Raw genomic sequence first — 56,513 nt, forward strand, 5'->3', positions numbered from 1 at the left:
GGGTCGTCGAGGCCCAGTGCGACGGCGACCAGTCCGTCGACGCTCAGCAGATGGGCGATGACCCCGGCGACCGTCGTACGGCGGCTCACGGGCCCGTCGCCGTCGAACCAGCGCAGCCGCACGGGCGCGTGCCACTCGGAGCCGCCGATGTCCTGGAGCAGGGCGTCGAGGCGGGCGGTCTCCGCGTCGTACGGAGCGGCCCACCCGGGGACCGGGATGCGCGGCGGACGCCGGTCCAGGCAGTTCGTCAGGACGCGGGTGCGCAGCGCCGGGTCCAGGTCGAGGCTCTCCGCCGGGTGCAGCAGGCCGACCGCCTCGCGCAGCCGCAGTGCCTCGTCGGCGCACGAACCGCAGTGCCCGAGGTGGTCCTCGACGGCCGTCGTCTCGTCCGCCGAGCAGGCGGCCAGCGCCCACGCGCCGAGCAGCGACTTCAGGACCCGGTGTTCCAGGACGAGCGGTGCCGGGTCACCGGCAACGGCGGCCGGTTCGGGAAGCGGCAGTCCGGTGTCCTCCACCGAGGCGCGTGGCAGGGGTATGCGCGGGGGTCCGCCCGGCCGAGGCCCGGCGTCGCCGCCGTTCCGCCCGTCCTCATGCATGGCGCTGTGCCCGTCCTCGTCCGCTTCCTCGTGCACGCCTTCGTGCCTGTCCTCGTCCACGCCCTCGTGCCTGTGCCCGTTCTCGTGCCCGTTCTCGTGTCCGTCCTCGTCGTCGGACGAGGCGGACCGGTCCTTCCCGTCGCTCACCGCGCACCCCCGTATTCCGGTGGTGCGCCGGCGGGCCCGGTTTCGTGGGCGGTGGACAGGAGCTGCAGGCCGAGACGGAGCCGGCGGCGGGCCTCGTCCTCGGTGACGCCGAGATCGGCGGCGGCCTGGCGGTAGTCACGGCGCTGGAAGTACGCGAGCTCCAGGGCGGTCCGCAGCGGGGTGGGCATGGAGGTGACGATGTAGTCCGCGCGGGCGGCGACGGAGGCGCTGCGCACCTTGCGCTCCAGCTCCTCGGCGGTGCCGTGGCCGCCCTGGGCGAGCGCGGCGGTCTCGGTGGCGCGCAGGCGCTGCACGGCGAGGCGGTGGGTCAGTGCGGCCACCCAGGACCGCAGGGGGCCCTGCTTGGGGTCGTACGCCTCGGGGTTCTCCCAGACATGGGCGAAGACCTCGCGGGTGATCCCGTCGGCGGCCCGTTCGTCTCCGAGCACGCGATGGGCGAGCCCGTGCACGAGCGAGGCGAACCGGTCGTAGAGCTCACCCAGCGCGGCCGCCTCCCCGCGCGAGAGCCGCTGCTGCATCTTGCGGTCCCAGCGGGGCGGTGCGTCCTGCTTCGCCATACGGCCCCCTCACCCTGGTCGTGCCCGGCGCCTGCCCGTGTACTGCCCGTGTATCCGTGCGATCCACGCGATCCGTGAATCCGTGTGCTCCTGTGTCCGGCAGGTGTCCCGGCCGTGTCCCCCGTCCCCGGCCGGCGGTGCGGTGCCGCTGTCCAGACTGTGCGCAACTCGTGTCTTGAATGTAGTCGGCACGTCCGGCAACGCACGCCCCTTTGCGTCAATGTGCGCCCCTGGACAGGCCGTGGATGGTAGAGGCGGGGCACTTCCACCCCCGGACGTGACCACAACTGCTCGTATGCGACCGAAAGAGAACCCTCGTGAAGCATTTTCGACCGTAGACAGTCGTTTCTTCCTGGCCGGATCCGTGTTTCATGGAAGTACGGCGGGGCAGCCGCGCTGGAAGGAAGCGTACGGAGTGCTTCCGTTTCTGCTGGGCGAGGCGAGCGAGAGGCGTGGCGGTGACGCTCAAGGTGACCGACGTGACCGACGTGACCGACGGCGAGGGCGGCGCGGGCGGTACGGGGAGTGCAGGCAGTACAGGCGGTCCAGGCAGTACGGGCGGTGCCGGCCCCCTGGGCCGCCACGAGGACGAGTGGTCGGTGCTGCGGGTGTCGGGCGAGCTCGACCTCGTGACCTCGCCGGGGCTGCGCCAGAGCGTGCACGACGTGGTGGCCGCGGGCCGGCACAGCATCGTCCTGGACCTCTCCGAGGTCGTGTTCTGCGACTCCAGCGGTGTCGGCGTCCTGATCGCCGCCCGCCGCCTCATGCGTTCCTGCCGGGGGCGGCTGCGGCTGATCCTGCCCGCCGGGGGCGCGGCCGACGGCTCCCACGTCAACCGGGTCCTCGGGGCCCTCGGCGTGCGCCGTCTCTTCGACGTGTACCCCGACGTCGACGCGGCCGTCGACGAGGAGTCCCGCCCGCTGTCGGCCTGACCCCCATGTCCCTGTTCGCCGTCCTGTTCTCGCCGGGAGTGACGCCCCCGGTTCGCTGCGCGACGCACCGCCACGCTGTTGTTCCAGAATTTTTGCGGTCTTGGTACAACCGTCGTTTTCCGGCTCGCCGGGTGCCTCGGGCGTCGTACGCTCCGTCCCGGATGAACCGCAGTCCGGCCCAGGCCGGCTGAGAAGTGAGGCGGTCCGAACACACCATGGTCAGTACCGAGTACGAACGCAGGATCGCCGCCCGGTTCGCCGGCTTCGACCAGGACGGCAACGGCTACATCGACCGGGAGGACTTCAACGCCGCGACCAAGGCGCTTCTCGCCGAGTTCGGTACGACGGCCCGGTCGGACAGGGGCCAGGCCCTGTACATCGGAGCCGAGGCGTTCTGGCAGGGCATGGCCGGGATCGCGGACCGGGACGGCGATCAGCGGATCACCCGCGAGGAGTTCGTGAGCGGCGCCGTGAAGCGGCTGCGCGACAACCCCGAGCGGTTCGCCGAGATCGCCCGCCCCTTCCTGCACGCGGCCCTCGCGGTGGCGGACACCGACGGGGACGGCGCGGCCACGGTCGAGGAGACCGCGCGCGTTCTCCGGGCCCTCGGAGTGGGCGGTGAAACGGCCGCCACCGCGGCCGCCGCCCTGGACGCGGACGCCGACGGACGGATCGGCGAGACGGAGGTCGTGAGCGCGTTCGCGCGCTACTTCACGGTGCCGGAGTAGCGCTCCGGGGCGGCCGGCCACCCACCCACCCTGCGCGGCAGGTCGGGCGCGGCCGGTACCTCACCCCGAAAAGCGCTCCCTGAGACGGTACTTGAGCACCTTCCGCAGGGCCTCGTTGCGCGGGAGGGCGTCCACGACCTCCAACTGCTCCGGCAGCTTGTGCACGGACAGCCCTTCGCCGCGCAGGTACGAGGTCATCTCCGCCAGCGTCAGCCCGGCCGCCCCCGCCGGCTGCTCGACCACCGCGCAGACGCGTTCCCCGCGGTCGGCGTCGGGCAGCCCGATCACGGCGACGTCCCCGACCGCCGGGTGCCGGTGCAGCAGGTCCTCGATCTCCTTCGCGGAGATGTTCTCGCCCTTGCGGATGATGATGTCCTTCACCCGGCCGGTGAGAACGAGGTGCCCGGTTCCGGTCAGATGCCCGACGTCCCCGGTGATCAGGAAGCCGTCCTCGTCGAAGGCCTCCGCCGTCTGCGCCGGGTCCAGATACCCCTGGCACACGGCCTCCCCCCTGAGCCGTACGTCCCCGTCCACGCCGGGCGGCCGGGAGGCTCCCGCCGCGTCCACGATCCGTATCTCCATGCCCTCGGGGGGCCTGCCCTCCGTGGTCGCGAGGTTCTCGGCGGAGTCGTCCGGCGCGCCCATCGTGATCATCGGGACCTCGGTCATCCCGTACCCGTGGGTGAGCTGCACACCCATCTCCCGGACGACGGAGTGGTAGACCTCGGGCGGCTTCGGGGCTCCCCCGCCCGCGAGCAGCCGCAGGGTGGGGATGACCGGCTCGCCGGGCCGTTTGCGTTGTTCGGCGAGGAACATCGAGTAGAACGCGGTCGACCCGCCCGCCACCGTCACACCGTGCGCGCGGTAGTCCTCCAGGGCGGCGGGCAGCGCGAAGTGCTCGAACATCACGGCCGGGAAGCCGTACAGCAGCAGCATCACCGTGTAGTCGGGCCCGGCGATGTGCGCGTACGGGAAGGCCATCGAGCCCACGTCGTCGGCGGACAGCCGCAGCGCGTGGGCGAGGCAGGAGCCGCCCGCGATCAGCGAGCGGTCGGTGTGCAGCACGCCCTTGGGGTCGGAGGTGGTGCCCGAGGTCCAGTAGATCCAGCGGACGGAGGTGCCGTCGGCGGGCGGGGCGGGCAGGACGGCCGGATCGCCGTCCGGCAGCGTGTCGTACGCCTCGAAGACGTTCTTCGCGCCCAGCCGGTGCGCCATCGCGGTGTGGTCGAAGCCGCGCCACTCGCCCGGGACGGCGAAGTACTCCGCCTTCGACTCCCGCAGCGCGAAGCCGACCTCACGGTCGCGGTAGAAGGGGATGACCGGCGACTGCACGGCTCCGATGCGGGCCAGCGCGAAGGACAGCAGGGCGGTCTCGACCCGGGTGGGGAGCTGCCAGGCGACCACCGTGCCGGGACGTACGCCCTTGCCGTACAGGCCCGCCGCCACCCGCTCGGCGCGCTCGCGCAGCTCGCCGAAGGTCAGGGAGCGGTCCTCCTGCAGCAGGACGGGCCGGTCGGGGGTGAGGTCGGCACGGCGGGCGACCAGTTCCCACAGCGTGCGCGCGGAACTCAGGGCGTGTGCGGTGTCGTTCACTTCGGCCCCCTGCGGTGTCGTTCACTCCGGCGCCCGTACCTGACGGGCAGTCAGATCGTGCGCAGAGCGTAGGGCTCGCCGCCTTGTCGGTCCATAGGCGCGGGGCTAGCCTGCTTCTGGACAGGGATCTGACGACCCATCAGATGCGTCGCGGGGGCACCCGCGGACGGACCCGTACGCAGGCGGAGGGGACCATGACCGAACTGCCCCGCATCATCAGCGTCGACGACCATGTGATCGAGCCCGCGCACCTCTTCGACACCTGGCTGCCGCGGAAGTACCGGGAGCGCGGCCCACGGCCGCTCACCGCGGGAATCGGCGAACTCGCCTACGTGGCGGGCAAGTACCGGATCACGATGGACCCGGACGGTCCGCCGACCGACTGGTGGATCTACGAGGACCTCAAGTTCCCGTACAAGCGCAACATCGCCGCCGTCGGCTTCGACCGCGACCAGATGACGCTGGAGGGCATCACCCGCGCGGAGATGCGGCGCGGCTGCTGGGACCCCGTCGAGCGCCTCAAGGACATGGACCTCAACCATGTCGAGGCCAGCCTCTGCTTCCCCACCTTCCCGCGCTTCTGCGGCCAGACCTTCGCCGAGGCGCACGACAAGGAGGTCGCCCTGGCCTGTGTGCGGGCCTACAACGACTGGATGGTCGAGGAGTGGTGCGGCGACAGCGGCGGCCGGCTGATCCCGCTGTGCCTGATCCCCCTGTGGGACATCGACCTCGCGGTCGCCGAGATCCGCCGCAACGCGGCCCGGGGCGTGAAGGCCGTCACCTTCTCCGAGATCCCCACCCATCTGGGGCTGCCCTCCATCCACTCCGGCTACTGGGACCCGTTCTTCGCGGTCTGCCAGGAGACCGGCACGGTCGTGAACATGCACATCGGCTCGTCCTCCCAGATGCCCGCCGCGTCCCCCGACGCGCCCCCCGCCGTCCAGGCCTCGCTGTCCTTCAACAACGCGATGGCCTCCATGATGGACTTCCTGTTCAGCGGCGTCCTGGTGAAGTTCCCGCGCCTCAAACTCGCCTACTCCGAGGGCCAGATGGGCTGGATCCCGTACGCCCTGGAGCGCGCCGACGACGTCTGGTCGGAGCACCGCGCCTGGGGCGGGGTCAAAGACCTGATCCCGGAGCCCCCGTCGACGTACTACTACCGGCAGATCTTCTGCTGCTTCTTCCGCGACAAGCACGGGGTGGCGTCCCTGGACGTGGTGGGCCGCGACAACGCCACCTTCGAGACCGACTACCCGCACGTCGACTCGACCTTCCCGCACACCAAGGAGGTCGCCCTCGACCACGTGAAGGGCCTCGACGACGAGACGATCCACAAGCTGATGCGCGGCAACGCCATCCGCATGCTGGAGCTGGACCTGTAGTGGACCTGACGTACACGCCCGAGGAGGAGGAGTTCCGGGCGCGCCTGCGCGCCTGGCTCGCCGGGGTCCTCCCGGCACTGCCGCCGAAACCGTCCCCGGACGACTGGCCCGCGCGACGGGCGTACGACCTCGGCTGGCAGCGCAGGCTGTACGACGCCGGGTACGCGGGTCTGCACTGGCCCGTCGACGCCGGGGGCCGGGGCGCCACCCCGACCCAGCACCTCATCTACCTGGAGGAGACGGAGAAGGCGGGCGCTCCCTACGTGGGGGCCAACTTCGTCGGGCTGCTGCACGCCGGGCCGACCATCGCCTCCGAGGGGAGCGCGGAGCAGCGGGCGCGCTGGCTGCCGCCCGTGCTGCGCGGCGAGGAGGTCTGGTGCCAGGGCTTCAGCGAGCCCGGCGCCGGCTCGGACCTCGCGGCGCTGCGCACGCGCGCGTGGCGGGACGGCGACGACTACGTGGTGAGCGGGTCCAAGATCTGGACCTCCCACGCCGAGGTCGCCGACTGGTGCGAACTGCTGGTGCGCACGGACCCGGGCGCCCGCAAGCACCGGGGCATCACCTGGCTCGCGATGCCCATGGACGCGCCCGGGATCACCGTCCGCCCGCTGCGCACGCTCGCGGGCTCCACCGAGTTCGCGGAGGTCTTCCTCGACGAGGTGCGCGTCCCGGTCGCCAACCGGGTCGGCGCCGAGAACGACGGCTGGCGGGTGACCATGGTGACGCTGTCCTACGAACGCGGCACCGCCTTCGTCGGCGAAGTGGTCGCCTGCCGTCGCGTCCTGGCCGAGGTCGCCCGCGAGGCGCGCAAGAACGGCCGCTGGGACGACGTCGTCCTGCGCCGCCGCCTCGGCAGGCTGAACGCCGAGTTCCGCGCGCTGTGGCGGCTCACCCAGTGGAACGTCAGCGAGGCGCAGGGGACCGGTGGCGTGCCCGGCGTAGGCGGTTCGGTCTTCAAACTGGGCTACTCGCACGCCCGCCAGGAGCTGTTCGACGCCGCCGCCGAGGTCCTCGGTCCCGAGGCGCTGGACCTGGGGCGCGAGTGGACCCTGGACCGGCTGTCGTCACTGTCGTACACCATCGCGGCGGGCACCTCGCAGATCCAGCGGAACATCGTGGCCGAGCGGATCCTCGGCCTTCCCAGGGGGAGGTGAGTCCGGGAAATGGACTTCCGGCTCACGGACGATCAACGGGCCTTGCGGCAGGGGATACGGAACCTGCTGGAGGGCCGGTTCGGGCGGCAGGCGCTCCGCGCGGCCGTCGACCGGGCGGACGGGAAGGGCGGGACGCACGGGAGAAGCGGGACGGACGGGAGAAGCGGGACGCACGGGAAAGGCGGGACCGGCGGGAAGCGTCCGGTGGGCGCGCGGGTCCTCGACCGGGAGCTGTGGCGCGAGCTGGGCGCGGCGGGGTTCTTCGCGCTGCGTCTGCCCGAGGCCGACGGCGGTGTCGGACAGGGCCTCCCGGAGGCCGTGCTGGCCTTCGAGGAGGCGGGACGGGTGCTGCTGCCGGGCCCGCTGATCGCCACGCATCTCGCCGCGGGCGCCGTGGCCGGGGCGGCCACCGGGGAGGTGGTCGTCACGTCCCCCGACGGGAGCCTCGTGGAATGGCTGGACGAGGCCGACATCGTCCGCGGGGACGTCTCCGGCGCCGAACCGCTGGCCTCGGTGGACCCGCTGACCCCCCTGCACCGGCTGCCGGCCTCCGCCGCCCCGCGGACCGGGAGCGGCGCACTGCGGGACCCCTGGGCGGCCGGCGGGCCCGGCGGCCGTCCGATGCCGGACGGGCCCGGCGGCCACCCGGAGCCGGACGCGCCCGGCGGCCTCGCGTCCCCGTCGTGCGGGGACACGCTCCTCACCTCGCTCCTCACCGCCGCCGAGCAGCTCGGCAGTGCCGCACGGACCTGCGGGACGGCCGTGCAACACGCCCGGACGCGGGAGCAGTTCGGGCAGCCGATCGGGGCCTTCCAGGCTGTGCAGCACCTGTGCGCGGACATGCTCGTACGGGTCGAGGTGGCGCGCGTCGCGGTCTACGCCGCCGCGGTCACCGCGGACCCGGCGGACATCGCGGCGGCCCGGCTGCTGGCCGACGAGGCCGCCGTGCGCGGCGCCCGCGACTGTCTCCAGGTGTACGGCGGCATGGGCTTCACCTGGGAGTCCGACGTCCATCTGCACCTCAAGCGGGCCTGGACGCGGACGCACCGTGCGGGTGGCGCCACGCGGAGCGAGGAGGCGCTGGCGGACGATCTGGTGGCCGGGAGCGCGTAGACGGCCGCTGTCCTGGGGCGTCGCGAGAGGGACGCGGGCGGATGTCGCGGATCGTGGCGGAACGGAATCACGGAGCGTTGAGACCGGGTTGTGTCCTAGGCGTGACTTGTCACGGCCTGGAGTCGGCGCCGGCCTCCGGTACCTTGTGTGGGATGCGAGTGGTTCTGAGGCTGAGCCATCCCGGTGTTGCCCCCGAGGCCGCGCCGAACCCGGCGATGCGCGCCGCTCGCGAGGCAGGGCGGACCCCCGCACCTGCCTGTTCGACTCCCCGTGGCGAGCGTCGCACAGTATGCCGCACGCGTACTCCTTCGCGCTGGAATATGCCCGAAGCGCTTGTTGGGGTGACTGTACGTCAACCATGCTGTCTCGCAAGGGAATCACGTTCCGTGATCCTTGTTCTGGCCATGCAGAAAATGGCTACGATCGTGGCCCTTGTGAGGCGCGAGGCGATGTGTCCGCCGGTTCGGATGGTGTGAGCGGTGCAGGTGCTTCAAGTGCAGCTGGAGATCCGGCCCGACCCCGCAGAGGTGGGGCGAGCCCGGCAGTGGGCCCGTTCGAGGCTCGCGGGGTCCGGGATAGAAGCCGATGAACCACTCGCGGAGACGCTGATCCTGCTCGTCTCCGAACTTGTCACCAACGCCGTGGTGCACACCGGGTGTCCGGCCGTGCTGCGCCTGTGTCTGCCGGGCGGTGCCGGGGCCGCCACCGTGCGCCTCGAAGTGGCCGACTCCAGTGGCCGGCCGCCGATCCCCCGGCATGCCGAGGGCGACGAGACCAACGGCCGTGGCCTGGAACTGGTCGACGGCCTCGCGGACCGCTGGGGCTGGAACCCCGAGGGTGCCGGCAAACGCATCTGGTGCGAGGTGGACCGCTGCGCTTCCAGCGCCCCGGCGGCCACCGTGTATCCGGACTACGGAGGCTTCGCGTACGAGGCGGTCTAGCGGCTGCCCGGCGGCACCCCGTGTGTGCGCCGTGTGGGACGGGCGCCGTCCGGGACGGCCCGCTCTCCCCGCGCGAGGGACGCGCCACGCGTCTTCCGCCCGCTGCGGTCGGCGAGCGCGCGTTTCCGGTCGCGCCGGGCGTCGAACCGTCCGTTTCTGAGCGGCGGGCCGCGAACGCCGGGGCGCTCCTTTTTGTGCATGTATGCACGAAACACCTGTACACGGCCGCCGTTGTGGCCGAATGCGCCGGGCCGTGCTTCCGTACGCGCTGTCTCAAAAGGGGTGTAGCGCCATAAATCCCCGAGTGGGTGTTGACGTGGCGTGTCCGTTTGATCACGCTTGTGTTCAGCGATTCACCGTGAGGGGACGACGAGGGTTCCGGTGACGGGGGCCCTCGGCGAGTGTGGGTCGCGATTCGGCGTCGGCTCCCTCGCGGCCAGGGGGGCAGGGCGGGTACGCCGGAGGCGGATGGCGGCGCGCGGTGCCGTGCCCGGGGTGAGGTGGGGGACCTCCCGGTCGGGCGCAGTCGAGAGTGGGGGAGGCGCGCCGCCAGCCGGCCCGCGGGATGGAGGCGTCGGCCGCCTTCGGGTGGGCGGGCTCCTCGGGGCGGACGGGCTCCTTCGTGCGGACGGGTCCCTTCGGACGGGCTCCTTCGGATGGGCGGGCCCCTAGAGGATCGCCACCGGTGCTACGGGTGTGCCGGTGCCGCCGACGAACGGTTCCGGCATCGCCGACAGCAGGAACGCGTAGCGGCTTTCTTGTCCACAGGCTGTGGACAACTCTTCGAGATTCCAGTTCTGGCCCTGCAACATCCCCATTTCGACCAGATCGAGCGCGTGTACGGGCAGCCACAGGTCCTCGATCTCGGGCGGGAAGATCTCGAAGGTCAGGGTGTCGTTGGCGACCGCCGCGACATCGCGCGCGTGGAACCACTCCGGGGTGCGCACCGACAGGCCCGGCGACGGATACCCGTACCCGTGCTTGTCGCCCGCGAGGTACACCTGGATCTGGCCCGTCCGTACGAGCACGATGTCGCCCGCCCGTACCCGCGTGCCCGCCAACTCCTCCGCCGCCTCCAGGTCCTCGGGGGTCACCGCGTGCCCGCCGGCCAGCCGGTGCTCGCCGCGAGCCCGCGCCACGTCGAGCAGCACGCCGCGCGAGACGATGTGCCGCGGCTTGTCGATCCCGCCGAACTCGGCGCCGCCGTGCGGGGTGACGGTGGAGGCCGGGCGTCCGTTGTAGAGCTTGCCGGAGTGCGAGACATGGGTCAGCGCGTCCCAGTGGGTGCCCGCCTGGAGGCCCATGGTCACGGCGTCGTCGCTGCACGCCACCGTCCCGGGGCCGAAGATCTCCTGGTTGATCTGCACCATCGCGTGCAGCGGGTTGACCCGTCCCGGGATCATCCCGGTCTGCACGCCGTCCTGTTGGAGCGGGAGGGCGAGCGGCACGCGGCGCCCGGTCCGTACGGTCGCGGCGGCCTCCCGCACCACCTCGTCGGTGACGAGGTTCAGCGTTCCGATCTCGTCGTCGGCCCCCCAGCGCCCCCAGTTGTTCACCCGCTTGGCGATCTCGTGGAACTCCGGATGGAGCGTCGGCTGCGACATGAGTCCTCCCCGGGGGCTTGTCTCCAGGTATCTGACGGGTCGTAGAATCCGAGTTGAATCTAACGGACCGTCAGAAACTGCGGGAAGGGGCCGGGCGTGGGGAACTTCTTGGCGGGCAAGGTCATCGCCGTCACGGGCGCGGGGCGGGGGATAGGCCGGGCGGTCGCCCTCGCCGCGGCGGCCGAGGGCGCGTCCGTCGTCGTCAACGACTACGGCGTGTCCGTCGAGGGCGCCGAGCCCACGAGTTCGGTCGCCGACGCGGTCGTCAAGGAGATCGAGGCGGCCGGCGGGGAAGCGGTCGCGGTGGCCGACGACATCTCGACGATGGCGGGCGGGCAGCACGTCGTCGACACCGCGCTCGCCTCCTACGGGCGGATCGACGGCGTGGTGTGCGTGGCCGGCATCCTGCGCGAGCGGATGCTCTTCAACATGTCCGAGCAGGAGTGGGACCCGGTCGTCGCGACCCATCTCAAGGGCACGTTCACCCTCTTCCGCGCCGCCTCGGCGGTGATGCGCAGACAGGGCTCGGGCACGCTGATCGGCTTCACCAGCGGCAACCACCAGGGATCGGTCGCGCAGGCCAACTACAGCGCGGCGAAGGGCGGCATCATCTCGCTGGTGCGCAGCGCGGCCCTCGGACTGCACAAGTACGGCGTCACCGCGAACGCGGTCGCGCCCGTCGCCCGTACCCGCATGTCGGCGAACGTCCCCATGGAGCTGAAGGAGATCGGCGAACCGGAGGACGTGGCCGCCCTCGTGGTCTACCTGCTGTCGGACCGGGCCCGCGCCGAGCGCATCACCGGGCAGGTCTACACGATCGCCGGCCCCAAGATCGCCGTATGGGCCCAGCCCCGCGAACTGCGCGCCGGCTACGCCGAGGGCGCCTGGACCCCGGAGAAGATCGCCGACTTCCTGCCCGGCACGGTCGGCGTCGATCCGATGCCGCTGCTGGAACAACTGGAGGCGATGGCGCGGGCGGCGGCGGAGAAGGCGCGCCCCAACGCCTGAGTCCGTCCCGTGAGTCCGTCTCGTACGTCCGTCTCGTGAGTCCGTCGTCGGGGCAGGTGGGAGGAGAGCGCGTGGATTTCGCATTCGGTCCGCAGGACGAGGCCTTCCGGCGCGAGGCGCGGACCTGGCTGGAGGAACACCTGGCCGGCACGCCCGCGCGCCGCGACTGGGAGCGCGAACTCGGCCGGGGCGGCTGGATCGGGCTCGGCTGGGACGAGGACGGCTACGGCAACCGGCGCGCGGACCTGACCCGGCAGGTCGTATGGGCCGAGGAGTACGCCCGCTCGAAGGCGCCGCCCCGGTCCGGGCACATCGGCGAGAACCTGCTGGCGCCGACGCTCATCGCGCACGGGACGCCGGAACAGAAGCGCCGCTTCCTGCCGCCGGTCGCCGCGGGCCGGGAGCTGTGGTGCCAGGGATACAGCGAACCGGACGCTGGCTCGGACCTGGCGGGCATCCGGACGACCGCCGTACGGGAGGAGGGGGCCGCGCCGACGGGGGTCCTCCGGGTCACCGGCCAGAAGATCTGGACCTCGCTCGCCCACGAGGCCGACTGGTGCTTCGTGCTCGCCCGGACGGAGCCGGGGTCCACCCGCCACCACGGCCTGTCCTTCCTCCTCGTCCCCATGGACCAGCCCGGCCGCGTAGAGGTCCGTCCGATCCGCCAGTTGACCGGCACGAGCGAGTTCAACGAGGTGTTCTTCGACGGGGCGCGGGCGCGGGCCGACCATGTGGTCGGCGGCGAGGGGAACGGCTGGCGGGTCGCCATGAGCCTGCTCGGATACGAGCGCGGGGTCTCGACGCTGGCCCAGCAGATCGGATTCGCCGAGGAGTTGGGGAGCGTGCTGCGGACGGCGGTCGCGACGGGAGCGGCCGCGGACCCGGTGCTGCGCGACCGGCTCGTGGGGCTGTGGGCCGAGTTGCGCACGATGCGCTGGAACGCGCTGTGCACGCTGGGCACTTCGGGCGGCCCGGCGGACGCGGGAGCGCCGAGCGTGGCGAAGTTGCTGTGGGGCGGCTGGCACCGGCGGCTCGGCGAACTGGCGGTGCAGGTGCGGGGTGCCGGAGCGGCGGTGGGTCCGGCGGACTGGTCGGCCGCGCGGCCGTACGAACTGGACGCCGCCCAGCACCTGTTCCTCTTCGGCCGGGCCGACACGATCTACGGCGGCTCGGACGAGATCCAGCGCACGATCATCGCCGAGCGCGTGCTCGGCCTGCCGAAGGAACCCCGGGGCTAGCCGGGACCCGCCCGGCACGGAGCGGGAACCATTCGGCGGGCTCGGGAGCAAGCCCGGCACAGGTCCCGGGAACAGCCCGGCACAGGTTTCGGGAACAGCCCGGTACGGCGCAGGAAATGCCCGGTACGGCCCAGGAGCAGCCCGGGGTGGCCCGGGAAGAGGGGAGCTGGCGCGATGCGAGGCGTGATCTTCGACGGGAAGCGGACCCAGGTCGTGGACGATCTGGAGATACGGGACCCAGGACCCGGAGAGGTGCGGGTGGCGGTCTCCGCGGCGGGGCTCTGCCACAGTGATCTCTCCGTGGTGGACGGGACCATACCCTTCCCCGTTCCCGTGGTGCTCGGCCATGAGGGTGCGGGTGTGGTGGAGGCGGTGGGCGCGGGTGTCACCCATGTCGAGCCCGGCGACCATGTGGCCCTGTCCACACTCGCCAACTGCGGGACCTGCGCCGAGTGCGACCGGGGGCGACCCACCATGTGCCGCAAGGCGATCGGTATGCCGCAGCGGCCGTTCACGCGGTCCGGGCAGCCTCTCTACCAGTTCGCCTCCAACTCGGCCTTCGCGGAACACACGGTGGTGAAGGCGGTACAGGCGGTCCGGATCGCGAAGGACATCCCGCTGACGTCCGCCGCGCTGATCGGCTGCGGCGTCCTCACCGGGGTCGGAGCGGTCCTCAACCGGGCCCGGGTCGACCGCGGCGACACCGTTCTCGTCATCGGCACCGGCGGAATCGGCCTCAACGTCATCCAGGGCGCGCGACTCGCGGGCGCCCTGCGGATCGTCGCCGTCGACTCCAATCCGGCCAAGGAGGCCGTGGCCCGCCAGTTCGGCGCGACGCACTTCCTGACCTCGACGGACCGGGTGAAGGACATCCTCCCCACCGGCGCCCAGCACGCCTTCGAATGCGTCGGACGCGTCGAACTCATCCGCCAGGCGGTCGACTTGCTCGACCGGCACGGCCAGGCGATCCTGCTCGGCGTGCCCCCGGCGACGGCCGAGGCCTCCTTCCTCGTCTCCTCGATGTACCTCGACAAGTCCATCCTGGGCTGCCGCTACGGCTCGTCCCGCCCCCAGCGGGACATCGCCCTGTACGCCGAGCTGTACCGCGAAGGCCGGCTTCTCCTGGACGAGTTGGTGACGGCGACGTACCCGGTCGAGGACTTCGAGAGGGCGGCCGAGGACGCGCACGCGGGGAAGGTGGCGAGGGCGGTGCTGACGTTCTAGACGAGCTGTCCGGGCGTCATATGCGTGAGCAGGCGCGGGAGTTCCCGCCACGAGGTTCACCGGGTTCACCGGGTCCACCGGGTGTGCCGGGTGCGTCGGGTCCGTCCGCTCCGGTGCCGGACCTGAAGGTGCGCCGGTAGGTGGTGGGGGTGACTCCGAGGGTCGTCTGCAGGTGCTGGCGCATCGATTGGGCCGTGCCGAAGCCGGCGACGCGGGCCACGTGGTCGATGGACAGATCGCTGGACTCCAGGAGATGGCGGGCGTGTTCGACGCGCTGCCGGGTGAGCCACTGGCCGGGGCTGACGCCGACCTCCTCGCGGAAGCGCCGGGTGAACGTGCGGACGGACATGGACTCCTGCTCGGCCATGTCCCGCAACTGGATCGGCTCGTGGAGCCGGCCGAGCGCCCAGGCGCGGGCGGCGGTCGTGCCGGCCGACTGCGCCTCCGGCACCGGACGCTGGATGTACTGCGCCTGACCGCCGTCGCGGTGCGGCGGTACGACGGTGCGGCGGGCCACCTCGTTGGCGACGGCGGCGCCGTGGTCCCGGCGTACGAGATGCAGGCACAGGTCGATCCCGGCCGCGACCCCGGCGGAGGTGAGGACGTCGCCGTCGTCGATGAAGAGCACGTCCGCGTCGACGCTGATCTGCGGGAAGAGCCGCTGGAAGTGCTCGGCGTGCATCCAGTGCGTGGTGGCGGGGCGGCCGTCGAGGTACCCGGCGGCGGCGAGGACGTAGCTGCCGGTGCAGATGGAGACCAGGCGGGTGCCGGGGCGGAGGTGCGCGAGGGCGGCGACCAGCTCGGGGGTCAGGATGCCCTCCTGCTGGACGGGCCCGAGTTCGTACGAGGCCGGGACGACGACGGTGTCGGCGGTGGCGAGCGCCTCGGGCCCGTTGGCGACCAGGACGGCGAAGTCGGCGTCGGTCTCCACCGGGCCGGGTGGCCGGACCGAGCAGGTGACGACCTCGTAGAGCGAGCGCCCGTCGGTGTCCCGCGCCTTGCCGAAGATGCGCTGCGGAATGCCCAGCTCGAAGGGGAGCAGCCCGTCGAGGGCGAGGACGACGACGCGGTGCGGACGGAACGTATCCGAGGTGGCCATGGCCCGATCCTAGCGAATGCTGTCCTTCGGGCCAGTGGTTCGGTGGGGGCCGTTCCTCGAAGATCTATGGCGTGACCCAGACAAGCGAAGCCGCCCCGGCCTCCGAGGACTCCCGGCCCATCCGACCCGCGGCCCGTCACCGCATCCACCGTGCGTGGTTCGTCGCCGCCGTCACCTTCGTGACGATCGTCGGCGCGGCGGCCTTCCGGTCGCTGCCCGGACTGCTGATCGACCCGCTGCACCAGGAGTTCCACTGGTCGCGCGGCACGATCGGCGCGGCGGTCTCGATCAACCTCGCGCTGTACGGACTCACGGCGCCGTTCGCGGCGGCGCTCATGGACCGCTTCGGCATCCGGCGCGTGGTGGCGATCGCCCTGACCGTGATCGCGGTCGGCTCCGGGCTGACCGTATGGATGACTGCGGCCTGGCAACTGCTGCTCTGCTGGGGCCTGTTGGTCGGTCTGGGCTCCGGCTCGATGGCGCTCGCCTTCGCGGCGACGGTCACCAACCGCTGGTTCACCGCCCGCAAGGGCCTGGTGACGGGCATCCTGACCGCGGCCTCGGCCTCGGGCCAGCTGATCTTCCTGCCGCTGCTGTCCTGGATCGTCACGGAGCACGGCTGGCGTCCGGCCGCGGTGACCGTCTCGCTCGCCGCCCTCGCGGTCGTGCCCTTCGTCTGGCTGCTGCTGCGCGACCACCCGGCCGACGTGGGGCAGATGCCGTACGGGGCAACGGAGTTCGTACCGAAGCCCGAGCCGCTGCGGGGCGCCGCCCGGCGGACGGTGGGGGTGCTGCTCTCCGCCGTCCGTACGGGTCCCTTCTGGCTGCTGGCCGGGACGTTCGCGATCTGCGGCGCCTCGACGAACGGTCTGGTCCAGACGCACTTCGTGCCCGCCGCCCACGACCACGGCATGCCCATCACCGCGGCTGCCTCGCTCCTCGCGGTGATCGGGGTCTTCGACGTGGTCGGCACGGTCGCCTCGGGCTGGTTCACCGACCGCTTCGAGCCGCGCCGCCTGCTCGCGGTGTACTACGCCCTGCGCGGCATCTCGCTGCTGTTCCTCCCGATGCTCCTCGCCCCGACCGTGCACCCGCCGATGATCTTCTTCATCGTGTTCTACGGCCTCGACTGGGTCGCCACGGTTCCGCCCACCCTGGCCCTGTGCCGTGAGGCGTACGGCGAGGACAGCGCCATCGTCTTCGGCTGGGTCCTCGCCTCCCACCAGGTCGGCGCGGCCCTCGTCGCCTTCCTCGGCGGCGTCGCCCGCGACACCTTCGGCTCGTACGACGTCGTCTGGTACGCCTCGGGTGCGCTGTGCGCGGCGGCCGCGCTGATGGCTCTGGTGATCCGGCGCCACCGGCCTTCGCTCCCGCCGACCGCGGCGGTGTCGCCCGCCATCGCCTGACGGGGCCGTCGGCCCGCCGCTCGACGCTCGTGCCGGATGGACAAGCCGAACCAGGTCCAGCTCGCATCAGGCCGCCGACGGTCCTGTCTCGCGTCAGTCGAGGAACCGGCCCCTGTGGAAGAGCAGCGGAGGAATGTGCTCGTCGCCGGCGCCGTTCGTGCCGAGCGCGTCGACCCGGCCGACCACGATCAGGTGGTCCCCGCCCGTGTGCACCGCGTGGATCGTGCAGTCGATCCAGGCCGCGGTGCCCGCGAGGCGGGGCGAGCCGGAGACCGGGGCGGCGTCGTGGACCACCCCGGCGAACTTGTCCGCGCCGCTCACCGCGAAACCGCGGCACAAGTCGCCCTGGTGCGCGCCGAGAACGTTGACGCAGAAGACCCCGGCGCGCGCGATCCGCGGCCAGGTCGTCGACGTACGGCCGACCATGAAGCAGATCAGCGGAGGGTCCAGGGAGAGGGAGGCGAACGACTGGCAGGCGAAGCCGGCCGGGCCGGCGGACTCCCCGGTGCCGGTGGCCGTGGCCGTGCCCGGTGCCGTCACCACCGTCACTCCGGTCGCGAAGTGGCCCAGTACGCGCCGGAATTCGGCCGGATCGACCGGTGCCCGCTCGTCCTCGCCGACCGCGCGCAGCTCCGGGCGCGGCAGTGCTTCGACGGGCCCCGCGACGGTGGGGGCCCCGGCCGACCTGAGGTAGCGGACGGCGGCGGCGGCCATCCCTGCGTGTCCCATCACGTCTTCCATTGAAGCTGACGAGGTGTCAGATGGGAAGGGGTCCGCCGGGCCGGGAGCGCGACCGTACGGCGGGGCGGGGCGCGGGCGGGGGGCCGGTGGGGCCTGTGGGGGCGGACGGCGGCAACCCCTCGCCGGACGAGGTGTTTCGGCCGCGTATCTTTCGCCTCATGAGGTGCGCAGACTCCGGGCGGCCCGTGCGCTCCCGGTGGACATGGACCGGTGTGGAGGTGAACCTCGCCGCGGCGATCTGCGCGGCGCAGTTCGCGGTCGCCTTCACCGTCCGGTGGGTCGGGACGTTCGACGACGACGACCACGGCGCCGGGCTGGGTGGAGGGTTCGCCGCCGTCGGCCTGCTGTGCCTGCTGGTGTTCGGGCCGCCCCTGCTCGCCGTCCTGGGGCTGCTGCACGCGGTGACGTTCACGATGCCGGCGGCCACGCTCGCCCGGCTGGTGACCCGCCGCGCGCCCGGCCCCGAGGGTGCCTGGCACCTGGGTTTCGTGCTGGTGCTCGGCACGTTCTGGGCCGCGCTCGCGGTCGTCCTCCTCGGCCTCGCGCCCACCGGCGTCCCGGCCCTGCTGATCGCCGTGTCGGGTGTCCCGCCCGCGCTGGGTGCCGCCCGGACGCGGTGGCGCGAGCGCGTCTCCGGACGTCCGCCGGCCGGCCGGCGCATCTGGCTCCGCTCGGCGATCGCGGGATTCGGGGGGTGCCTCATGGTCATCGTGGCGGGCACGGTGGCCCTGGCCACGGGAGTCATCCAGGAGTACGAGCCCCCGAAACTCGGGGCCGAGCAGCTCACCGGCGTCTGGCACGGCGATCACGGGGCCGTGCTGCGACTGCGCGCCGACGGCCGGGCCGAGCTCACGGCGCTTCCGGCCCAGCCCGAGTTCGGGGACGTGGCCACCAAGGAGTTCACGCGCTGCGACGGCACCGGCAAGTGGTTCCTCGACACCAGCGGCCGCTACGACCCGTACGCCGACGGGCACGCCCTCGAACGGCGGGACGGTGTCGTGGTCCGCGTCGGCGACTGCGGCCACGACACGTACTGGACCATCGGCGGCACCGCGGCCCACCCGGAACTGTTCGTCCTCTTCGGCGACCCCGACTCGGGTGACCTGCGCATACTGAAGCAGGACTGAACGGGCCCGCCTCGCTTCGACACTGTCGGTCCGGGCCGGGGGCTCGGCGCTGTCCGGTTCGGCATGGCCCGGCGGGGCCTGGCATGGCACGGAATGGTTCGGCACGGCGTGGTGGGGCCTGGCTCTGCGTTGTCCGGCATGGCACGGCCTGGCGGGGTAGCTCTCCGCTGTCCGGCGCTGCCCGGCGCGGCCTGGCACGGTCTGGCCCGGCACGGGACGGTGCGGCTTGCCCGGTGTTCCCCCGGGCCGGTGTCAGCGGCCCTCGTAGCGGGGGGTCCGGCGTTCCACGAAGCTCGCCACGCCCTCGTTGGCGTCCGCCGTCGTCATGTTGATCTCCTGCGCCGCCGCCTCCGCCGCGAAGGCGCTGCCGCGGTCGGTGTCGAGGGAGGCGTTCACCAGTTGTTTGGTGAGGGCCAGCGCGCGGGTCGGCCCGGCGGCGAGCCGCTCGGACCACTCGCGCGCCGTCTTCTCCAACTCCTCGGGCGGTACGACCCTGTTGACGAGCCCGATCCGCTCCGCGTCGGTGGCGTTCAGCGCGTCGCCGAAGAACATCAGCTCCTTGGCCCGCCGCGGACCGACCAGGCGGGGCAGCAGATAGGCCCCGCCGCCGTCCGGCACGAGACCGCGGCGCACGAACACCTCGATGAACCTTGCCGGTTCGGCCGCGAGGACGAGGTCGCACGCGAAGGCGAGATGCGCGCCGATCCCGGCCGCCGTGCCGTTGACCGCCGCGAGCACCGGCTTCTCGCAGTCGAGGACGGCTGCGATCAGGCGCTGCGCGCCCAGCCGGATGGTGCGGGCGACATCGCCGGGCACCCGCTCCCCGGCGGGCGGACCGCCCCGCAGGTCCGCTCCCGCGCAGAACCCGCGGCCGGTCGCGGTGATGACCACGGCCCGCACCGCGGGGTCGGCGGACGCCGCCGTGAGCAGCTCGATCACGCGTTCCCGCTGGTCCCAGGTGAGCGCGTTCATCGCCTCGGGGCGGTCGAGGGTGATCCACGAGACCGCGTTGTCAGTGGTGTGCCGTATCAATGAGTCGAGGGGCTTTTCGGTTGGTTCGCGAGAGTCGCGAGAGTCGCGAGAGTCGCGAGAGTCGCGAGAGTCGCGAGAGTCGCGAGAGTCGCGAGGTTCGCGCTGTTCACGTTGTTCGCGGTTTTCGCTGGGTTCGGGAGCTTCACGGGACACACGGGGGGAGTCGGTCATGGGGGTGCTCCGTTTCGTACGGCGGTTGCGGGCGGGTCTGCCGGGCGGTGTGCATGGCCCGGGCCGTGTGCTTGGCCCGGGCTGTGCGGGCCGGCGGGCCGGTGCGCACCGGCGGGCCCGCGCGGGCCGTCGTGCGGGCCCGCGCGAGCGGCCCGGAGCCGGTTCAGCGGCAGAGCACCAGCGCGTCCAGGGCCACCGCTCCCTGCCCCCGGGGCAGCACCATCAGCGGATTGATGTCCAGCTCCGAGATCTCGTCCCCGAGTTCGAGCGCCATGCGCTGCACCCGGACCACGACCTCGACGAGCGCGTCCACATCCACCGGCGGGGCCCCGCGCACCCCGTCGAGGAGTGCCCGCCCCCGCAGCTCGGACAGCATGGCCCGCGCCTGGTCGTCACCGAACGGCGGCACGCGTACGGCGGTGTCGCGCAGCACCTCGACGAGGACCCCGCCGAGCCCGACGGTCACGGTCGGCCCGAAGAGCTGGTCGTGCGTGACGCCGACGACCATCTCGACGCCCCGCTCGACCATCTGGCAGACGAGGACGCCGTCGAGGGAGATGTCCTCGTAGCGGGCGATGTCGGTCAGCTCGCGATAGGCGTCGCGGACCTGGCTGGCGGAGGTCAGCCCGATCTTGACCAGGCCGAGTTCCGTCTTGTGGGCGATCTGCGCGCCGGAGGCCTTCATGACCACCGGGTAGCCGACCTGGCTCGCCGCCCGTACGGCCGCCGCCGCGCTGGTCACCAACTGCTCGCGCGGTACGCGGATCCCGTACGCGCGCAGCAGTTGCTTGGCCGCGTGTTCGCTCAGTTGCTGCCCCGGGCGCATCAGTGCCTGGGCCTTGCGGAAGGAGGGCGACGGGGTGCGCGGGGCCTCGTCGAAGGGCGAGCGGTACGCGGCGGTGAACCGCGCGTGGTCGAGGTGGGCGCGCACGGCGGTGATGCAGTTGGCGAAGGTACGGAAGGTGGCGACCCGGGACGACCCGAGCAGCGTCTCGCGGTACGCCGCCTCCGTGCCGACCGGCGATCCCCACACCACGCAGACGAGCTTGTCCGTCTGTTCCGCCGCGTCCACCAGGTCCTGCGCGAGTTTGTCGCTCATGGGCGGGAAGGGCCCGGTGATCGGGCAGATCAGCACGCCGACCGAGGGGTCGGCGAGGATCGCGTCGATGATCTTCCGGCCGCGCCAGTCGCCGACCGGGTGGCCGCCGTTGTCGACCGGGTTCGCGACGTTCAGGTAGTCGGGTATCCAGGTGTGCAGTTCGGCCTGTTTGGCGTCCGAGAGGACCGGCAGGTCCAGTCCCGCCGCGCTCGCCAGGTCCGCGAAGTGCGCGCCCGTGCCGCCCGAGATCGAATAGACCACGACCCCGTCGACCCTCGGTGTGCGGGCCCGCGCCAGCAGGGCCGCGGTGTCCTGGAGTTCGTCGAGTCCGTCGACGCGGATCACCCCGAACTGCCGCATCGCCGCGTCCACGACGGTGTCGGCGCCGGTCAGCTTGCCGGTGTGCGAGGCGGCGGTGCGGGCGCCGGTCTCGGTGCGGCCGACCTTGACCGCGACGACGGGCACTCCGCGCCGGGCGGCGCGGTCGGCGGCGAGCAGGAAGGAGCGGCCGTCCTTGAGCCCCTCGACGTAGCAGGCGATGGCGCCGACCTCGGGACGTTCGGAGAAGTAGGAGATGAAGTCGGAGGTCTCCAGATCGGCCTCGTTGCCGGTGGGTGCCCAGTGGGAGAGGCGGACGCCCAGTTGCTGCATCGCGAACACCGGCCGCCCCTGGTGGCCGGACTGGGTGATGAGGGCGATCGCGGGACCGTCGAGGTCGTCGCGGAAGTTCTCGAAGGCGTTGAGGTTGGTGTTGGGTCCGAGCAGCCGCAGACCGGAGCGGCGTACGGCGGTGGCGAGCCGGGCCTGTTCGGCGGCGCCCTCGGTCCCGGTCTCGGCGAACCCGGACGCGAAGGCGACCGCGAACTTCACCTTGGCCTCGGCCAGTTCCTCGATCACCGGAAGGGGGTCGCCGACGAGGAGTACGGCCAGATCCACCTGCTCCGGCAGGTCCGCCACGGAGGGGAGGCAGGGCAGGCCGAAGACGGTCCGGCGGGTGGGGTGCACCGGGTGGAGCCGGGCGCCGACCCGCTCGGCCCAGCCGATGAGCTGCCGCGTGATCCCGGTGTTCGGCCGCCCCTCGGTGTCCGAGGCGCCGATCACGGCCACGGACTCGGGGCGGAAGAAGCGGTCCAGATCGGGTACTGCGGCGTACAGCGGGCGCCCGCTGACGTCCAGGTCGTCCACCTCGGCCGGTCGTCCGTGCACGACCGGCGAGGGCTGCTCGCCGCAGGCGATGACCCGGGCCCGGCGGGAGTCGGTGGTGAGGGTGCCGTGGGTTGATCCAAGCATCGGTCCGCCCGCTCCTGTGTGACAGCCAACTGATAACTGACGCAGTGTCAGATTACGCAACTGACGTCGCGTCAGGAACCGTTGTGCAGGGGTGGGCTTCTGTTAGGTACCCGCCGGAGGGTCCGGCCTACCGTGGTTCCGTCCGGTGGGGGTCCGGTCTGCCGCGGTTCGGGTGCTGTCCGGTGGGTGGGTCGGGGCCGTGCCGGTACATCCGCCCGCATCCGAACGGATCCCATCGGCGTTTCGACGTGGACGGCGGTGACGATCCGTCCGGCCTGCGGGCATTTGATGTACCGGCACGGCCCCTTCCGTGCGCTCCCGGGTGCGGGTACGGGTGCGTCGTCGTGGCTGCTCCTTCCCCGGACGGGGAAGCAATCAGCCCTCCGGTCCGCCGTCCGGGCGGAAGGAAGCTTGAGCCCTCCGACCCATCTTCCGGGCGAGGGGGAACTTCGGTCCCACCGGCCCGCCTTCGGGTGCGGGGGAGTTTCAGCCCCTGCGGCGTTTGAGGAGCGGGGTCTGGGGCGGAGCCCCAGGGGTGGTGGGGGTCCCCCCTGGTCGAGCGAAGCCGAGACCTTGGGGGAGGGTAGGGGCGGAGGGGGCGAGAGAGTCGTCGGTTTCTCAGCGGGTGGGCTGGGGGGTGGTCGTGTGGCGGGCGACCGCCTTCGCGATCTTCTCGGCGTCGAGGGCGAGTTCGCGGAACATGCCGCTGATGGGGTTGGTGAAGCCGGTGAAGTACAGGCCGGGCGCGTTCTCCGGGGTGTGGCCGCCCTGCACGACCGGGCGTCCGCGACCGTCGAGCACGTCGAGGTGGCCGACCATGCCCTCCAGGGCTCGCACGTATCCCGTGGCGGCGATGACCACGTCCGGGTCGATCCGGCTTCCGTCGGCGAGGACGGCCTTGTCGTCCTCGAACCCGTCCACCGCGGCCACGATCTCGACCTCGCCCCTGCGTACGGCGGCGATCAGGCCGACGTCCTGGACGGGGATGGAACCCTCGTTGACGCGCGAGTACAGCCCGGTTTCGGGGCGGGGCAGACCCTGCGCCGCCAGATCGGGCACGCTCAGCCGCGCCATCGGCCCGGCGAGCCCGTCCACGAGCCGCACCGGCAGCCGCCGTACGAGGATGCCCGTGAACTGCGCGGCCCAGCCGGCCGTCGAGCGGCGCACGATGTGCGGCGCGGTGCGTACGGACAGCCGTACGCGCGAGGCGCCGCCCTCGACCAGGTCCACGGCGATCTCGGCACCCGTGTTGCCGATGCCGACGACGAGGACGTCGCGGCCCGCGTAGGGGGCCGGGCTGCGGTACTCGCCGGCGTGCAGCAGCTTGCCGGTGTACGTGTCGCGGCCGGACCAGTCGGGGATGTGTGGGGTGTGGTTGTAGCCGGTCGCGACGACCACCGCGCTGCCGGTCAGTTCACGGCCGCCGGTGGCGTGCAGCAGCCAGCCGTCGCCGCCCGGGGCGGGCTCGACGCGCGAGACCTCCACGCCCGTGACGATCTCCAGCTCGTGGTGCTCGGCGTACTTCTCCAGATAGCGCACCACGTTGTCGCGCGACACCCAGCGGCCGAACGAGCGCGGCATCTTCAGCCCGGGCAGCGCGGACAGCCGCCGGGTGGTGTGCAGGTGCAGGCGGTCGTAGTGGCGTCGCCAGGACGCGCCGACCTGGTCCGACTTCTCCAGCACGACGGCTCGTACACCCCGGGCGCGCAGCGCGTGAGCCGCCGCGAGCCCCCCGGGGCCGCCCCCGATCACGTACACGGGGCGGTCCTCGTGGGACGGCACCGTGCGGGGGGTCGTGGAAGCAGTCGAGTCGGCCATAGCGCGAGCGTAATCACGACTTTCCTTGATAGGTCTCGGTCAAGACCGGAATCGGTTGCGAAGTGGTCACGACTGCGGGAGGAGTGCGTGCGACTGGTGGCGTAGATCACTTCAGTGTGATGGGGGCGTGCGAAAAGCGCCCTGTTGTCGCAGGTGAGCGCCGGGGTGTACGTCTTTTGGGGGAGCGTGGAATCGGCCCCGCGCGCCCCCTCGGGAGGGGTGGGGGAGGGGGTGTGGGTGGGGGTGGCCGGTGGGCGTTCGTCGTCGCGCACCCTCGTCGGCGGGCCCGGCCTCTTGCGCGGGCGGCCCGGCGCATCGAGACTGGCGGGCACGAAACTGACGGCTCGTCAGATCCGGTACGGGTGCGGGAGGTTCGGCCATGGACACGATCTGGCTCGGCGGGGCGGAATGGCTGGCCGTGCTCCGTATCGGGCTCGGGCTGTGGTGGCTGGAGAGCTGGCGGCACAAGGACCGGAAGGGCTGGTTCGAGCGGGGGACCGGGATCGCGTGGGCCGCGGATGTCGCGTCCAAGCACCGCTGGAACGCCGTACGGTCCGGCTTCGACGCGGTCGTCGCACCGCGCCCACGCGTGATGGCGTACGTCGTCGTGTACGCGGAGCTGGCCCTCGGGCTCGGGCTGGTGGCCGGACTGCTCACGCCCGTCGCCCTGGTGGGAGGGCTGCTCCTCAACGTCCTCTACTTCACGCTGATGATCCACGACTGGGCGGAACAGGGACAGAACGCCGTGATGGCGCTGGTCTCGGCCGTCGCCCTGTTCGCGATGTCCTGGCAGACCTGGTCCCTGGACCACGCCCTGGGGCTCTTCCGGTGAGCGGGACCGCGCGGGCCGGTGGAGCACCGGGGTCCGCCGGTTCGGGTGGCGGGTTCGACGTGCCCGAGGCCGATGCCTTCACCCGGCCGTTCTGGGACGCGGCGGCCCAGGGGCGGTTGCTGATCCGGCACTGCGCGGCCTGCGACCGCGTCCACCACTACCCCCGGGAGTTCTGCCCGTACTGCTGGAGCGAGGACGTGGGCTGGCGGCCCGCGACCGGCCGCGCCACGCTCTACACCTGGTCCGTCGTCCACCGCAACGACCTGCCTCCGTTCGACGGGCGGGTGCCGTACGCCGCCGCCGTCGTGGACCTGGCGGAGGGCCCCCGGATGATGACCGAGGTGGTCGGGTGCGAGGAGGCGGAGCTGCGGATCGGGATGGATCTGGAGGTGGCGTTCCGGGCGGGAGTCCCCGTGTTCCGACCCGCGCCACGCGCCGGGTACCGACCCGGTCCGGTGGTTCTTCCGTGAGCCCGGACGTTCGGGAGTGACCCGTGGGCGTGAACGGGATTCAATGGCTGGATGTCCGACGTCCACGAGCAGTTCGCCGTCCATCCCTTCCCCGAGCTGGCAGGCCTCGGCCTGCGGCTGCGCCCCTGGGACCCGGAGTCCGACGCCGATGTCTCGGCGTATCTGCACGGTCTGGCCGATCCCGAGTTCCAGCGCTGGAACACCCCGCTCAAGTTCGTCCGGGACATCGACTCCGCGCGTGAGGCGCTCGGCAGACGCGTCGCCGCCGCGACGAGCGGCACCGGGGTCTCCTTCTGCGTCACCGACGCGGAGACCGACGGGACGCTGGGCCACATCGGGGTCAACGAGATCGACCACGTCATGAGCTGCGCCCGCGTCGGTTACTGGGTCCTCCCGGAGGCCCGCGGCCGCCAGGTCGCCACCCGCGCGCTGACCCTCGCGGCCCGCTACGCCTTCGTCGATCTCGCCCTGCACCGCCTCGACCTCGGCCACGCCGTGGGCCACGAGGTGTCCTGCCGCGTCGCCGAACGCTGCGGATTCCGGTACGAGGGGACCCTGCGCGGCGCGATGTTCGAGGCGGGGCGCCACGACGCGTTCCGTGACGTACACCTGCACGGACGGCTGGTGACCGATCCGGAGCCCGCGCCGACGCGCTGAGGCCCGGGAGCGGGCATGGGCGGCGGGAAAATCGGAGGCGCGGCCCGGCGGCCGCACGGGATCATCGGACATGACCTCCGTGGCGTACGACTGGCAGCTCACGTATGACCTCGACGCGTTCCTCGGCCGGGCCGGGGACTTCCTCCGGTCGCGGCCCGCGCGGCACACCGTCGCGCTGACCGTGACGGACGGGCTGCGAAGGCGGGGAACCGACCGGTTCGGGGAGAGCGCACCGCTCTTCGGAGCCCTGGAACGGGACGGGGCGGTCGGGGCGGCCTTCTTCCGTACGCCGCCGTACCGGCTGAACCTCACGTCGCTCGACGAGCGCGGAGCGGACACGCTCGCCGCGCTGCTCGCGGACGCGGAGATCGAGGTGCCCGGTGTCACGGCCGACACGGACACCGCCTTGGCCTTCGCCGAGGCCTGGCGGCGGCGGACCGGATCGACGGCCGAGCTCCGGCGGAGCGAGCGGCTGTACGGGCTCGGCGACCTGGCGGTGCCCGAGCCCGCGCCGCCCGGCCGGGCCAGGGTCGCGGGCGAGGCCGACCGGGAGCTGCTCGCTCGCTGGTACACGGAGTTCGCCGAGGCGATCGGCGAGGGCGGGTACCGCGACGGCGGTGGCTGGGCGGACGACCGGATCTCCTACGGCGGTGCCACCTTCTGGGAGACCCCCGACGGCACCCCCGTCGCCATGGCCGGCACGACACCCCCGGTCGCCGGACAGGTCCGCGTCGGCCCCGTCTACACCCCGGCCCCTCTGCGCGGCCGCGGCTACGCCGGTGCCGTCACCGCGGAGGTGAGCCGCGCCGCCGTCGCCACCGGTGTCCAGGCGGTGCTGCTCTTCACCGACCTCGCCAATCCGACCAGCAACAGCCTGTACCAGCGCATCGGTTACCGCCCGGTCTCCGATTTCGCAACGTACGACTTCAGATGACCGTGTCCCTGTCCCTGTCCCTGTCCCTGTCCCTGAGCGTGACCGCTACGACGGTTGCGGCTGCGACCGCGACCGCGAGGGTGGCTGCGGCCGTAGCCGAGCCGTGGCCGTCGGCCTCACGGCCACAGCAACTGCGTGGTCCAGCCGGTCTCCGCGCGGCGGTAGACGAGCCGGGCGTGGCGTCGGCGGGCGTCGCCCTGGAAGAACTCCACCTCGTCCGGGCGGAGGCGGTAGAGGGTCCAGGTGGGGGCGGGGGAGCGCGGGGCGTTCTCGGCCTGTTCCCAGGCCGCGTCCGAAGCCCGGTCCAACTCGGCCAGGGAGGGCAGGACTTCGCTCTGGTGGCCCACCAGCGCGGCGGCCAGGGCACCCGTGGACCGGGCGTGCAGGTCCGCCTGGCTCTCCTCGGGCGGTGCGACCACGACCGGGCCGCGCACCCTGATCTGACGGCCTTGGACGGGCCAGTAGAAGTCGAGCGCCGCGTACGGACGGGCGGCGAGCTGCCGTCCCTTGCGGCTGGTGGCGTGGCTGGCGAAGGCCCAGCCGTCCGCGTCCGCGCCGTGCAGCATCACGATCCGGACGTCGGGCAGGCCCTCCTCGTCCGTCGTCGCCAGCGACATCGTGTGCGGCTCGGTCTGCCCCGCCGCCACGGCCTGCGTGAACCACTCCGTGAACAGCGCCAGTGGTTCGGCGGGCGCGGCCACCGGGTCGAAGGCCGGCAGCTCGACGTCCCACACCCGCAGCGACCTCAGCACCTCGTGCAGATCCGTTCCCATGCACCCGAGTATCGCCCGGAGGAGCGGGACTACCGTGCACACCACCGGACTCGCCCGTATCACGTCGGGCCATGGCATCAACGAAGGCGGCAGAGTGCCTCGAAACGACCACGATCCCCGCCCCCACCACCGGGGCCACCTTCGCCGTCCGGTGCGGCGTCGGACCGGTGTCGCCGTTCCCGGTGCCGTGCTGCTGCTCCTGCTTCCGCTTGCCGCGTGCGATTCCGGCCCCGGCACCGTACAGAAGTCCTCGGTCACCGCCCCCGGGGTCTTCTATCTGCGCCCGCGAGGAGACAAGGTCGGATCCAAGATCAAGACGCGGTTCCATCTGCTGGCCGAGGACATCGGGGCGAGCCGTATCCTTCCGGCGCAGGACCACCGGCTGACCGTCGACGTGCGCGGGTCCGAGAGTGTCGTGCGGCTCAAGATCGTGGGCCTGCACAAGGCCGGTCCCCGGTGCGGCGGCACAGTGCGGGTCACCTGCCGGGTCGGGGGCCGCTACGACAGCTGGTCCGACCTGGATCGCGTGTACCCGGTCGCCGCGAAGGGCAGCCGCCCCGGTGACACGGGAGTCGTCCGCTTCACCTTCACGACGAAGGACGGGAAGAAGCTGACGGCCAGTACCCGGGTCGTGGTCGGCGAGCCGGTGGTGAAGGTGCGGACCCTCAAGGTCATCGATGATGTCCGTCCGGGTACCGACGTCACCGTCCCGCTCGTCGTCCGCAACGACGGCGAGGTCCCGGTGAAGGGGCTCGCCCTGAAACTCGACGCCGGCTCCCTGGACTTCCGGCAGCGGTACGCCAACTGCCTCTACCCACCTCAGAGTCGGGGTCACACGGCCGTCTGCCTCTTCCCCGGGTTACGTATACCGCCGGGCGGGGCCGTCGTCCTGCGCCCCGCGCTGCGCCTGCTCGCGTCGAAGACACGGACGTACACCTCGTTCAGCCAGGACGCCTGGCCGCTCGACTCGGGGCCCGGCAAGGACGACGCGATGCCGCCGGGCGGCGACCACGGCGACGGCCCGGTGCTGAAGACCGAGGCCGCACGCGACTCGGACGGCACCTTCGCCGAGGGGAAGGCCGTCACCGATGTACGCCTGGACATCCACGCCGACTACGAGGTCTTCGGCGTCGAACTGCACGGCGGCCCCGGTACGGAGCGTTCGCTGCGGCTGAAGGTCCGCAACAACGGGCCCGGCAACCCCGGCTCCGGCACGAGACTGGTGTTCACCCCGCCGCCCGGTGCCGTGCTGAAGGAACCCATGGAGGAGATCGACGAGGACACCTACGGGCCGCGCTGCGACTCCGTCCACGGGACGTACAGCTGCCGGCTGGAGGAGCTGGGTCCGGGTGAGAGCAGCGACTTCGAGTTCACCCTGCGCCTCGACGGTCCGGGGGAGGGCAGCGTGACCCTCCAGGACTCCTCGCCGTCGACCGGCCGCCGCGACGCGAACCCCGGCAACGACACCGCCGCCGTCACCGTCCTGCCCTGACCGGCCGGCCGCCGCACCCGCGGCGCTACCGCCCCAGCACCACCGTCCCGGACGAGCAGAACCAGCCGCCGGTGCCGGACGCCACGGCCAGGCGGGGCAGTTCTCCGTCCGGGCGCCGTACCTGTCGTTCCTCCGGCACCTCGCCCCGGAGCTGCCGTACGGCCTCCACCAGCAGGAACAGGCCCCGCATTCCCGGATGCTGGGCCGACAGGCCGCCCCCGTCGGTGTTCACCGGCAGTTCCCCGCCCACCAGCAGCCGCCCCTTCGCGGCGTCCACGAAGGCGCCGCCCTCGCCCTTGGCGCAGAAGCCGAGGTCCTCCAGGGTCACCAGGGTCATGTAGGTGAAGGCGTCGTAGATCTCGGCGAAGTCGATCTCGTCCGGACGGATCCCGGCGCGTTCGAAGGCGAGCCGGCCGCTCACCGCCGCCGGGGAGACGGTGAAGTCCGCCCACTCGGACATGGTGGTGTGGGAGACGTGCTCGCCGGTGCCGAGCACCCACACCGGGGCCGTACGGCAGTCGCTTACGTACTCCTCGGCCGCCAGCAGCACCGCCGCGCCGCCGTCGGAGCGGATGCAGCAGTGCAGCTTGGTGAAGGGGTCCGCGATCATCGGCCCCGACAGGACGTCGTCGACCGTGACCGGGTCGCGGAACATCGCCTCCGGGTTGTGGGCGGCGTTCGCGCGGGCCTGGACGGCCACCGAGGCGAGCTGTTCGAGCGTGGTGCCGTACGTGTGCATGTGGCGGCGCGCGGCCATCGCGTACTTGGCGACGAGCGTGTGGCCGTACGGGACCTCGAACTGGAGCGGGCCCCGGGCGCCGAAGGACAGGTTGCCGGTGCGGCGGCCCGCCCTGATGTCGGCGCGGGCCGTGGAGCCGTAGACGAGCAGGACGGCCTCGGCGTGGCCCGCCGCGATGGCGTCGGCCGCGTGGGCGGCCATGACCTCCCAGGTGGAGCCGCCGACGGAGGTCGAGTCGACCCAGGTGGGCCGAAGGCCCAGGTATTCGGCCACTTCGACGGGAGCGAGCGTGCCGAGTCCCGCCGACGCGAAGCCGTCGATCACCGAGCGGTCCAGACCGGAGTCGGCCAGCGCGCGGCGCGCGGCCTGGGCGTGCAGCGCGTACGGGGTCGTCTCGTCCACGCGGCCGCAGTCGGACAGGGACACGCCGACGACGGCGACCTTTCGACGGCCGTGGCCCGGGGTGGCATGCGTCATGAATCTGACGGTACATCAGATAACCGCCCCACCGGGAGGTGGTCGCACCCCTGTGCATCTGGAACCCGTCGACCTAACATGACGGCCCGTCAGATCACGGGCACCGCCCGGCTGTCCGGCCGCCCGGTGTCTCGCGCCCAACCGTTCGCGCCCAACGCTTTGCGCCCCGGCCGTCCGCGCCCGGCCGTCCACCGCCCGACGAGGGAGGAGCCCGCCCATGGATGCCCATCTCACCGCGGAGCAGGAGGAGATCCGCCGCGCGCTGCGGGAGCTGCTGGTGAAGCGGTGCGGCCCGGAGGAGCTGAGGGCCGCCGAGCGGACCCCCGCGGGCTATGACGCGGCGCTCTGGGAGGCGCTCGCGCAACAGCTCGGGCTGCCCGGACTGGCCCTCCCCGAGGAGTACGGCGGTGTCGGCTGCTCGGTGACCGAACTCGCTCTGGCCTGCGAGGAGCCGGGCCGCTCGCTCGCCCCTTCGCCGCTGCTGTCCACCGCCGTCCTCGCCGCCCCGCTGATCCTGGCCCTCGGTTCCGCGGCCCAGCGCTCGGCCTTGCTGCCGCCGCTGGCCTCCGGCGCGCTGACCGCCGCCCTCGCGGTCCCCGGCGCGGGCCTGGCCACCGCCCTCGGGCTGGTCGGCGACAACCGCGGCGACTGGGCCGGTGGTGGACGCGCCGGAGGCGTCCAGGCGCGCCGGGCGGATGGCGGGTGGCGGCTCTACGGGCAGGCCGCGCAGGTGCTCGACGGGCACAGCGCCGGACTGCTGGTGGTGGCCGCCCACACCGGCGGGTTCGCGCGGTCGCGGACGATGCTGTTCCTGGTGAGAGCCGGGGCCGACGGGCTCGTACGCGCGCGGCAGACGTCCTTGGACGCGACGCGCCCCCAGGCCCGGATCGAACTGCGTGACGTGGGAGCCGAGTTGCTGGGCGAGGAGCGGACCGACGTGCCCGCCGCGCTGGCCGACGTCGGGGACACCGCCGCCGCCGTCCTCGCCGTGGAAGCCGTGGGCGCCGCCGACCGCGCGCTGGAACGGACCGTCGAATACGTGCGCAGGCGTGAGCAGTTCGGGCGGGCGATCGGCTCCTTCCAGGCGGTCAAGCACCGGCTCGCGGATGTGTACGTGGGTGTGCGGGCGGCGCGCTCGGCGGCGTACTACGCGGCCTGGGCCGCCGGGACGGGCGGCGAACGCGTGGGCGGCCTCGCGCTGGCGCAGGCGCTGGAGTCGCTGCGCACCGCCGCCTCCGAGGGCATCCAACTGCACGGCGGCATCGGCTTCACCTGGGAGCACGACGCCCATCTCTACTTCAAGCGGGCGTCCGGCGACGAACTGCTCTTCGGCCCCGTGCACCGGCTGCGCGCGCACGCCGCCGACACCGCGCGGCTCTTCGACGGCGGAGAGGTGACGGTCTGATGGCGGCGGCCGGGCGTTCGCGCGAGGGGGGCGGCACGGAGAGCGGTACGGGATCCGGCGCCGGCGGGAGGACGGGGACTGCCGGTACCGGCACGGGGGCGAGAAGGATGCCGGGTGTGCGGCTGGTCCAGAAGGTCTCCTCGACCCGGATGTTCGCCAAGGTGGCCCCACACCTCGTCCCGGCCCTCGACCGCGCCGTGCACCGGCTGACGCGCGGCAGGGTGCTGCTCAGTGCCCAGATGCTGCCGGGGCTCGTGCTCACCGCACGCGGCGCCAGGAGCGGTCTGGAGCGCCGCACCCCGCTGGCGTGCATGCCGGAGCGCCCGGCGGCGGGTGCGGCCCCGGACGCCGTACCGGGCGAGGCCGCGGGTGGGGCGACGGAGACCGGCTGGATTCTCGTCGGGTCCAACTTCGGCCGTACGGACCACCCGGCCTGGACCGCGAACCTGCTCGCCCGTCCCGACGCGGTCATCAACTGGAAGGGCGAGGACATCCCCGTGACCGCCCGGCTCCTCACGGGCGAGGAACGGGCCGCGGTCTGGCGGACGGCTCTGGCGTTCTGGCCGCCGTACGCCGCCTATCAGGCCCGGGTGGACCGGGAGATACGGCTCTTCCGGATCGTGCGGCGCCCGGCGTCCGCGGGTGCGGCCGGCCCGGACAGCGCAGCGGGCGGCAGCCCACCGGAGAGTCGTCCGGAATGAACTGCCGCCCACATGACAGGAGCTGGGGCGTTCAGGTGCGGGAATCTACTTGGTCGGCTTCTTCCCGGTCACGCCCAGATACACCAACAGCGCGAGATTGGGCTTGAGTTCGGCCTGCTTGACGCCCCAGGTCTGGAACCCCTTCTGGTGCGAGGCGACCGCGGCGAGCATGGCGACGAGGGAACCGGCCATCGCGGCCGGGTTCACGTCCTTGTCCACCTTGCCCTTGGCCTGGAGGTCGGAGACCGAGTCCGTAAGGGAGTTGTTCACGGAGTTCAGGATCTTCATGCGGATCTTGTAGAACCGCTTGTCGCCCTCGGCGGCACCGAGATCGACGACTCGAAGGATCGCGTCGTTCTTGCGCCAGAACTCCAGGAACCCTTCGACGAGTTCCTGCGCGGTCTGCCATCCGGCCTTGCCGACCCAGGAACGTCCTTCGAGCAGCTGGGTCAACCCAGCGCCCTCGGCGGCCATTTGCTCGGCGATCTCCAGGACGGCGCCTTCGACGTCCGGGAAGTACTGGTAGAAGGTAGCCGGTGAAGTGCCTGCCTTCCGGGCGACGTCAATGACTTTGACATCCCGGTAGGGCGAGGAGCTGAGCATCTCGCTGAGGCAGTCGAGCAGCTTCTGCCGGGTCGCCTGCCCACGCCGTCCGGCCACGCGGCCGTCGACGGTACGCACTTGTCCTGTCATGCCGTCAGCTTACCGAGGGGTGATCGGAGCGCGATTCGGCCGACTGCAAATGGGGTGCGGCCCTTCTTCACGGGTGCGGACCGTTCCCGTGAGGCTCCCGACAAGAGGGCGCTTTTTCCCCGCGCGGGGCCCGTGAGCAGGGACGGGACGTCACCGGAGCAGGTGCGCACGCCCTGCGGGATGCGGAAACGGCCGTTAGCTTGGCCGCATGGCCGAATCAGCCGTTGTCGCCGAGTTCTCCGAGGGCGTGCCCTGCTGGGTCGACGCACAGCTCGCCGACGTGGAGGCGGGCAAGCGCTTCTACGGCGGGCTCTTCGGCTGGACGTTCCCCGAGGAGTCCGGGCCGTCGGTCCGGGCCGAGCTGGACGGCGAGCCGGTCGCGGCGCTCACGCCCAAGCTGGACGGGCGGATGCCCACCGTGTGGACGGTCTACTTCGCGACGCCGGACGCCGTGGCGCTCACCCGGCGCATCGCGGAGGCCGGCGGCCACATCATCACCGCGCCCACCGCGGCCGGAGCGAGGGGCGAGCTGGGCACCGCCGCCCTCGCCACCGACCCGGAGGGCGCCGTCTTCGGCCTGTGGCAGCCGGGCAGTCATGCCGGCTTCGCCAAGCGCCACGAGCGGCGCACCTTCTGCTGGGCCGAGCTGTACGCGCGGGACACCGCGACCGTCGACCGGTTCTACGGCGCCCTGTTCCACGACGCGTTGTTCGGGCCCGACGCGACACCCGATTTCGGCCGCGTCCCCGTGGAGGGCGTCTTTCCGGCCGAGATGCCGCCCCATTTCCTGGTCCATTTCGGCGTGGAGGACTGCGAGGAGACACTCGGGACGGTGAACCGCCTCGGTGGCCGGGTCCAGGTGACACCCTTCGACACGTCGTACGGGCGGGTGGCCGTCGTCACGGACAACCAGGGTGCGTCCTTCGCGGTACTTGAACGGTGAAGGTGCTTCGCCAGGCCGTGACATCGGCTCGGAGATGACGGCGTCCCACCGTCGGCACGGTTTCAACGGCACAGCGCGAAACGGTTCTGCGGGACGGGCGCGGCATTTCGACGTGAGGGACGGCACTTCCGGGGTGAGGGGCGGGGTACTTCTGGGGTGAGGGGCGCATTTCGGTCCCGGACCGTCGCGCCCCGGCGGCCGCGCTTCCGCCGGGGTGGTGGTTTTGTCACGAGACACCCCGATCCGCCCCCGGGTTCGCAACCGGCGGCTCGGCCAGGAAGAATCGGGGTGCGTGCCGCCATGGCGGTGCGGTGGTGAGACGCTGCACTGGGCCGCGTTCATACGTGGATGACGCGACCCGTACGGGGAGGTGGCAGGCAAGTGGTGGATCAGCTGACGCAGCACGATCCGCGGCGGATCGGGCCGTTCGAGGTGCTGGGACGGCTGGGTGCCGGCGGCATGGGGCTGGTCTATCTCGCGCGCTCGGCTTCCGGCCGTCGCGTGGCGATCAAGACGGTCCGGACGGAGCTCGCCGAGGACCAGTTGTTCCGGGTCCGCTTCTCCCGTGAGGTCGAGGCGGCCCGAGCCGTCTCGGGTTTCTACACGGCCGCCGTGGTCGACGCCGACGCCCGTGCCGCGGTGCCGTGGCTGGCCACCGCCTACGTGCCCGCGCCCTCGCTAGAGGAAATAGTGAATGAGTGCGGGCCGCTCCCGGCCCAGGCGGTGCGCTGGCTGGCCGCGGGTGTCGCGGAGGCGCTCCAGTCGATCCACGGTGCGGGACTCGTCCACCGCGACCTGAAGCCCTCGAACGTGCTGGTGGTCGAGGACGGGCCGCGCGTGATCGACTTCGGCATCGCGTCCGGCGTCTCGAACACCCGCCTGACCATGACCAACGTCGCCGTCGGAACGCCCGCCTACATGTCGCCCGAGCAGGCGAAGGACTCGCGCAGTGTGACCGGCGCGAGCGATGTCTTCTCGCTCGGCTCGATGCTGGTCTTCGCGGCCACCGGACACGCCCCCTTCCACGGTGCCAACCCGGTCGAGACGGTCTTCATGCTGCTCCGCGAGGGCCCGGACCTCGAAGGCCTCCCCGACGAGCTGCGCCCGCTCATCGAGTCCTGCATGCAGATGGACGCCACGGCCCGCCCCAACCCCGCCGACCTCCAGGCCCAGCTCGCGCCCCACCTCTTCGGCTCCGGCTCCGACGACAGCGGTACGGCGTCGGCCTGGCTGCCCGAGCGGGCGGTGGGCCTGATCGAGACGCGCCGCGGCGGCCGTCCGCCGGTCAAGCCGCCGACCGGGGGGAGCGGACGCAGTGGCGGGGGCCGCCCGATGCTCCCTCCGCCCCCTTCGCACGCCCCGGTGCCCGTGGGGGCGCCCGACACCGGCCCGGTGCGCCTCGCGGGCGCCCCGGTGCCCATCGGCCCCGGCCCGCGCGTCCTGGACGCCCGTGCGGCGGCCGTGAAGGCGCCGCCGCCGGAGGCCGGGCTCGCCGCGTCCTGGTCCCGGCCGCGCATCGGCCTGAACGGCGCCGAACCGGCGCCCGTGGCCACGGTCCCGCCCCCCACGCCCGACGCCTCGGCCGGCTGGCGCCCCTGGCGCTTCCGTATGTCGAACGACGTCTGGGGCACTCCCTCGGTCGCCGACGACCTCGTCTACGTCACCTCCTTCGAAGTCCACGCCCTCGACGTCGCGACCGGCCGCCGCCGTTTCAAGACCCGTGACGTGGCCTGGTCGATGGCCGTGGCGGACGGCCGTATCCACGCGTCCGACGGGCCGACGCTGTTCGCGCTCGAAGCCCGGGAGGGCGCGGATCTCTGGCGCCTGTCCACGGACGCCTGGGTCTACTCCCTTCAGGCCGACCGCGGAACGGTCGTCACCGGCACGCGCGGCGGCGGCATCCAGGCCTGGGAGGCCTCGAACGGCCAGAAGCTCTGGGAGATCAACGGCGCCCAGACGGACTTCGAGTCCCCGGAGTCCGGTCCGGCGATCCACGACGGCACGGTGTACGTCTGGAAGGACGCCCGGCTGCGCGCGCTGGAGGCCCGTACGGGCGACGAGCGCTGGTCGTACCCGATCGGCGACACGGCCTCCTGCGGCGGTGTACCGGTCCGCATCACCCACGCGCCCGACGGCTGTGCCTACATCTCCGCCGGCACCCGCGTCCTCGCCGTGGACGTGGCGAGCGGTCACGTCCGCTGGCACTTCGAGGCCCCGGCCGTCTTCCTCTGCGCGCCCACCTTCGCCCCGGGCCCGGCGGTGACGGGCGGCGGTGTCTACCTCGCCGACTACCTCGGCACGGTGTACGCCCTCGACGCGACCGACGGCCGCGACCGCTGGCGCATCGCCACCGAGTCCCGCGCCTCCACCGAGCCGGTTCTCGTCGCCGCCGGACACGTCCATGTCGGCAGCGGCAAGGGTCTGTACACGCTGGACGCCGTCACCGGCACCCCGAAGTGGCGCTTCCAGGCCGGGGGCGACCTGGTCGGAGCACCGGCGGTGGCCGAGGGCCGTATCCACTTCGGCTCCACGGACCATCTCCTGTACACGCTGAAGGCCGACGACGGGCGCCTGCGCTGGAAGCTGGCCACCGGCGGCGAGATCACCGGGGCGCCCGTGGTCAAGGACGGGGTCGTGTACGCGTGCAGCAAGGACCGCTGCGTGTACGCGCTGGACGCGGAGAAGGGAACCGGGACGGCCCGCACGACGTGAGGCGGGCCGCTCGGCCCTCGCCGGGGCGGGTGCGGCGGCCGTGGGTAGGGTGACGGCATGTACACGTGGGGGCGCAGGCTCAGATTCACAGTGGTGTCGGCGATGGTGGTGCTGGCCCTGACGGGCTTCTCGTCGGGCCGCGGCCACCGCAGCCGCAGTCACTACGGCGGTGGCGGAGGCGGTTGCAGCAGCTCCCGCCAGGACCACGACAGTTCGTCGTCGACGACGTCGGGTGGCGGCGGCTCGTACGGCAGCGGTTCGTCCAGCAGCGACCCGTACGGCAGCTCGTCCCGTTCGCCCGGCGATGACGCGTACGGCTCCGGTACGAGTACCAGTGGCAGCAGCGGCGGTACGTACCGCTCGCGGCCCACCTACCGTTCCACCCCCACGACGACCTCCTCCGGCACCGCCCGGTCTCTGAAGGACGGGACCGCGGTGCTGGTGCACTGCGCGAGCCAGGAGGACCCGTACACGACCGTCGAGGTCAGGAATCCGAACGGGCGCGAGGTCCTCTTCACCGTGAAGGTCGGCTTCAAGGACAGCGCCGACTTCACCATGACCGACGCCACCAGCCAGGTGTCGGTGCCCGCGAAAGGCAAGGCGACCGTCCGGGTGGCCGCTGCCGGCACGGGGGCCGTGGACCGGATCGATCACTGCGAGGTCGATCCAAAGGCCGAGGCCGTGCGTTGACGGCCCGCGGGGCTCACCGCGTCCGGAATCCGCCCGGTCGCCGCGCGGCGAACAGCTCCGCCTGCCGCTCGTCCGGCAGGTTGCCGAGGGAGACGAGCTGCGGGGCGTGCGCGAGGGCTGCCGCGCGGGTGGCCTCCTGCGCCTGCCACAGCGCCCGTACGGTCCCCTGGACGGCTTCGGCCGGGTAGGACGCGATGACCGTCGCGCATCCGACGGCCGCCGCCAACGCCCCGCCCGGCGGGGTGACTTCGGAGACCAGGCCGACCTCGTACGCGCGCCGCGCGGAGATCCGCTCGGCGGTGCCCATCAGGGCCATCCGCGCCACCTCCCCGAACGGCATCCGCTGCGCGAGATAGACGGACTCGTACGCGCTGACCATCCCGTACGTCGTGTGCGGATCGAAGAACGTCGCCTCCTCGTCGGCCACGACGAACTCCGACTCGCCCAGCAGGTAGAAGGCCCCGCCGCAGGCGATCCCGTTCACGGCGGCGATCACCGGCTTCCACAGGCCGTTCGCCTTCGGCCCGATCGTGGCGAGCGGATCGTCCACCATGTACGGGGAGCCGGGCTGCGGCACCTCGGCGCCCCGGTCGATCCCGGTGCAGAAGGCACGCCCGCCCGCCCCGGTGACGACGATCGCCCGCACGGTGTCGTCGAACCGGAACTCGCGCCAGGCGGAGATCAGTTCGGCCGCCGTCCCGAGGTCGATGGCGTTGAGCCGGTCCGGCCGGTCGAGGGTGAGCACGGCGACCCCGGCACCCTTGTCGACCCTCACCGCCAGCCCCGTACCTCCCGCGTTTCCCGTGCCTCCCGTACCTTCCGTGCCTCCCGCACTTGCCGTAGCTCCCGCCCCGCCCCCGTTCACGCGCGCTCCAGGACCCAGCGCGGGACCGTGACGCCGTTCACCTCGGTGAACACCGCCTGGACCCGGGCGCCGATCCGGATCCGTTCCGGCGGGACGGAGTCGAGGGGCTCGTCCGGCCCGCTCACCAGATTTCCGACCAGCCGTATCCGCGGCGCGTCCGCCAGCTCCACCACGATCGCGTTGTACGGCGCCAGCGCCGCGTAGGCGGGCAGGAGCGGCGGATGCGGCACGACGTACGACCAGATCCGGCCGCGCCCGCTCATCCGGCGCCACTCGTCGGCGAACGACCGGCACTGCGGGCAGCAGGGGCGGGGCGGGAAGCGGAGTTCGCCGCACTCGGCGCAGGACTGGACGCGCAGTTCGCCCCGGGCGGCGTACTGCCAGAAGGGTGTCCCGTCGTCGTCGGGGACGGGGGACAGCAGGGACTCGTCGGGCCCGTTCGCCGGGGCCCGCCCGGCTGTCTCGGCGATGTCGGCGGTGTCGGCGGTCTCGGCCATGTCGGCTCCTCAACTCCTCAGCAGCAGCGCGGAGGTGGGGACCCCTTCCCCCGCTGTGACCAGGCAGGTGGCCGCCCCCGGCACCTGCGCCGTACTCGTGCCCCGCAACTGCTTCACGCCCTCGTTGATGAGGTTGAAACCGTGGACGTAGGCCTCGCTGAGCCCGCCGCCCCCGGTGTTGACGGGCAGCCGTCCGCCGATCTCCAGCGCCCCGCCCTCGGTGAAGGCCGCGCCCTCGCCGCGCCCGCAGAAGCCGTATCCCTCCAGCGAGAGGGGGATGAGCGGGGTGAACGCGTCGTAGATCTGCGCCACGTCCACGTCCTCGGGTGTGAACTCGGCGTGCTTCCACAGGTGCCGGGCGGCGGTCCAGGCGGGGCCGGTGAGCGGGTCGTCGTTCCAGTAGTTGACCATGCCGTGGTGCTGGGCGGGCAGGCCCTGCGCGGCGGAGTGGACGTACACGGGCCGCTGCCGGCAGTCGCGGGCCCGCTCGGCGGAGACGATCACGCAGGCCAGCGCGCCGTCCGTCTCCAGGCAGTTGTCGAAGAGGCAGAGGGGCTCGCTGATCCAGCGGGAGGTCATGTACATCTCGCGGGTCAGCGGGCGTTCGTACATCATCGCGGCCGGGTTCTGGTTGGCCCGGTTACGGCAGGCCAGTGCCACGTTGAACAGGTGGTCGCGGGTCGCCCCGTACTCGTGCATGTAGCGGCGCGCGAGCATCCCGATCTCGTCGGCGGGCCGCAGCAGTCCGAAGGGCCGGGTCCACTGGGCCGGGGTGGGGAGCTGGACGGCCGTGTTCTTCCAGGGGCGCGGCCCGCTGCCCCGCTTGCGGGAGCGCCAGGCAACGCCCACCGTCGCCTGGCCGGTGGCGACGGCGGCGGCGAGATGCGCGACGGTGGCGCAGGAACCGCCGCCTCCGTAACCGACCTTGCTGAAGAAGGTGAGGTCGCCGAGCCCGACCGCCTTGGCGACCTCCACCTCGTCGGTCTCCTCCATGGTGTACGAGGCGAGCCCGTCGACCTCGGCGGGCGCGATACCGGCGTCGTCGAGGGCGGCGAGGATCGCCCGGCAGGCCAAGGCCTTCTCGGACTCGGGGAGTTGCTTGGCGAACGGGGTCTGTCCGATTCCGACGACGGCTGTGGCGTCCTTGATCCCTGGCATGGGTGACCTCCGCACACGGTCCCGGCTGCTGACAGGCCGTCAGGCTACAGCTAATCTGACGGTCAGTCAGCTAGTGGTGCTCGGGCGGGAGGTGCGCGATGCGCGGTGACCTGGAGTGGGGCGGTGTCCCGGGTCTTGTACGGTCGGCGGCGGCCCGTTTCGCGGACCGGGAGGCGGTCGTCGAGGGCCGGACGCGCATCTCCTACGAGGAGTTGGGGGCCCGCGTGGAGCGGGCCGCGGCGGCCTGCGTGGCGAGCGGGGTGCGGGTCGGGGACCGCGTCGCCGTCTGGGCCCCGAACACCCTCGACTGGATCGTCTCCGCGCTCGGCGCGGTGTCCGCGGGCGCGGTCCTCGTCCCCCTCAACACCCGTTTCAAGGGCGCCGAGGCGGCGTACGTACTGGCCCGGAGCCGGGCGCGGCTGCTGTTCGTGACGGGAACGTTCCTCGGCACCTCGTACGTGGCGGCACTGCGCCGGGCGGCCGGCGAACCCCGGGGGACGGGCCCCGGCGCCGGGCCGGACACCGGCCCCGACGGCGGCTCCGGAACCGGCCCGCTCCCCGGCCTCCCGCACCTGGAACAGGTGGTGGTCCTCGCGGACGACGCCCCCGCCGACTTCCGCACCTGGAAGGACTTCCTGGCGGACGGGGAGGGTGTGGGACGGGACGAGGTACGCCGTCGGGGGGCGGCCGTGTCCGGCGCCTCCCCCTCGGACATCATCTTCACCTCGGGCACCACGGGCCGCCCGAAGGGGGCCCTGATCACCCACGCGCAGACACTGCGCGGCTACGAGATCTGGAGCGACCTCGCCGGTCTGCGCGAGGGCGACCGCTATCTGATCGTGAACCCCTTCTTCCACACCTTCGGCTACAAGGCCGGGATCATCGCCTGTCTGATGCGCGGGGCGACGATGGTGCCGCAGCCGGTGTTCGACGTGGACACGGTGCTCGCGAACGTCGCCGCGGAACGCGTCTCCGTCCTCCCCGGCCCGCCCACCCTCCACCAGTCCCTCCTCGACCACCCCTCCCGTGACGCGTACGACCTCTCCGCGCTGCGGCTGGTGGTGACGGGCGCCGCGGTGGTCCCGCTGCGCCTGGTCGAACGCCTGCGCACGGAACTCGGCGTGGACACGGTCCTCACGGCGTACGGGCTCTCCGAGGCGAGCGGCATCGTCACGATGTGCCGCAGGGGGGACCCGCCGGCGGTGATCGCCTCGACCTCGGGCCGGGCGATCCCGGACACCGAGGTGCGGGTGGTGGACGCCTCGGGAGCACCGGCGGCCCCCGGCTCTCCCGGCGAGGTCCTGGTCCGCGGGTTCAACGTGATGAGCGGCTACTTCGAGGACGCGGCGGCCACGGCGGAGGTCCTGGCCCCGGACGGCTGGCTGCGTACCGGCGACGTGGGCGTGCTCGACGCCGAGGGCAACCTCCGCATCACCGACCGGATCAAGGACATGTTCATCGTCGGCGGCTTCAACGCCTACCCCGCGGAGATCGAGCAGTTGCTCGGCCTGCACCCCGATGTCGCCGACGTGGCGGTCGTCGGCGTACCCGACACCCGGCTGGGCGAGGTCGGCAGGGCCTACGTCGTCCGCCGCCCGCACTCCGACCTCACGGCCGACGACCTGATCACCTGGTCCCGCCGCGAAATGGCCAACTACAAGGTCCCCCGCACGGTCGAGTTCGTCAGCACCCTGCCCCGGAACGCGAGCGGGAAGGTGGTGAAGGGGGAGCTGCGAGGGGGGTGAGGGCCGTGGAGGAGAGCCCGGGGGCGGGCGCGGCACGTCCCGGGGGAGGTGTAGAACGCGTAGTACACTTGCGTATATGGGGAGTAACAGGGAAATTCCGCTCAGGGAACTCAACCAGCAGACGTCGCGGGTGATGGCCCGGGTCGAGGCGGGGGAGACCGTCACCATCACCAAGGACGGCGTGCCGATAGGGGACATCGTTCCTCATGGAGCGCGCGACAGGATTCGTGCCGGGCGGCCCGTGTACGCCTTCAGGACCGATGAGATGGGCTTGCTCGACCTCCCCGACTTGGGAGGGCCGGCCCTCGGCGACGACGAGATCGACGAGACTCTGCGGGGAATGGGCGCGACCGATGGCTGAGGTTCCAGTGCCCGCGATTCCCGTGGCCGTCGCCGACACCAACGCGCTCTATCGCCTGTTCACGCCCAAGGACCCGCGTCATGAAGCGCACCGAGCGGCGCTCGCCCGTGTCGGGCATCTCGTCGTCTCGCCGATGGTCCTCACCGAACTCGACTACCTGCTCACGGAGCGGGTGGGGCCGAGGGCATCGATGAATGCCCTGGACTTCATCGCTGGTCAGGTGGAGGCCAGGCGCTTCGAGATCCCGGAGTCCGTGCCGCACCTGCGGGGCGCGATGGCTGTGATGCGCGGCTATGAAGACGCTGGGGGTGGTGAGGGGGTCGGGCTCGCGGATGCGATGAACGTGGTCCTGGCCGCGGCCTTCCAGACCGCCGACATCTTCACCACCGACCGCCACTTCCGCATGATGCGCCCGCTCACCGGGGAGGCGGCGTTCCGACTGCTGCCGGACGACATCTGAGCGCTCTGAGGCGAGTGCGGAATCCGCAGCGTCCGCGCGTACCACCGTCCTTGCCGTTCACGCGCGCCGACTATCGGCCTGAACTGCGTGCGAGGCCCCCGGACACACGGCGACCGCGGCGGCTCCCCCTCCGCGCCGCCGCGGTCGATCCCCGTGTGGTGTGGCTCTGGTCAGGCAGGCTCGTCCGTGGCGTGGACGTTGTCCGTGGACGCGTCGCCGGTGTCGTCGCCGAGGGCGATCGGGTTCTTGCCCGTAAGCGGCTCGTCCGTGGCGTGGACGTTGTCCGTGGTGACCGTCGGCTCGCCGGTGGCGTGGACGTTGTCGGTGCTGAGGTCGTCACTCATGACTGGCTCCCCTGGCAGTTCTGATCGTTGCTGTTGCTGTTGCGGTAGTCGGGAAGGGCCCGCCCGGCAACTCCCCCGAGGATCGCCGGACGGGCACTTCTGGGCCGGTTCACCTTAGAGGTGTGGCCGTATGTCGTCCCGCCTGCCCCCCGACGCGCCGGATCGACAACCTGAGAGTGCCGGTTGGCGATAAACGAACGATGAACGCGCAGGCGCGCGGTCTCAGGCGACGGCGAGCGGTTTCAGAAGGGAGCGCACCTCGTCGGCCTCCGGTGCGCCCAACCCCTCGTAGATGTCCAGGGCTTCGCGCCAGCAGACCTGCGCACGGCCGATCTGGCCGATGCCGCTGAGGGCCCGGCCGAGCACGGTGAGCACGTTGCCGCGTCGCCAGTCGCCGCCGATTCCGCGCAGTACGGTCAGCGCCAACTCGGCGTTCGCGGCGGCCTGGGCGGGCCGCCGCGCCGCGAGGTCGGCCTCGGCGAGACGGAACAAGGTCATGCCCTCCCACAGCCGTTGGCGGCTGTCCTGGAAGACTTCGAGGGCTTCCTGGAGGCGGTCGACGGCCTGCCCGAGCTGGCCGCTCCGGGTGAGCGCCAGCCCCAGCGCGTACCGGCCGTTGGCGCCCTTGAGCGCGTGGCCCATGTCGTCGTACATGTCCGTGCCCTGCTGGGCGAGGGCCACCGCACTCGCGATCCGTCCGGTGGCGAGGTGGATGCGCGAGAGGTTGCACAGCGCGCTCGCCTCGCCCGGACGGTCCTCGCAGACGCGGAAGTTCTCGATGGCGCGGTTCAGATGCGCCTCGCCGTCCTCATGACGGTTCTGGTAGATCGCGATCACGCCGAGGATGTTGGAGGACCAGCAACTCGTCAGGGGGTCGCCGGTCGCGAGGGCCAGTTCGAGGGCGCGGGTGGCCGCCGCGTCGGCCGAGTCGAACCGGCCGGTGATGTGGTGCACGAAGGAGAGCGTCGTGAGCGCACGGGCCTCGGCACGCGGGGCCGCGGTCTCCTGCGCGGCGACCCGGGCGGACTCGGCGATGGTCTCGTACTCCTTGGAGTTGGCCCCCGATTCGGCCAGGTCCACGGCCGCCCACAGGAGGTCGACGGCCCGCGCCAGGGTCCGCGGTCCCGTCGACTGACGTACGCACGCCAGGGTGCAGACCGCCTCCGCGTACAGCCAGTCCTGGGCCTGGTGCCGGTCCTCGAACACCAGCCCCGGATAGGCCGGCGCCTCCAGATGGTCCACCAGCCGGTCCCCGGGGCGTTCGATCGCGTACACGCCCGCCGCCGTGCTCAGGTAGAAGTCCAGCAGCCGCGACAGGGCCGCGGCCCGTTCGCCGGGGGGTTGTTCGTCGCGTTCGGCGCAGGAGCGCGCGTAGAGGCGTACGAGGTCGTGGTAGCGGTAGCGGCCGGGGGCCGCGGACTCCAGCAGGGAGGTGTCGACCAGGGACTCCAGGAGGTCCTCGGTCGCCTCGGCCGGGAGGTCGAGCACCGCGGCGGCCGCCGCCAGCGAGATGTCCGGGCCGTCGGCGAGGCCGAGCAGGCGGAAGGCGCGGGCCTGGGCAGGCTCAAGCTGGCCGTAGCCGAGTTCGAAGGTGGCCTTGACGGCCAGGTCGCCGGCCTGGAGTTCGTCCAGCCGGCGCCGTTCGTCGCCGAGCTTCGCCGCGAGCACCGACACCGTCCAGGTGCGGCGGGCGGCGAGACGGGACGCGGCGATCCGGATGGCGAGCGGCAGGAAGCCGCACGCCGCGACCACGTCGAGCGCGGCCTCCCGCTCGGAGGCGACCCGCTCCTGGCCCACGATCTTCGTGAAGAGCTGCAGCGCCTCCTCGGGAGACATCACGTCGAGGTCCACCAGATGGGCCCCCGCCAGGTCCACCATCCGGATGCGCGAGGTCACCAGGGCGGCGCAGCCCTCGGTGCCGGGCAGCAGCGGGCGCACCTGGGCGGCGTCGCGGGCGTTGTCCAGCAGGACCAGGACACGGCGGCCGTCGAGGACCGAGCGGTAGAGGGCCGAGCGTTCCTCCAGCGAGTCCGGGATCGCCGTGTCCGCCGTTCCGAGGGCCCGCAGGAAGGCGCCCAGGACCGTCTCCGGTTCGGCCGCCCGCGATCCGGCGCCCTGCAGGTCGACGTACAACTGCCCGTCGGGGAAGGCCCCTCGGGACTGGTGGGCGACATGCACCGCGAGTGTCGTCTTGCCCACGCCCCCGATGCCCGCCAGCGCGGACACGGCCATGACCCGGCCCTCCTCGGAGGACGCCGAGGCGAGGACGTCGCTCAGCTCCTGCACGAAGGAGGCCCGGCCGGTGAAGTCGGTGACGGTGGCGGGGAGTTGCGCCGGGCGGACCAGGGCGACGGTGGGCTCCGCCCTGGGGGCGGAGGGTTCCGCGAGGCCCGGGTCCGCCTGGAGTATGCGCTGCTGGAGCTCCTTCAGTCCCTGGCGCGGGTCCACGCCCAGCTCGTCGGCGAGCAGCCGGCGGGTGTCCGCGTACACGGCGAGGGCTTCCGCCTGGCGGCCGGAGCGGTACAGCGCCAGCATCAGGAGTTCACGCAGGCGTTCGCGCAGCGGGTGCGCGGCGGTGAGCGCCGTGAGTTCGGAGACGGCCTCCGCGTGGAAGCCCTGCTCCAGGTCCATGTCGAGCCGGGATTCGAGGAGTTGCAGACGCCACTCCTCCAGGCGGGCCCGCTGCGTCTCCGCGTAGGGGCCGGGGATGCTCGCGAGCGGTTCGCCGTCCCACAGGGCGAGCGCTTCCCGCAGCAGGTCGCGGGAGCGGGACAGATCGCCCGCGCCGCGCGCCTTCTCGGCGTCGGCGGCCAGTTCCTGGGCATGTACGTGGTCGAGCGCCCCCTCGCGCAGGGAGCGGATCGCGTAGCCGCCGGACTCGCTCACCAGGACCTCGGCGCCGAGCGTCTTGCGCAGGCGTGAGGCGTACGTCCGCAGGGCGGCCAGCGCCTGGGACGGCGGCTCATCGCCCCACAGGGCGTCGATGAGCTCGGATGCCGTGGCCGTACGGCCGTCGCGGAGCAGCAGCGCGGCCAGCAGGGCGCGTTGCTGCGGGGACCCCGCCGGAAGAGGGTCGTCCCCGAGCCAGGCGCGCACCGGGCCGAGCACGCTGAAGCGCAACGCCGCGGGCTCCTCGGAGCCCGGGTGCCACTGCTCCGGTACTCGCGGCACACCGTCCATCGCTGTCCCCCTGCCGAACTGTCAGTACAACGAGGCCAGTTTGCCTTGTTCATGGCGGATGCGTCAGCCGTGCGAGACAGCGATCACAGGGTGCCGCCGGACAGGACACACGGTCCTCACACAGACCCCCCGCACATCGGCGGGAATTCCTCCGTCCGCCACCGCCGACGGTACCGGCCGGCGGGGAGCCGGCGAAGCTCCGACGGGGAGCCGACGCAGAGCGGACAGGGAGCTGACGGAGCGTCAGATCGGCGCTACCGTGGCCCGTATGGAGACCACGGAAACCGCGCAGAGCCCCTCGGCGGACGCCGGGACCGCCTTCCCGAAGATCATCTCGGTGGACGACCACACGGTCGAACCCCCCGACGTCTGGCGGGACCGGCTGCCCGCGAGGTACCAGGACACCGGCCCCCGCGTCGTCCGCGCGCCCCTGAAGGAAATGACCTTCCTGGGTGGGAAGTTCGCCCCGGTGATGGGCGCACCGGGCGACGACGGCCCCGTCGGGGACTGGTGGGTCTACGAAGACCTGCACCGGCCCCTCACCCGCCTCGACACGGCCGTCGGCTACGACCGCGACGAGATCAAGCTGGAGATCATCACGTACGAGCAGATGCGCCCAGGCTCGTACGACGTACCGCAGCGCCTGGCCGACATGGACGTCAACCACGTCCAGTCCGCCCTCTGTTTCCCCACCTTCCCCCGCTTCTGCGGACAGACCTTCACCGAGGCGGCCGACCGCGAGCTGGGCCTTCTCGGGGTGCGGGCCTACAACGACTGGATGGTGGAGGAGTGGTGCGGGCCCCGGGCCCAGGGGCGCCTGATACCGCTGACGCTCGTACCGCTCTGGGACGCCCGGCTTGCGGCGGACGAGGTGCGGCGCAATGCCGCCCGTGGCGTACGCGCGGTGGCCTTCTCCGAGATCCCGCCCCATCTGGGGCTCCCGTCCGTGCACACCGACGACTGGGACCCCTTCCTCGCCGCGTGCGACGAGACGGGGACCGTCATCGCCATGCACATCGGCTCCAGCAGCAGGATGCCGTCGACCTCGGCGGACGCGCCGCCCGCGGTCGGCTCCACGATCACCTTCGCCAACTGCTGCTTCTCGATGGTCGACTGGCTGATGAGCGGCAAGTTCGAGCGCTTCCCGAACCTGAAGGTGATGTACGCGGAGGGCCAGATCGGCTGGATCCCGTACATCCTGGAACGCGCCGACGTGGTGTGGGAGGAGAACCGCGGCTGGGGCGGGGTCGCCGACAAGGTCCACCGGCCGCCGTCCGAGCTCTTCACCGAGCACGTGTACGGCTGCTTCTTCGACGACGCCTTCGGCCTGCGGAACCTCGACGCGATCGGCGTCGGCAACGTCCTCTACGAGACCGACTACCCGCACTCCGACTCGACCTGGCCGAAGTCGAAGGAGGTCGGCGAGGCCCAGATGGGGCATCTGGCCCCGGATGTCGTCGAGCGGATCGTGCGGGGGAACGCGATCGAGCTGCTGGGGCTGACGGAGGACGGCCTCTGGGCGGGCTGAACACCCCCGTTCGCCGAAGCGCCGGACACTGCGACGGGACCGCGCGACCGGTACCCGCCCGCCTCTTGCCTGACGGTGCGTCAGCAATGACTATGGCTGCGCAGCCTGGAAAATGACGGACCGTCAGATAAGAGGTGCGGACCCATGCAGGTACTGCCCGAAGGGCGACTGGCGTACGGGATACAGCTCCCGGTCCAGTCCCAGAGCACCATCTACGCCGAGCCCTGGGAGGCGGACGCGGGTCCCGCCGACCTCGTCGGGATCGCCCGTGCCGCCGACCGCGCCGGATTCGCCTACATCGCCGCCTGCGACCACGTAGCCATCCCGCGCCGTCTGGCACCCGCGATGAGCACGGTCTGGTACGACCCCGTCGCCACCCTCGCCCATCTCGCGGCCGTCACCGAACGCGTGCGGCTGCTCAGCCATGTCGCGATCGTCGGGCTCAGGCATCCGCTCGTCACGGCCAAGCAGTACGCGACCCTCGACCACCTCTCGGGCGGCCGGCTGGTCCTCGGGGTGGGCGCCGGGCACGTGCAGGAGGAGTTCGACGCGGTCGGGGCCGACTTCGCACGCCGGGGCGCCGTCCTCGACGAGACGATCGACGCGCTGCGTGCCGCGCTCGGGCCGGACGAGTTCCCCGTCCACCACGGCAAGACGTACGACTTCGAAGGGCTCGGGCAGCGGCCGAGGCCCGCCCAGGAGCGGGTCCCCGTATGGGTGGGCGGATCCTCGCCCGCGGCCGTGCGCCGGGCCGCGCTGCGCGGCGACGGCTGGCTGCCGCAGGGCGATCCGCGCGACCGGCTGCCGGGGCAGATCGCCCGGCTCCGGGAGCTGCGCGCCGGGGCGGGCGTCGAGGAGCCCCTGACGATCGGCGCCATCACCGAGCCGCTGTACGTCGGTGAGCCCGGCTGGGAGGTCGGGCGGCGCACGCTCAGCGGGCCGCCCGAGGCGCTGGCCGAGTCGCTGCGGGAGTACGCCGCGATAGGCGTGCACCAGATACAGGTGCGGTTCCGCAGCCGGAGCCGCGCCGAACTCCTCGACCAGATCACGGCGTTCGGCGCGGATGTCGCGCCCCACATCGACTAGGGAGTCAGGACATGGGCAAGCTGGACGGGCGGGTCGTCCTCATCACCGGCGCGGCGCGCGGGCAGGGCGGGCAGGAGGCGCGGCTCTTCGTGGAAGAGGGGGCGCGGGTGGTCGTCGCGGACGTGCTCGACGACCAGGGGGAGGCGCTCGCCAAGGAGATCGGGGCGCACTACGTCCACCTGGACGTGAGCCAGGAGGACGACTGGGCCGCGGCGGTGCGGTCCGCGCGGGCGGCCTACGGGCGGATCGACGGGCTGGTCAACAACGCCGGCATCCTGCGCTTCAACGAACTGGTCGACACCCCGCTGGCCGAGTTCATGCGGATCGTGCAGGTCAACCAGGTCGGGGTGTTCCTCGGGATCAAGACGCTCGCGCCCGAACTGGCCGCGGCGGGCGGCGGCACGATCGTGAACACGGCCTCGTACACGGGGCTCACGGGCATGGCGTACGTGGGCGCGTACGCGGCGACCAAGCACGCCATCGTCGGCCTCACGCGGGTGGCGGCGCTCGAACTCGCGGCGAAGGGGATCCGCGTCAACGCCGTCTGCCCGGGGGCCGTCGACACGGCGATGAGCAACCCGGCGCAGCTCGACCCGGGCGCGAACACCGAGGAGGCCTCGCAGGCGCTCGACGAGCTGTACCGCAAGCTGGTGCCGCTCGGCCGGATCGGGCGCCCGGAGGAAGTGGCCAGGCTGGCCCTGTTCCTGACCGGTGAGGACTCCTCGTACATCACCGGCCAGCCGTTCGTCATCGACGGCGGCTGGCTCGCGGGCGTGAGCGTCTTCTGACGGTGCATCAGCTATTGACGGTCCACGCGTGCGGTGGAACAGTCGGCCAAAGAATCTGACGGTACGTCAGAAACCGTCGGTAAACTGGATGGGGACGGTGAACCTCCTTGGAATTCGGGCTCTTTGTACAGGGATACGTGGGCAAGCGCGCCGAGACCGACCCGCTCGCGGAGCACAAGGCGCTGATGGAGGAGACCGAGTACGTCATCCAGGCGGACCAGTCCGGCTTCAAGTACGCCTGGGCGTCCGAGCACCACTTCCTGGAGGAGTACTCGCACCTCTCGGCCAATGACGTCTACCTCGGCTATCTGGCGCACGCCACCGACCGCATCCACCTCGGCTCCGGCATCTTCAACCCGCTCGCCCAGGTCAACCACCCGGTGAAGGTCGCCGAGAAGGTCGCCATGCTCGACCATCTCACCGAGAACCGCTTCGAGTTCGGGTCCGGGCGCGGCGCCGGCTCGCACGAGATCCTCGGCTTCCTCCCCGGCATCACCGACATGAACTACACCAAGGAGATCTGGGAGGAGACCATCGCCGAGTTCCCGAAGATGTGGCTCCAGGACGAGTACGTCGGGTTCCAGGGCAAGCACTGGTCGCTCCCGCCGCGCAAGATCCTGCCCAAGCCGTACGGGAAGTCGCACCCCGCCATGTGGTACGCCGCCGGGTCGCCGCCCTCGTACTCCATGGCCGCCCGCAAGGGGCTCGGCGTGCTCGGCTTCAGCGTGCAGAAGGTCTCCGACATGGAGTGGGTCCTGGAGCAGTACAAGACCGCCGTCGTGAACGCCGAACCCATCGGGGACTTCGTCAACGACAACGTCATGGTGACCACCACCGCCATCTGCGCGCCCACCCACGACGAGGCGATCCGGATCGCGGTGGCCGGCGGGCTGCACTACCTGCCCTCCCTCGTCTTCCGCTACCACGACACCTTCCCGCGCCCCGAGGGCTTCCCCGTCTGGCCCGAGACGCTCCCCGAGTACAACGCGGAGTTCGTCGAACTCCTCATCGAGGAAGAGCTGTTGATCTGCGGAGACCCCGGCGAGGTGCTCACCCAGTGCAAGCGCTGGGAGCAGGCCGGCGCCGACCAGCTCAGCTTCGGACTGCCCGTCGGGGTCCCCAAGGAGGAGACCCTCCAGACGATCCGGCTGATCGGCGAGCACGTCATTCCGAAGATCGACACGGACCCGGTGCACCGCACGACCCGGTTCCGCCAAGCCGTCTAGGAGGTACCTCCGCGATGCTCGACCACCTGATCAAGGGCGCGACCGTCGTGGACGGGACGGGCGCGCCCGCCTACACCGCGGACGTGGGGATACGGGACGGCCGTATCGCCGTGATCGGCACGGTCACCGAGCCGTCCCGGACGAGCGAGGACGCGCGCGGACTCGTCCTCGCCCCCGGCTTCGTGGACCCGCACACCCACTACGACGCCCAGCTCTTCTGGGACCCGTACGCCACCCCGTCCCTCAACCACGGGGTCACCACGGTCGCCGGCGGCAACTGCGGCTTCACCCTCGCCCCGCTGAACCCGGAGCGCCCCGAGGACGCCGACTACACCCGCCGCATGCTGTCCAGGGTCGAAGGCATGTCCCTGGTCGCCCTGGAGGAGGGCGCCCCCTGGAACTGGCACAGCTTCGGGGACTACCTCGACGCTCTGGAGGGACGGATAGCCGTCAACGCCGGTTTCATGGTGGGACATTGCGCGCTGCGCCGGTACGTGATGGGCCCCGACGCGGTGGGCGGACAGCCGACGCGGGAGCAACTCGACGCCATGCTGCGGCTGTTCCACGAGGCCATGGACGCCGGAGCCTGGGGCCTGTCCACCACCCAGTCCTCCACCCACTCCGACGGCGACGGCAGCCCGGTCGCCTCCCGGCACGCCCGGCCCGCCGAACTGCTCGCCCTCGCCCAGGCCGTGGGGGAGCACGAGGGCACCCAGATCGAGGCGATCGTGGCGGGCTGTCTGGACCAGTTCAGCGACGCCGAGATAGATCTGTTCGTCGAGATGAGCGCGGCGGCGGGCCGCCCGCTCAACTGGAACGTCCTGACGATCGACGCCGCCGTCCCCGAGCGCGTCCCGCGCCAGCTGGAGGCGAGCGAACGCGCCCGCAAGTCCGGCGGCCGGGTCGTCGCGCTCACCATGCCGATCCTCACCCCGATGAACATGTCGCTCGGCACCTTCTGCGCCCTGAACCTGATCCCCGGCTGGGGACCGGTCCTCGCCCTGCCCGTCCCCGAGCGCATCGAGAAGCTCCGCGACCCCGCGGTCCGCGCCGAGATGCTCGGCCGCGCGCAGAGCAAGGAGGCGGGCGTCTTCCGGCGGCTCGCCGACTTCGGCCGGTACGTCATCGGCGACACCTACAGCGCGGCGAACGAGGGCCTGACGGGGCGCGTGGTGCGCGACATCGCCGCCGAGCGCGGCCAGGAGCCCTTCGCGTGCCTGGTGGAGATCTGCGCGGCCGACGGGCTGCGGACGGTCCTGTGGCCCATGCCCACCGACAACGACCCGGACTCCTGGGCGCTGCGCGCCGAGACCTGGCGGCACCCCGACGTCCTGCTCGGCGGCTCCGACGCGGGCGCCCATCTGGACCGCATGTGCGGAGCCCCGTACACGACCCGCTTCCTCGGGGACTGTCTGCGCGGGCGGCGGCTGACCACGCTGGAGGCGGCCGTGAAGATGCTCACGGACGATCCGGCACAGCTCTTCGGGCTGCGTGAGCGCGGGCGGATCGCGAAGGGCTTCCACGCGGACCTCGTGCTGTTCGACCCGGAGCGGATCGACGCCGGCAAGGCCACCCTGGTGCACGACCTGCCGGGGGACAGTCCGCGGCTGGACTCCCGGGCGATCGGCGTGACGGCCGTGTGGGTCAACGGAGTCGAGTCGATCCGGGAGGACGTCGTGACCGGGGCCGTACCGGGCAAGGTGCTGCGCTCGGGCAGCGACACCCGGACGGTGAGCACCCGGTGACCGGCGACGACGGGAGGGCCCCGGGGGCGGCCGAGCAGCGGCTGTTCATCGGCGGATCGTGGGTGGCGCCCGACAACGGCTTCTACGAGGTGATCGACCCGGCGACCGAGGGGGTTGTCGGACTCGCCCCCGAGGCCTCACGGGCCCAGGTGCACGCGGCGGCCTCGGCGGCCCGTGAGGCCTTCGGCCCGTGGTCGCGCACACCGGCCGAGGAGCGGGGCGCCGTCCTGGCACGGGCGGCGGACCTCATCCAGCGCGACCTCGTGCCGTACGCCGCCCTCGCGCAGGCGGAGAGCGGCGCCACCACCGGTACGGCGCGGGGCATGCAGGTCGGGGTCGGGATGGCCCGTTTCCGGCGCTACGCGCGGCCCGAACCGGTCGAGAGCCCGCTGCCGCCGCAGATCAACGAGGCGGGCCCGTTCGGCGGGGCCGCCGTGATGGGCGCGCTCGCCGTGCGCCAGCCCGTCGGCGTGGTCACCTGCATCACCTCGTACAACAACCCCTGGGCCAACCCGGCCGGCAAGATCGCCCCGGCCCTCGCGATGGGCAACACCGTGGTGGTGAAGCCGGCCCCGCAGGACCCGCTCTCCGTGTTCCGGATGGCCGAGGCGCTTGAGGCGGCGGGCGTGCCGCCGGGCGTGGTCAACGTGGTCAGCGGCTCGACGGCGGAGTCCGGCGAGGCCGCGGTCGACTCCGGGGACGTCGACATGGTCAGTTTCACCGGTTCGACGGCGGTCGGGCAGCGGATCGCCGAGGTGTGCGGGCGCGGGATGAAGCGCCAGCTCATGGAACTGGGCGGCAAGGGCGCGGCGATCGTCTTCGACGACGCGGATCTGGCCTCGGCGGTGTCGGGGATCGGCACGACCTTCTCCTTCTACAGCGGGCAGATCTGCACGGCGCCGACACGCGTGCTGGTGCAGCGGGGCGTGCACGACCTGCTCGTCCAGCAACTGGCCGCCTACGCAGGCCATTTGAAGGTGGGCGACCCGAGGGAGAAGGGCACGGTGGTCGGCCCGGTCATCTCGGCGGCCCACCGCGACCGCGTCGAGTCCTACGTCGAACTCGGCCGCAAGGAAGGCGCACGGGTGGTGACAGGCGGCGAACGCCCCTCCCTGCCCGCCGGGTTCTATGTCGCCCCCACCCTTCTCGCCGACTGCACACCGGACATGAGGGTCGTCCGGGAGGAGATCTTCGGCCCGGTCGTCGTCGTCCTGCCCTTCGACGACGAGGAGGAGGCGATCGCCCTCGCCAACGACTCCGACTACGGCCTGATCGACTACGTCTGGTCCGGGGACGTGGCCCGCGCCTTCCGCGTCGCCCGCCGGCTGCGCGCGGGCGGCGTCGGCGTCAACACCGTCGGCCGCAACATGGAGGCCCCCTTCGGCGGCTTCAAGAAGAGCGGCGTCGGCCGCGACGTGGGCTCGTACGCCCTGCACGCGTACAGCGAGGTGCAGGCGATCGTCTGGCCGGGGTGAGGTGTTCCCGCGTTCTCCGTCCGCCACCGCCACCGCCACCGCCACCGCCAGCGCCACGGGTCACGGGTCACCCGGAGCCCCCGCCCGTGGAACCGCCGCCTGCCGCCGGGCCATGACGCCACCGCCCGGGGTCGGGGTGCGCTTTTCCTCGCTTTTCCTCACCTCAAGTCGGGGTACCTGGGTGACTGACGACGCCTGGGTGCGCGGCGGGGGCCGGAGGCCGCGAGGGAGAGGGCGCGCGGGGAGTGGAGGGCGAGCGTGCGACAACTTGCCTCACGCAAGGAGCGGTTGGCGACCGAAGGCGGCGAGGGCGCGGAGTGCCTTCCGGCGCACGGCCGTGCCCGGCCGGACCCGTCGGAGGGCGGGGCGGCCGGGGCCCGGCCGTATTCGCGGCTGGTCGCCTGGACCGGGTGGCTGCTGGTCGTGTGCGGGTTCGCCCTGCTGCCGTGGCTGTACGCGCTGGCGACCGGGCGGCCGGATTCCGCGACCGCCGCGCACTGGCCGGTCACCTGGGTGGGCCTCGACGCGCTGGAGGCGGCCGGCCTGATCGCCACCGGCGTCCTCGCGGCCCGTGGCGACCGACGGCACGCCTTGGCGGCCACCACGACCGCCACCCTGCTCGTGCTCGACGCCTGGTTCGACACCACGACCGCGGTCGCGGGCAGCGACCTGGCCGAGGCGGCGACGATGGCGCTCTGTGCCGAACTGCCCCTGGCCGCACTGTGCGCGTGGCTGGCGGTCCGGGCGATGGGGCGACGGGCATAGGGCCCGGACGCCGAACCGGGTTCGAGACGAGTGTGCAAGTGGCCGTCCTGTTCCGCGCGTTGAGGGTGTCCGGGGAGATCACCAGGACGGGCGCGGGCCATCACGGGACCGCCCCGACCGACTTCCGGGGCCCCCACCCGCGCAAGTAGCGACGCTACTGTTTGAGTGTTAGCGTTGTTCTCGTGGGGTGGTGAATCCCGCTGCCCCGGCGAGACAAGGAGCAACGCCATGAGTGAGCAGCCGAGCACCTCCCCGCGCGTCGCGATCGTCACGGGCGGGTCCCGCGGCATCGGACGCGAGAGCGCCGAGCGGCTGGCCCGTGAGGGGTTCGCCGTCGTCGTGAACTACGCGGGCAACGCCGCCGAGGCCGACAAGGCGGTCGCCGCGATCGGCGAGGCCGGCGGACAGGCCATCGCCTTCCGCGCCGACGTCGCCGAGGAGGCGGAGGTCGCCGCACTCTTCGACGCGGCCGAGAAGGCCTTCGGCGGCATCGACGTCGTCGTCCACGCCGCCGGTGTCATGACCCTGGCCCCGCTCGTCGACCTCGACCTCGACGCCCTGGACCGGATGCACCGCACCAACATCCGCGGCACGTTCGTGGTCGACCAGCAGGCCGCGCGCCGTGTGCGGGCGGGCGGCGCGATCATCAACTTCTCCAGCTCCGTGCTGGCCCTCGCCATCCCCGGTTACAGCGCCTACGCCGCCACCAAGGGCGCTGTCGAGGCCATGACCATGATCGTCGCCCGCGAGCTGCGCGGCCGGGACATCACCGTCAACACCGTGGCCCCCGGCCCGACCGCCACCGCCCTCTTCCTGGACGGCAAGGACGAGGCGACCATCGCGCGGATGGCCGCCCAGCCGCCCCTGGAGCGGCTCGGCACCCCCGAGGACATCGCCTCGGTCGTCGCCTTCCTCGCGGGCCCCGACGGCCGCTGGGTCAACGGCCAGGTCCTGCGCGCCAACGGCGGCATCGCCTGACCCCGTACTCTCCGTCCACCGCCCCGACGACGACGTCAGGAACCGCGCGATGAGCGACACCCCGATCCCCGGCGGGGCCACCCCCGCCCCCGGTGCCGCCGCCCCGGCGAGCACCAAGGCCCGCATCCTGGCCGTGGCCGCCGAACTGGTCGCGCGGTCGCCCGACGGGGACGTGTCGACGCGGGCCGTGTGCGAGGCCGCCGGGGTCGGCGCCCCCGCGCTCTACCGCCACTTCGGGGACAAGGAAGGCCTGCTGTCGGCCGTCGTCGACCACGGCTGGGAGCGTTACCTGGCGGCCAAGCGGGAACGGCACCCCGGCACCAACCCGGTTCAGGACCTGCGCGACGGCTGGGACGGCCACACCGAGTTCGCCCTGCGGAACCCGAACCTCTACCGCCTGATGAACTCCCCGGCGATGCGCACCCCGCCGGCCGCGGCCCTGGAGTCCCACCGCATCCTCACCGGCGACCTGCGCCGCGCCGCCGAACAGGGCAAGCTGCGGCTCGCCCCCGAACTCGCCGCGCAGATGATCATGTCCTCCAACGTCGGCGTCTGCCTGATGCTGGTCTCCCGCCCGGCCACCTTCACCGACCGGACGCTCTCCCGCCGGGTCCGCGACGCGGTGCACGCGGTCGTCTTCACCCCGGACGTGACCGCGCCCGCCGCGGGAGCGGATGCCGTCGCCTCCGCCGTCCCGGCCACCGCGACCCGCCTCGGCGCGCAGCTCCGCCAGAACCCGAGCCCCGCCTTCACCCCCGCCGAGGCGGCCATGT

Annotated in this window: 50 protein-coding genes (2 of these 50 cut by a window edge); 33 read left to right on the plus strand and 17 right to left on the minus strand. The window is 72.3% G+C overall.

What is annotated here, in order from left to right; genetic code table 11:
• Together OHT01_RS22435 and OHT01_RS22440 are read right to left on the minus strand one after the other, a co-directional pair.
• Positions 1 to 596: the 5' end (the start) of a maleylpyruvate isomerase N-terminal domain-containing protein gene (locus OHT01_RS22435; protein ID WP_328558219.1), read on the minus strand. Its footprint begins 694 nt before the window's first position; only the first 596 of its 1,290 coding nucleotides appear in the window; the start codon lies at positions 594 to 596; the stop codon falls past the left edge of the window.
• A gap of 143 nt (positions 597 to 739) precedes the next feature.
• A complete protein-coding gene (locus tag OHT01_RS22440; protein ID WP_328554909.1) occupies positions 740 to 1,321 on the minus strand; it encodes a sigma-70 family RNA polymerase sigma factor in 582 nt (193 codons plus the stop codon).
• Positions 1,322 to 1,893: 572 nt separating this feature from the next.
• Here OHT01_RS22440 and OHT01_RS22445 point away from each other — a divergent pair.
• Together OHT01_RS22445 and OHT01_RS22450 are read left to right on the plus strand one after the other, a co-directional pair.
• Complete coding sequence (locus OHT01_RS22445; RefSeq protein ID WP_328558220.1) at positions 1,894 to 2,253, plus strand: STAS domain-containing protein; 360 nt, start codon at positions 1,894 to 1,896, stop codon at positions 2,251 to 2,253.
• A gap of 215 nt (positions 2,254 to 2,468) precedes the next feature.
• Entirely contained in the window at positions 2,469 to 2,981 is a 513-nt protein-coding gene (locus OHT01_RS22450) for an EF-hand domain-containing protein (RefSeq protein ID WP_328554910.1), read from the plus strand.
• A 60-nt stretch (positions 2,982 to 3,041) separates the two neighbouring features.
• On the opposite strand, the gene OHT01_RS22455 is transcribed toward OHT01_RS22450, so the two are convergent.
• A complete protein-coding gene (locus OHT01_RS22455; RefSeq protein WP_328554911.1) occupies positions 3,042 to 4,574 on the minus strand; it encodes a class I adenylate-forming enzyme family protein in 1,533 nt (510 codons plus the stop codon).
• Positions 4,575 to 4,768: 194 nt separating this feature from the next.
• Between OHT01_RS22455 and OHT01_RS22460 the strand changes: the two genes are divergently transcribed.
• The 4 genes from OHT01_RS22460 to OHT01_RS22475 all read left to right on the plus strand — a co-directional run bounded on the left by OHT01_RS22460 (position 4,769) and on the right by OHT01_RS22475 (position 9,164).
• Complete coding sequence (locus OHT01_RS22460) at positions 4,769 to 5,956, plus strand: amidohydrolase family protein (RefSeq protein ID WP_328554912.1); 1,188 nt, start codon at positions 4,769 to 4,771, stop codon at positions 5,954 to 5,956.
• Positions 5,956 to 7,110, plus strand: coding sequence for an acyl-CoA dehydrogenase (locus OHT01_RS22465; RefSeq protein ID WP_328554913.1), 1,155 nt, complete (start codon positions 5,956 to 5,958; stop codon positions 7,108 to 7,110). The genes OHT01_RS22460 and OHT01_RS22465 overlap by 1 nt, the downstream gene beginning before the upstream one ends.
• Positions 7,111 to 7,119: 9 nt before the next feature.
• Positions 7,120 to 8,223 (plus strand): acyl-CoA dehydrogenase family protein, encoded by a 1,104-nt coding sequence (locus tag OHT01_RS22470; RefSeq protein ID WP_328554914.1) that lies wholly within the window; start codon positions 7,120 to 7,122, stop codon positions 8,221 to 8,223.
• Positions 8,224 to 8,702: 479 nt separating this feature from the next.
• Positions 8,703 to 9,164, plus strand: coding sequence for an ATP-binding protein (locus OHT01_RS22475; protein ID WP_328554915.1), 462 nt, complete (start codon positions 8,703 to 8,705; stop codon positions 9,162 to 9,164).
• Between the two features lie 668 nt (positions 9,165 to 9,832).
• Here OHT01_RS22475 and OHT01_RS22480 read toward each other — a convergent pair.
• Positions 9,833 to 10,768: a cyclase family protein gene (locus OHT01_RS22480; protein WP_328554916.1), complete on the minus strand. Its 936-nt coding sequence runs from the start codon at positions 10,766 to 10,768 to the stop codon at positions 9,833 to 9,835.
• Positions 10,769 to 10,864: 96 nt separating this feature from the next.
• Here OHT01_RS22480 and OHT01_RS22485 point away from each other — a divergent pair, with 96 nt between their 5' ends.
• The 3 genes from OHT01_RS22485 to OHT01_RS22495 all read left to right on the plus strand — a co-directional run bounded on the left by OHT01_RS22485 (position 10,865) and on the right by OHT01_RS22495 (position 14,238).
• Positions 10,865 to 11,776: an SDR family oxidoreductase gene (locus OHT01_RS22485; protein WP_328554917.1), complete on the plus strand. Its 912-nt coding sequence runs from the start codon at positions 10,865 to 10,867 to the stop codon at positions 11,774 to 11,776.
• Between the two features lie 71 nt (positions 11,777 to 11,847).
• Positions 11,848 to 13,014: an acyl-CoA dehydrogenase family protein gene (locus OHT01_RS22490; RefSeq protein ID WP_328554918.1), complete on the plus strand. Its 1,167-nt coding sequence runs from the start codon at positions 11,848 to 11,850 to the stop codon at positions 13,012 to 13,014.
• Between the two features lie 174 nt (positions 13,015 to 13,188).
• On the plus strand, positions 13,189 to 14,238 hold the full coding sequence (locus OHT01_RS22495) for a Zn-dependent alcohol dehydrogenase (protein ID WP_328554919.1): 1,050 nt from the start codon (positions 13,189 to 13,191) through the stop codon (positions 14,236 to 14,238).
• A 16-nt stretch (positions 14,239 to 14,254) separates the two neighbouring features.
• Here the strand turns inward: OHT01_RS22495 and OHT01_RS22500 are convergent, their stop codons facing one another.
• Positions 14,255 to 15,337 (minus strand): GlxA family transcriptional regulator, encoded by a 1,083-nt coding sequence (locus tag OHT01_RS22500; RefSeq protein WP_328554920.1) that lies wholly within the window; start codon positions 15,335 to 15,337, stop codon positions 14,255 to 14,257.
• Between the two features lie 71 nt (positions 15,338 to 15,408).
• On the opposite strand from OHT01_RS22500, the gene OHT01_RS22505 reads away from it, so the two are divergent.
• A complete protein-coding gene (locus OHT01_RS22505; RefSeq protein WP_328554921.1) occupies positions 15,409 to 16,743 on the plus strand; it encodes an MFS transporter in 1,335 nt (444 codons plus the stop codon).
• Positions 16,744 to 16,836: 93 nt separating this feature from the next.
• Here OHT01_RS22505 and OHT01_RS22510 read toward each other — a convergent pair whose 3' ends face one another.
• On the minus strand, positions 16,837 to 17,472 hold the full coding sequence (locus OHT01_RS22510) for a flavin reductase family protein (RefSeq protein WP_328554922.1): 636 nt from the start codon (positions 17,470 to 17,472) through the stop codon (positions 16,837 to 16,839).
• Between the two features lie 170 nt (positions 17,473 to 17,642).
• Here OHT01_RS22510 and OHT01_RS22515 point away from each other — a divergent pair, with 170 nt between their 5' ends.
• Entirely contained in the window at positions 17,643 to 18,611 is a 969-nt protein-coding gene (locus tag OHT01_RS22515; RefSeq protein WP_328554923.1) for a hypothetical protein, read from the plus strand.
• Between the two features lie 252 nt (positions 18,612 to 18,863).
• Here the strand turns inward: OHT01_RS22515 and OHT01_RS22520 are convergent, their stop codons facing one another.
• From OHT01_RS22520 to OHT01_RS22530, 3 genes are all read right to left on the minus strand, one after another.
• On the minus strand, positions 18,864 to 19,643 hold the full coding sequence (locus OHT01_RS22520) for an enoyl-CoA hydratase/isomerase family protein (protein WP_328554924.1): 780 nt from the start codon (positions 19,641 to 19,643) through the stop codon (positions 18,864 to 18,866).
• A 334-nt stretch (positions 19,644 to 19,977) separates the two neighbouring features.
• Positions 19,978 to 22,203, minus strand: a complete 2,226-nt coding sequence (locus tag OHT01_RS22525; RefSeq protein ID WP_328554925.1) for an acetate--CoA ligase family protein — start codon at positions 22,201 to 22,203, stop codon at positions 19,978 to 19,980.
• A gap of 618 nt (positions 22,204 to 22,821) precedes the next feature.
• Positions 22,822 to 24,021 carry a flavin-containing monooxygenase gene (locus OHT01_RS22530; protein ID WP_328554926.1) on the minus strand — a complete coding sequence of 400 codons (1,200 nt, stop codon included), beginning with the start codon at positions 24,019 to 24,021 and terminating at the stop codon, positions 22,822 to 22,824.
• A 379-nt stretch (positions 24,022 to 24,400) separates the two neighbouring features.
• Between OHT01_RS22530 and OHT01_RS22535 the strand changes: the two genes are divergently transcribed.
• The 4 genes from OHT01_RS22535 to OHT01_RS22550 all read left to right on the plus strand — a co-directional run bounded on the left by OHT01_RS22535 (position 24,401) and on the right by OHT01_RS22550 (position 26,914).
• On the plus strand, positions 24,401 to 24,853 hold the full coding sequence (locus tag OHT01_RS22535; RefSeq protein WP_328554927.1) for a DoxX family protein: 453 nt from the start codon (positions 24,401 to 24,403) through the stop codon (positions 24,851 to 24,853).
• 59 nt (positions 24,854 to 24,912) lie between these two features.
• Complete coding sequence (locus OHT01_RS22540; RefSeq protein WP_328554928.1) at positions 24,913 to 25,323, plus strand: Zn-ribbon domain-containing OB-fold protein; 411 nt, start codon at positions 24,913 to 24,915, stop codon at positions 25,321 to 25,323.
• A gap of 51 nt (positions 25,324 to 25,374) precedes the next feature.
• The gene (locus OHT01_RS22545) at positions 25,375 to 25,980 is read left to right on the plus strand and encodes a GNAT family N-acetyltransferase (protein WP_328554929.1); all 606 of its coding nucleotides are present in this window, start codon (positions 25,375 to 25,377) and stop codon (positions 25,978 to 25,980) included.
• A gap of 70 nt (positions 25,981 to 26,050) precedes the next feature.
• Positions 26,051 to 26,914 carry a GNAT family N-acetyltransferase gene (locus OHT01_RS22550; RefSeq protein ID WP_328554930.1) on the plus strand — a complete coding sequence of 288 codons (864 nt, stop codon included), beginning with the start codon at positions 26,051 to 26,053 and terminating at the stop codon, positions 26,912 to 26,914.
• Positions 26,915 to 27,030: 116 nt separating this feature from the next.
• Here the strand turns inward: OHT01_RS22550 and OHT01_RS22555 are convergent, their stop codons facing one another.
• Entirely contained in the window at positions 27,031 to 27,687 is a 657-nt protein-coding gene (locus OHT01_RS22555; protein WP_328554931.1) for a pyridoxine/pyridoxamine 5'-phosphate oxidase, read from the minus strand.
• Positions 27,688 to 27,721: 34 nt separating this feature from the next.
• On the opposite strand from OHT01_RS22555, the gene OHT01_RS22560 reads away from it, so the two are divergent.
• On the plus strand, positions 27,722 to 29,179 hold the full coding sequence (locus OHT01_RS22560) for a hypothetical protein (protein ID WP_328554932.1): 1,458 nt from the start codon (positions 27,722 to 27,724) through the stop codon (positions 29,177 to 29,179).
• A gap of 25 nt (positions 29,180 to 29,204) precedes the next feature.
• Here the strand turns inward: OHT01_RS22560 and OHT01_RS22565 are convergent, their stop codons facing one another.
• A complete protein-coding gene (locus OHT01_RS22565) occupies positions 29,205 to 30,395 on the minus strand; it encodes a thiolase C-terminal domain-containing protein (RefSeq protein ID WP_328554933.1) in 1,191 nt (396 codons plus the stop codon).
• Positions 30,396 to 30,612: 217 nt separating this feature from the next.
• Here OHT01_RS22565 and OHT01_RS22570 point away from each other — a divergent pair, with 217 nt between their 5' ends.
• Positions 30,613 to 31,800, plus strand: a complete 1,188-nt coding sequence (locus OHT01_RS22570; protein ID WP_328554934.1) for an acyl-CoA dehydrogenase family protein — start codon at positions 30,613 to 30,615, stop codon at positions 31,798 to 31,800.
• A 107-nt stretch (positions 31,801 to 31,907) separates the two neighbouring features.
• Positions 31,908 to 32,501 carry a nitroreductase/quinone reductase family protein gene (locus tag OHT01_RS22575; RefSeq protein ID WP_328554935.1) on the plus strand — a complete coding sequence of 198 codons (594 nt, stop codon included), beginning with the start codon at positions 31,908 to 31,910 and terminating at the stop codon, positions 32,499 to 32,501.
• 45 nt (positions 32,502 to 32,546) lie between these two features.
• On the opposite strand, the gene OHT01_RS22580 is transcribed toward OHT01_RS22575, so the two are convergent.
• A complete protein-coding gene (locus OHT01_RS22580; RefSeq protein WP_328558221.1) occupies positions 32,547 to 33,182 on the minus strand; it encodes a TetR family transcriptional regulator in 636 nt (211 codons plus the stop codon).
• Between the two features lie 220 nt (positions 33,183 to 33,402).
• Between OHT01_RS22580 and OHT01_RS22585 the strand changes: the two genes are divergently transcribed.
• From OHT01_RS22585 to OHT01_RS22595, 3 genes are all read left to right on the plus strand, one after another.
• Complete coding sequence (locus OHT01_RS22585; RefSeq protein ID WP_328554936.1) at positions 33,403 to 34,137, plus strand: VOC family protein; 735 nt, start codon at positions 33,403 to 33,405, stop codon at positions 34,135 to 34,137.
• 381 nt (positions 34,138 to 34,518) lie between these two features.
• Positions 34,519 to 36,849 (plus strand): serine/threonine-protein kinase, encoded by a 2,331-nt coding sequence (locus OHT01_RS22590; RefSeq protein WP_328554937.1) that lies wholly within the window; start codon positions 34,519 to 34,521, stop codon positions 36,847 to 36,849.
• A 57-nt stretch (positions 36,850 to 36,906) separates the two neighbouring features.
• Positions 36,907 to 37,539 (plus strand): hypothetical protein, encoded by a 633-nt coding sequence (locus OHT01_RS22595; RefSeq protein WP_328554938.1) that lies wholly within the window; start codon positions 36,907 to 36,909, stop codon positions 37,537 to 37,539.
• A 13-nt stretch (positions 37,540 to 37,552) separates the two neighbouring features.
• On the opposite strand, the gene OHT01_RS22600 is transcribed toward OHT01_RS22595, so the two are convergent.
• The 3 genes from OHT01_RS22600 to OHT01_RS22610 form a co-directional block, all read right to left on the minus strand.
• Positions 37,553 to 38,320 (minus strand): enoyl-CoA hydratase/isomerase family protein, encoded by a 768-nt coding sequence (locus tag OHT01_RS22600; RefSeq protein WP_328558222.1) that lies wholly within the window; start codon positions 38,318 to 38,320, stop codon positions 37,553 to 37,555.
• An 80-nt stretch (positions 38,321 to 38,400) separates the two neighbouring features.
• On the minus strand, positions 38,401 to 38,826 hold the full coding sequence (locus OHT01_RS22605; protein ID WP_328558223.1) for a Zn-ribbon domain-containing OB-fold protein: 426 nt from the start codon (positions 38,824 to 38,826) through the stop codon (positions 38,401 to 38,403).
• 84 nt (positions 38,827 to 38,910) lie between these two features.
• Positions 38,911 to 40,059 (minus strand): lipid-transfer protein, encoded by a 1,149-nt coding sequence (locus OHT01_RS22610; protein ID WP_328554939.1) that lies wholly within the window; start codon positions 40,057 to 40,059, stop codon positions 38,911 to 38,913.
• A 98-nt stretch (positions 40,060 to 40,157) separates the two neighbouring features.
• On the opposite strand from OHT01_RS22610, the gene OHT01_RS22615 reads away from it, so the two are divergent.
• The 3 genes from OHT01_RS22615 (at position 40,158) to OHT01_RS22625 (ending at position 42,625) form a co-directional block, all read left to right on the plus strand.
• Positions 40,158 to 41,804, plus strand: a complete 1,647-nt coding sequence (locus OHT01_RS22615; RefSeq protein ID WP_328554940.1) for a fatty acid--CoA ligase family protein — start codon at positions 40,158 to 40,160, stop codon at positions 41,802 to 41,804.
• A 76-nt stretch (positions 41,805 to 41,880) separates the two neighbouring features.
• On the plus strand, positions 41,881 to 42,165 hold the full coding sequence (locus OHT01_RS22620; RefSeq protein ID WP_328554941.1) for a type II toxin-antitoxin system Phd/YefM family antitoxin: 285 nt from the start codon (positions 41,881 to 41,883) through the stop codon (positions 42,163 to 42,165).
• A 22-nt stretch (positions 42,166 to 42,187) separates the two neighbouring features.
• Positions 42,188 to 42,625: a PIN domain-containing protein gene (locus OHT01_RS22625; RefSeq protein WP_328554942.1), complete on the plus strand. Its 438-nt coding sequence runs from the start codon at positions 42,188 to 42,190 to the stop codon at positions 42,623 to 42,625.
• A gap of 170 nt (positions 42,626 to 42,795) precedes the next feature.
• Here the strand turns inward: OHT01_RS22625 and OHT01_RS22630 are convergent, their stop codons facing one another.
• Together OHT01_RS22630 and OHT01_RS22635 are read right to left on the minus strand one after the other, a co-directional pair.
• On the minus strand, positions 42,796 to 42,969 hold the full coding sequence (locus tag OHT01_RS22630) for a hypothetical protein (protein ID WP_328554943.1): 174 nt from the start codon (positions 42,967 to 42,969) through the stop codon (positions 42,796 to 42,798).
• A gap of 222 nt (positions 42,970 to 43,191) precedes the next feature.
• Positions 43,192 to 46,149, minus strand: a complete 2,958-nt coding sequence (locus tag OHT01_RS22635) for an AfsR/SARP family transcriptional regulator (RefSeq protein WP_328554944.1) — start codon at positions 46,147 to 46,149, stop codon at positions 43,192 to 43,194.
• A 268-nt stretch (positions 46,150 to 46,417) separates the two neighbouring features.
• Between OHT01_RS22635 and OHT01_RS22640 the strand changes: the two genes are divergently transcribed.
• From OHT01_RS22640 to OHT01_RS22680, 9 genes are all read left to right on the plus strand, one after another.
• The gene (locus tag OHT01_RS22640) at positions 46,418 to 47,677 is read left to right on the plus strand and encodes an amidohydrolase family protein (RefSeq protein ID WP_328554945.1); all 1,260 of its coding nucleotides are present in this window, start codon (positions 46,418 to 46,420) and stop codon (positions 47,675 to 47,677) included.
• A gap of 144 nt (positions 47,678 to 47,821) precedes the next feature.
• A complete protein-coding gene (locus tag OHT01_RS22645) occupies positions 47,822 to 48,763 on the plus strand; it encodes an LLM class F420-dependent oxidoreductase (protein ID WP_328554946.1) in 942 nt (313 codons plus the stop codon).
• 11 nt (positions 48,764 to 48,774) lie between these two features.
• Positions 48,775 to 49,551 carry an SDR family NAD(P)-dependent oxidoreductase gene (locus OHT01_RS22650; RefSeq protein ID WP_328554947.1) on the plus strand — a complete coding sequence of 259 codons (777 nt, stop codon included), beginning with the start codon at positions 48,775 to 48,777 and terminating at the stop codon, positions 49,549 to 49,551.
• A gap of 107 nt (positions 49,552 to 49,658) precedes the next feature.
• The gene (locus OHT01_RS22655) at positions 49,659 to 50,777 is read left to right on the plus strand and encodes an LLM class flavin-dependent oxidoreductase (RefSeq protein WP_328554948.1); all 1,119 of its coding nucleotides are present in this window, start codon (positions 49,659 to 49,661) and stop codon (positions 50,775 to 50,777) included.
• 14 nt (positions 50,778 to 50,791) lie between these two features.
• Positions 50,792 to 52,522, plus strand: a complete 1,731-nt coding sequence (locus tag OHT01_RS22660; RefSeq protein WP_328554949.1) for an N-acyl-D-amino-acid deacylase family protein — start codon at positions 50,792 to 50,794, stop codon at positions 52,520 to 52,522.
• Positions 52,519 to 53,997, plus strand: coding sequence for an aldehyde dehydrogenase family protein (locus OHT01_RS22665; RefSeq protein WP_328554950.1), 1,479 nt, complete (start codon positions 52,519 to 52,521; stop codon positions 53,995 to 53,997). Before OHT01_RS22660 ends, OHT01_RS22665 begins: the two co-directional genes overlap by 4 nt.
• Positions 53,998 to 54,255: 258 nt before the next feature.
• Complete coding sequence (locus tag OHT01_RS22670) at positions 54,256 to 54,762, plus strand: hypothetical protein (protein ID WP_328554951.1); 507 nt, start codon at positions 54,256 to 54,258, stop codon at positions 54,760 to 54,762.
• A 228-nt stretch (positions 54,763 to 54,990) separates the two neighbouring features.
• Positions 54,991 to 55,740 (plus strand): SDR family oxidoreductase, encoded by a 750-nt coding sequence (locus tag OHT01_RS22675; protein ID WP_328554952.1) that lies wholly within the window; start codon positions 54,991 to 54,993, stop codon positions 55,738 to 55,740.
• 49 nt (positions 55,741 to 55,789) lie between these two features.
• Positions 55,790 to 56,513, plus strand: partial view of a TetR/AcrR family transcriptional regulator gene (locus OHT01_RS22680; protein WP_328554953.1) — the 5' portion only. Its footprint extends 38 nt past the window's final position; 724 of the gene's 762 nt are visible here — the first part of the coding sequence; the start codon lies at positions 55,790 to 55,792; its stop codon lies beyond the right edge, outside the window.

It is taken from the genome of Streptomyces sp. NBC_00358 (genome assembly GCF_036099295.1).
In the GTDB taxonomy this organism is placed as follows: domain Bacteria; phylum Actinomycetota; class Actinomycetes; order Streptomycetales; family Streptomycetaceae; genus Streptomyces.

Excerpts from the sequence above, each read along its gene's own strand:
- OHT01_RS22495 (WP_328554919.1), top strand. The coding sequence starts at position 13,189 with ATGCGAGGCGTGATCTTCGACGGGAAGCGGACCCAGGTCGTGGACGAT.
- OHT01_RS22555 (WP_328554931.1), bottom strand. The coding sequence starts at position 27,687 with ATGGGAACGGATCTGCACGAGGTGCTGAGGTCGCTGCGGGTGTGGGAC.
- OHT01_RS22650 (WP_328554947.1), top strand. The coding sequence starts at position 48,775 with ATGGGCAAGCTGGACGGGCGGGTCGTCCTCATCACCGGCGCGGCGCGC.
- OHT01_RS22660 (WP_328554949.1), top strand. The coding sequence starts at position 50,792 with ATGCTCGACCACCTGATCAAGGGCGCGACCGTCGTGGACGGGACGGGC.
- OHT01_RS22645 (WP_328554946.1), top strand. The coding sequence starts at position 47,822 with ATGCAGGTACTGCCCGAAGGGCGACTGGCGTACGGGATACAGCTCCCG.
- OHT01_RS22630 (WP_328554943.1), bottom strand. The coding sequence starts at position 42,969 with ATGAGTGACGACCTCAGCACCGACAACGTCCACGCCACCGGCGAGCCG.
- OHT01_RS22615 (WP_328554940.1), top strand. The coding sequence starts at position 40,158 with ATGCGCGGTGACCTGGAGTGGGGCGGTGTCCCGGGTCTTGTACGGTCG.
- OHT01_RS22440 (WP_328554909.1), bottom strand. The coding sequence starts at position 1,321 with ATGGCGAAGCAGGACGCACCGCCCCGCTGGGACCGCAAGATGCAGCAG.
- OHT01_RS22585 (WP_328554936.1), top strand. The coding sequence starts at position 33,403 with ATGGCCGAATCAGCCGTTGTCGCCGAGTTCTCCGAGGGCGTGCCCTGC.
- OHT01_RS22640 (WP_328554945.1), top strand. The coding sequence starts at position 46,418 with ATGGAGACCACGGAAACCGCGCAGAGCCCCTCGGCGGACGCCGGGACC.
- OHT01_RS22510 (WP_328554922.1), bottom strand. The coding sequence starts at position 17,472 with ATGGGACACGCAGGGATGGCCGCCGCCGCCGTCCGCTACCTCAGGTCG.
- OHT01_RS22480 (WP_328554916.1), bottom strand. The coding sequence starts at position 10,768 with ATGTCGCAGCCGACGCTCCATCCGGAGTTCCACGAGATCGCCAAGCGG.
- OHT01_RS22675 (WP_328554952.1), top strand. The coding sequence starts at position 54,991 with ATGAGTGAGCAGCCGAGCACCTCCCCGCGCGTCGCGATCGTCACGGGC.
- OHT01_RS22525 (WP_328554925.1), bottom strand. The coding sequence starts at position 22,203 with ATGCTTGGATCAACCCACGGCACCCTCACCACCGACTCCCGCCGGGCC.
- OHT01_RS22500 (WP_328554920.1), bottom strand. The coding sequence starts at position 15,337 with ATGGCCACCTCGGATACGTTCCGTCCGCACCGCGTCGTCGTCCTCGCC.
- OHT01_RS22550 (WP_328554930.1), top strand. The coding sequence starts at position 26,051 with ATGACCTCCGTGGCGTACGACTGGCAGCTCACGTATGACCTCGACGCG.
- OHT01_RS22620 (WP_328554941.1), top strand. The coding sequence starts at position 41,881 with ATGGGGAGTAACAGGGAAATTCCGCTCAGGGAACTCAACCAGCAGACG.
- OHT01_RS22470 (WP_328554914.1), top strand. The coding sequence starts at position 7,120 with ATGGACTTCCGGCTCACGGACGATCAACGGGCCTTGCGGCAGGGGATA.
- OHT01_RS22515 (WP_328554923.1), top strand. The coding sequence starts at position 17,643 with ATGAGGTGCGCAGACTCCGGGCGGCCCGTGCGCTCCCGGTGGACATGG.
- OHT01_RS22530 (WP_328554926.1), bottom strand. The coding sequence starts at position 24,021 with ATGGCCGACTCGACTGCTTCCACGACCCCCCGCACGGTGCCGTCCCAC.
- OHT01_RS22570 (WP_328554934.1), top strand. The coding sequence starts at position 30,613 with ATGGATGCCCATCTCACCGCGGAGCAGGAGGAGATCCGCCGCGCGCTG.
- OHT01_RS22610 (WP_328554939.1), bottom strand. The coding sequence starts at position 40,059 with ATGCCAGGGATCAAGGACGCCACAGCCGTCGTCGGAATCGGACAGACC.
- OHT01_RS22575 (WP_328554935.1), top strand. The coding sequence starts at position 31,908 with ATGCCGGGTGTGCGGCTGGTCCAGAAGGTCTCCTCGACCCGGATGTTC.
- OHT01_RS22545 (WP_328554929.1), top strand. The coding sequence starts at position 25,375 with ATGTCCGACGTCCACGAGCAGTTCGCCGTCCATCCCTTCCCCGAGCTG.
- OHT01_RS22460 (WP_328554912.1), top strand. The coding sequence starts at position 4,769 with ATGACCGAACTGCCCCGCATCATCAGCGTCGACGACCATGTGATCGAG.
- OHT01_RS22595 (WP_328554938.1), top strand. The coding sequence starts at position 36,907 with ATGTACACGTGGGGGCGCAGGCTCAGATTCACAGTGGTGTCGGCGATG.
- OHT01_RS22635 (WP_328554944.1), bottom strand. The coding sequence starts at position 46,149 with ATGGACGGTGTGCCGCGAGTACCGGAGCAGTGGCACCCGGGCTCCGAG.
- OHT01_RS22450 (WP_328554910.1), top strand. The coding sequence starts at position 2,469 with ATGGTCAGTACCGAGTACGAACGCAGGATCGCCGCCCGGTTCGCCGGC.
- OHT01_RS22535 (WP_328554927.1), top strand. The coding sequence starts at position 24,401 with ATGGACACGATCTGGCTCGGCGGGGCGGAATGGCTGGCCGTGCTCCGT.
- OHT01_RS22565 (WP_328554933.1), bottom strand. The coding sequence starts at position 30,395 with ATGACGCATGCCACCCCGGGCCACGGCCGTCGAAAGGTCGCCGTCGTC.